General features: G+C 71.8%; 53 protein-coding genes, 1 tRNA gene and 1 riboswitch (1 of these 55 cut by a window edge). Of the genes, 38 read left to right on the plus strand and 16 right to left on the minus strand.

Translation table 11 applies throughout. The features are described 5' to 3' along the window. Positions 1-1,092, minus strand: a 1,092-nt coding sequence (locus ACF06X_RS31930; RefSeq protein WP_392290803.1) for an Hsp70 family protein, incomplete at its 3' end; no start/stop codon positions are given. 214 nt (positions 1,093-1,306) lie between these two features. Here ACF06X_RS31930 and ACF06X_RS31935 point away from each other — a divergent pair. The 3 genes from ACF06X_RS31935 (at position 1,307) to ACF06X_RS31945 (ending at position 5,223) form a co-directional block, all read left to right on the plus strand. Beyond that, the gene (locus tag ACF06X_RS31935) at positions 1,307-1,813 is read left to right on the plus strand and encodes a sugar transferase (protein ID WP_392290804.1); all 507 of its coding nucleotides are present in this window, start codon (positions 1,307-1,309) and stop codon (positions 1,811-1,813) included. Between the two features lie 143 nt (positions 1,814-1,956). Further along, positions 1,957-4,215: a (Fe-S)-binding protein gene (locus ACF06X_RS31940; RefSeq protein ID WP_392290805.1), complete on the plus strand. Its 2,259-nt coding sequence runs from the start codon at positions 1,957-1,959 to the stop codon at positions 4,213-4,215. 147 nt (positions 4,216-4,362) lie between these two features. Beyond that, on the plus strand, positions 4,363-5,223 hold the full coding sequence (locus ACF06X_RS31945) for a Yip1 family protein (RefSeq protein ID WP_392290806.1): 861 nt from the start codon (positions 4,363-4,365) through the stop codon (positions 5,221-5,223). Between the two features lie 78 nt (positions 5,224-5,301). Here ACF06X_RS31945 and ACF06X_RS31950 read toward each other — a convergent pair whose 3' ends face one another. The 3 genes from ACF06X_RS31950 to ACF06X_RS31960 form a co-directional block, all read right to left on the minus strand. Next, entirely contained in the window at positions 5,302-5,799 is a 498-nt protein-coding gene (locus tag ACF06X_RS31950; RefSeq protein ID WP_158988401.1) for a phosphoribosyltransferase, read from the minus strand. Positions 5,800-5,812: 13 nt separating this feature from the next. Next, positions 5,813-6,388: a dCTP deaminase gene (gene dcd, locus ACF06X_RS31955; protein WP_073811299.1), complete on the minus strand. Its 576-nt coding sequence runs from the start codon at positions 6,386-6,388 to the stop codon at positions 5,813-5,815. 66 nt (positions 6,389-6,454) lie between these two features. Further along, a complete protein-coding gene (locus ACF06X_RS31960) occupies positions 6,455-6,640 on the minus strand; it encodes a hypothetical protein (RefSeq protein ID WP_392290807.1) in 186 nt (61 codons plus the stop codon). Positions 6,641-6,793: 153 nt separating this feature from the next. Between ACF06X_RS31960 and ACF06X_RS31965 the strand changes: the two genes are divergently transcribed. The 7 genes from ACF06X_RS31965 (at position 6,794) to ACF06X_RS31995 (ending at position 15,219) form a co-directional block, all read left to right on the plus strand. Beyond that, positions 6,794-6,864, plus strand: a tRNA-Gly gene (locus tag ACF06X_RS31965). Positions 6,865-7,089: 225 nt separating this feature from the next. Beyond that, positions 7,090-7,929 carry a helix-turn-helix transcriptional regulator gene (locus ACF06X_RS31970; RefSeq protein ID WP_392290808.1) on the plus strand — a complete coding sequence of 280 codons (840 nt, stop codon included), beginning with the start codon at positions 7,090-7,092 and terminating at the stop codon, positions 7,927-7,929. Positions 7,930-8,178: 249 nt separating this feature from the next. Continuing rightward, entirely contained in the window at positions 8,179-9,081 is a 903-nt protein-coding gene (locus ACF06X_RS31975; RefSeq protein WP_392290937.1) for a 3-hydroxybutyryl-CoA dehydrogenase, read from the plus strand. A 48-nt stretch (positions 9,082-9,129) separates the two neighbouring features. Beyond that, a complete protein-coding gene (locus ACF06X_RS31980; RefSeq protein WP_392290809.1) occupies positions 9,130-10,341 on the plus strand; it encodes an aminotransferase class I/II-fold pyridoxal phosphate-dependent enzyme in 1,212 nt (403 codons plus the stop codon). Continuing rightward, entirely contained in the window at positions 10,334-11,599 is a 1,266-nt protein-coding gene (locus ACF06X_RS31985; protein WP_392290810.1) for an MFS transporter, read from the plus strand. Before ACF06X_RS31980 ends, ACF06X_RS31985 begins: the two co-directional genes overlap by 8 nt. 10 nt (positions 11,600-11,609) lie before the next feature. After that, positions 11,610-13,214 carry a carboxyl transferase domain-containing protein gene (locus tag ACF06X_RS31990; RefSeq protein ID WP_392290811.1) on the plus strand — a complete coding sequence of 535 codons (1,605 nt, stop codon included), beginning with the start codon at positions 11,610-11,612 and terminating at the stop codon, positions 13,212-13,214. 7 nt (positions 13,215-13,221) lie between these two features. Then, positions 13,222-15,219: an acetyl/propionyl/methylcrotonyl-CoA carboxylase subunit alpha gene (locus ACF06X_RS31995; protein ID WP_392290812.1), complete on the plus strand. Its 1,998-nt coding sequence runs from the start codon at positions 13,222-13,224 to the stop codon at positions 15,217-15,219. Positions 15,220-15,352: 133 nt separating this feature from the next. Here ACF06X_RS31995 and ACF06X_RS32000 read toward each other — a convergent pair whose 3' ends face one another. After that, positions 15,353-15,568: a DUF6243 family protein gene (locus ACF06X_RS32000; RefSeq protein ID WP_392290813.1), complete on the minus strand. Its 216-nt coding sequence runs from the start codon at positions 15,566-15,568 to the stop codon at positions 15,353-15,355. A 215-nt stretch (positions 15,569-15,783) separates the two neighbouring features. Between ACF06X_RS32000 and ACF06X_RS32005 the strand changes: the two genes are divergently transcribed. The 10 genes from ACF06X_RS32005 to ACF06X_RS32050 all read left to right on the plus strand — a co-directional run bounded on the left by ACF06X_RS32005 (position 15,784) and on the right by ACF06X_RS32050 (position 24,125). Beyond that, positions 15,784-16,026 (plus strand): hypothetical protein, encoded by a 243-nt coding sequence (locus tag ACF06X_RS32005; protein ID WP_392290814.1) that lies wholly within the window; start codon positions 15,784-15,786, stop codon positions 16,024-16,026. 537 nt (positions 16,027-16,563) lie between these two features. Further along, entirely contained in the window at positions 16,564-16,674 is a 111-nt protein-coding gene (locus ACF06X_RS32010) for a keywimysin-related RiPP (RefSeq protein WP_107050258.1), read from the plus strand. A 26-nt stretch (positions 16,675-16,700) separates the two neighbouring features. Next, the gene (locus ACF06X_RS32015) at positions 16,701-18,539 is read left to right on the plus strand and encodes a lasso peptide isopeptide bond-forming cyclase (RefSeq protein ID WP_392290815.1); all 1,839 of its coding nucleotides are present in this window, start codon (positions 16,701-16,703) and stop codon (positions 18,537-18,539) included. Positions 18,540-18,580: 41 nt separating this feature from the next. After that, entirely contained in the window at positions 18,581-18,835 is a 255-nt protein-coding gene (locus ACF06X_RS32020) for a lasso peptide biosynthesis PqqD family chaperone (RefSeq protein WP_392290816.1), read from the plus strand. Continuing rightward, positions 18,832-19,275 carry a lasso peptide biosynthesis B2 protein gene (locus ACF06X_RS32025; RefSeq protein ID WP_392290817.1) on the plus strand — a complete coding sequence of 148 codons (444 nt, stop codon included), beginning with the start codon at positions 18,832-18,834 and terminating at the stop codon, positions 19,273-19,275. Before ACF06X_RS32020 ends, ACF06X_RS32025 begins: the two co-directional genes overlap by 4 nt. Before the next feature lie 134 nt (positions 19,276-19,409). After that, complete coding sequence (locus ACF06X_RS32030) at positions 19,410-21,224, plus strand: ABC transporter ATP-binding protein (RefSeq protein WP_392290938.1); 1,815 nt, start codon at positions 19,410-19,412, stop codon at positions 21,222-21,224. Between the two features lie 79 nt (positions 21,225-21,303). Then, entirely contained in the window at positions 21,304-21,570 is a 267-nt protein-coding gene (locus ACF06X_RS32035) for a hypothetical protein (RefSeq protein ID WP_392290818.1), read from the plus strand. 454 nt (positions 21,571-22,024) lie between these two features. Continuing rightward, the gene (locus ACF06X_RS32040) at positions 22,025-23,665 is read left to right on the plus strand and encodes a flavin monoamine oxidase family protein (RefSeq protein ID WP_392290819.1); all 1,641 of its coding nucleotides are present in this window, start codon (positions 22,025-22,027) and stop codon (positions 23,663-23,665) included. Positions 23,666-23,739: 74 nt separating this feature from the next. After that, positions 23,740-23,952 carry a hypothetical protein gene (locus ACF06X_RS32045; RefSeq protein WP_392290820.1) on the plus strand — a complete coding sequence of 71 codons (213 nt, stop codon included), beginning with the start codon at positions 23,740-23,742 and terminating at the stop codon, positions 23,950-23,952. Continuing rightward, entirely contained in the window at positions 23,949-24,125 is a 177-nt protein-coding gene (locus ACF06X_RS32050; protein ID WP_392290821.1) for a hypothetical protein, read from the plus strand. Before ACF06X_RS32045 ends, ACF06X_RS32050 begins: the two co-directional genes overlap by 4 nt. A 46-nt stretch (positions 24,126-24,171) precedes the next feature. Here the strand turns inward: ACF06X_RS32050 and ACF06X_RS32055 are convergent, their stop codons facing one another. Then, positions 24,172-24,471: a hypothetical protein gene (locus ACF06X_RS32055; RefSeq protein WP_392290822.1), complete on the minus strand. Its 300-nt coding sequence runs from the start codon at positions 24,469-24,471 to the stop codon at positions 24,172-24,174. 195 nt (positions 24,472-24,666) lie between these two features. Between ACF06X_RS32055 and ACF06X_RS32060 the strand changes: the two genes are divergently transcribed. From ACF06X_RS32060 to abc-f, 3 genes are all read left to right on the plus strand, one after another. Further along, positions 24,667-25,416 (plus strand): PP2C family protein-serine/threonine phosphatase, encoded by a 750-nt coding sequence (locus tag ACF06X_RS32060; RefSeq protein WP_392290939.1) that lies wholly within the window; start codon positions 24,667-24,669, stop codon positions 25,414-25,416. Positions 25,417-25,500: 84 nt separating this feature from the next. Next, complete coding sequence (locus ACF06X_RS32065; protein WP_392290823.1) at positions 25,501-26,466, plus strand: nucleoside hydrolase; 966 nt, start codon at positions 25,501-25,503, stop codon at positions 26,464-26,466. A gap of 111 nt (positions 26,467-26,577) precedes the next feature. Beyond that, positions 26,578-28,167, plus strand: a complete 1,590-nt coding sequence (abc-f, locus tag ACF06X_RS32070; RefSeq protein ID WP_392290824.1) for a ribosomal protection-like ABC-F family protein — start codon at positions 26,578-26,580, stop codon at positions 28,165-28,167. On the opposite strand, the gene cobN is transcribed toward abc-f, so the two are convergent. Beyond that, on the minus strand, positions 28,164-31,766 hold the full coding sequence (cobN, locus tag ACF06X_RS32075) for a cobaltochelatase subunit CobN (RefSeq protein WP_392290825.1): 3,603 nt from the start codon (positions 31,764-31,766) through the stop codon (positions 28,164-28,166). The two genes, abc-f and cobN, sit on opposite strands and share 4 nt — an antisense overlap. Positions 31,767-31,804: 38 nt before the next feature. Next, positions 31,805-31,939: riboswitch (cobalamin riboswitch) on the minus strand. Positions 31,940-31,985: 46 nt separating this feature from the next. On the opposite strand from cobN, the gene ACF06X_RS32080 reads away from it, so the two are divergent. Genes ACF06X_RS32080 through ACF06X_RS32090 form a run of 3 tightly spaced genes read left to right on the plus strand, consistent with a single transcriptional unit; the run spans position 31,986 to position 35,442 of the window. Then, positions 31,986-33,296: a cobalamin biosynthesis protein CobG gene (locus ACF06X_RS32080; RefSeq protein WP_392290940.1), complete on the plus strand. Its 1,311-nt coding sequence runs from the start codon at positions 31,986-31,988 to the stop codon at positions 33,294-33,296. Between the two features lie 14 nt (positions 33,297-33,310). Next, the gene (locus tag ACF06X_RS32085) at positions 33,311-33,952 is read left to right on the plus strand and encodes a precorrin-8X methylmutase (RefSeq protein ID WP_392290941.1); all 642 of its coding nucleotides are present in this window, start codon (positions 33,311-33,313) and stop codon (positions 33,950-33,952) included. Beyond that, positions 33,949-35,442, plus strand: coding sequence for a precorrin-2 C(20)-methyltransferase (locus ACF06X_RS32090; protein WP_392290826.1), 1,494 nt, complete (start codon positions 33,949-33,951; stop codon positions 35,440-35,442). Before ACF06X_RS32085 ends, ACF06X_RS32090 begins: the two co-directional genes overlap by 4 nt. On the opposite strand, the gene ACF06X_RS32095 is transcribed toward ACF06X_RS32090, so the two are convergent. Continuing rightward, positions 35,414-36,979, minus strand: a complete 1,566-nt coding sequence (locus ACF06X_RS32095; protein ID WP_392290827.1) for a serine hydrolase — start codon at positions 36,977-36,979, stop codon at positions 35,414-35,416. The two genes, ACF06X_RS32090 and ACF06X_RS32095, sit on opposite strands and share 29 nt — an antisense overlap. 170 nt (positions 36,980-37,149) lie before the next feature. Here ACF06X_RS32095 and ACF06X_RS32100 point away from each other — a divergent pair, with 170 nt between their 5' ends. After that, positions 37,150-38,835, plus strand: coding sequence for a fibronectin type III domain-containing protein (locus ACF06X_RS32100; protein ID WP_392290828.1), 1,686 nt, complete (start codon positions 37,150-37,152; stop codon positions 38,833-38,835). A 3-nt stretch (positions 38,836-38,838) separates the two neighbouring features. Here ACF06X_RS32100 and ACF06X_RS32105 read toward each other — a convergent pair whose 3' ends face one another. Further along, positions 38,839-39,573 (minus strand): cobalt-precorrin-6A reductase, encoded by a 735-nt coding sequence (locus ACF06X_RS32105; protein WP_392290829.1) that lies wholly within the window; start codon positions 39,571-39,573, stop codon positions 38,839-38,841. A 12-nt stretch (positions 39,574-39,585) separates the two neighbouring features. Here ACF06X_RS32105 and ACF06X_RS32110 point away from each other — a divergent pair, with 12 nt between their 5' ends. Next, positions 39,586-40,704 carry a cobalt-precorrin-5B (C(1))-methyltransferase gene (locus ACF06X_RS32110; RefSeq protein WP_392290830.1) on the plus strand — a complete coding sequence of 373 codons (1,119 nt, stop codon included), beginning with the start codon at positions 39,586-39,588 and terminating at the stop codon, positions 40,702-40,704. 66 nt (positions 40,705-40,770) lie between these two features. Here the strand turns inward: ACF06X_RS32110 and ACF06X_RS32115 are convergent, their stop codons facing one another. Beyond that, entirely contained in the window at positions 40,771-41,451 is a 681-nt protein-coding gene (locus tag ACF06X_RS32115; RefSeq protein ID WP_392290831.1) for a hypothetical protein, read from the minus strand. A 106-nt stretch (positions 41,452-41,557) separates the two neighbouring features. On the opposite strand from ACF06X_RS32115, the gene ACF06X_RS32120 reads away from it, so the two are divergent. Continuing rightward, positions 41,558-41,632: a 50S ribosomal protein bL37 gene (locus ACF06X_RS32120; RefSeq protein WP_373297613.1), complete on the plus strand. Its 75-nt coding sequence runs from the start codon at positions 41,558-41,560 to the stop codon at positions 41,630-41,632. A gap of 85 nt (positions 41,633-41,717) precedes the next feature. Here the strand turns inward: ACF06X_RS32120 and cobM are convergent, their stop codons facing one another. Together cobM and cbiE are read right to left on the minus strand one after the other, a co-directional pair. Beyond that, positions 41,718-42,467, minus strand: a complete 750-nt coding sequence (gene cobM / locus ACF06X_RS32125) for a precorrin-4 C(11)-methyltransferase (protein WP_392290832.1) — start codon at positions 42,465-42,467, stop codon at positions 41,718-41,720. After that, entirely contained in the window at positions 42,464-43,708 is a 1,245-nt protein-coding gene (gene cbiE, locus ACF06X_RS32130; RefSeq protein ID WP_392290833.1) for a precorrin-6y C5,15-methyltransferase (decarboxylating) subunit CbiE, read from the minus strand. Before cbiE ends, cobM begins: the two co-directional genes overlap by 4 nt. 141 nt (positions 43,709-43,849) lie before the next feature. Here cbiE and ACF06X_RS32135 point away from each other — a divergent pair, with 141 nt between their 5' ends. Both ACF06X_RS32135 and ACF06X_RS32140 read left to right on the plus strand, forming a co-directional pair. Continuing rightward, positions 43,850-45,028, plus strand: coding sequence for an LLM class flavin-dependent oxidoreductase (locus tag ACF06X_RS32135; RefSeq protein WP_392290834.1), 1,179 nt, complete (start codon positions 43,850-43,852; stop codon positions 45,026-45,028). A gap of 3 nt (positions 45,029-45,031) precedes the next feature. Further along, on the plus strand, positions 45,032-45,676 hold the full coding sequence (locus tag ACF06X_RS32140; protein ID WP_392290835.1) for an FMN reductase: 645 nt from the start codon (positions 45,032-45,034) through the stop codon (positions 45,674-45,676). A 67-nt stretch (positions 45,677-45,743) separates the two neighbouring features. Here the strand turns inward: ACF06X_RS32140 and ACF06X_RS32145 are convergent, their stop codons facing one another. Both ACF06X_RS32145 and ACF06X_RS32150 read right to left on the minus strand, forming a co-directional pair. Further along, positions 45,744-46,610 carry an ABC transporter permease gene (locus tag ACF06X_RS32145; RefSeq protein WP_392290836.1) on the minus strand — a complete coding sequence of 289 codons (867 nt, stop codon included), beginning with the start codon at positions 46,608-46,610 and terminating at the stop codon, positions 45,744-45,746. Then, positions 46,607-47,575 (minus strand): ATP-binding cassette domain-containing protein, encoded by a 969-nt coding sequence (locus ACF06X_RS32150; protein WP_392290837.1) that lies wholly within the window; start codon positions 47,573-47,575, stop codon positions 46,607-46,609. Before ACF06X_RS32150 ends, ACF06X_RS32145 begins: the two co-directional genes overlap by 4 nt. 223 nt (positions 47,576-47,798) lie before the next feature. Between ACF06X_RS32150 and ACF06X_RS32155 the strand changes: the two genes are divergently transcribed. Then, positions 47,799-48,386 (plus strand): hypothetical protein, encoded by a 588-nt coding sequence (locus ACF06X_RS32155; RefSeq protein WP_392290838.1) that lies wholly within the window; start codon positions 47,799-47,801, stop codon positions 48,384-48,386. Here ACF06X_RS32155 and ACF06X_RS32160 read toward each other — a convergent pair. Both ACF06X_RS32160 and ACF06X_RS32165 read right to left on the minus strand, forming a co-directional pair. Then, the gene (locus ACF06X_RS32160) at positions 48,338-48,778 is read right to left on the minus strand and encodes a hypothetical protein (RefSeq protein ID WP_392290839.1); all 441 of its coding nucleotides are present in this window, start codon (positions 48,776-48,778) and stop codon (positions 48,338-48,340) included. The two genes, ACF06X_RS32155 and ACF06X_RS32160, sit on opposite strands and share 49 nt — an antisense overlap. Positions 48,779-48,917: 139 nt before the next feature. Then, a complete protein-coding gene (locus ACF06X_RS32165) occupies positions 48,918-50,321 on the minus strand; it encodes a PLP-dependent aminotransferase family protein (RefSeq protein ID WP_392290840.1) in 1,404 nt (467 codons plus the stop codon). 90 nt (positions 50,322-50,411) lie between these two features. On the opposite strand from ACF06X_RS32165, the gene ACF06X_RS32170 reads away from it, so the two are divergent. The 6 genes from ACF06X_RS32170 to ACF06X_RS32195 form a co-directional block, all read left to right on the plus strand. Continuing rightward, positions 50,412-51,224 (plus strand): alpha/beta fold hydrolase, encoded by an 813-nt coding sequence (locus ACF06X_RS32170; protein ID WP_392290841.1) that lies wholly within the window; start codon positions 50,412-50,414, stop codon positions 51,222-51,224. A 37-nt stretch (positions 51,225-51,261) separates the two neighbouring features. Further along, complete coding sequence (locus tag ACF06X_RS32175; protein ID WP_392290842.1) at positions 51,262-51,711, plus strand: hypothetical protein; 450 nt, start codon at positions 51,262-51,264, stop codon at positions 51,709-51,711. Next, complete coding sequence (locus ACF06X_RS32180; protein ID WP_392290843.1) at positions 51,708-52,136, plus strand: hypothetical protein; 429 nt, start codon at positions 51,708-51,710, stop codon at positions 52,134-52,136. The genes ACF06X_RS32175 and ACF06X_RS32180 overlap by 4 nt, the downstream gene beginning before the upstream one ends. 61 nt (positions 52,137-52,197) lie before the next feature. Continuing rightward, the gene (locus ACF06X_RS32185) at positions 52,198-52,446 is read left to right on the plus strand and encodes a DUF2630 family protein (RefSeq protein WP_392290844.1); all 249 of its coding nucleotides are present in this window, start codon (positions 52,198-52,200) and stop codon (positions 52,444-52,446) included. 369 nt (positions 52,447-52,815) lie between these two features. Further along, complete coding sequence (locus ACF06X_RS32190; RefSeq protein WP_392290845.1) at positions 52,816-54,777, plus strand: FUSC family protein; 1,962 nt, start codon at positions 52,816-52,818, stop codon at positions 54,775-54,777. A 210-nt stretch (positions 54,778-54,987) separates the two neighbouring features. Then, positions 54,988-56,335: the 5' portion of an APC family permease gene (locus tag ACF06X_RS32195; protein ID WP_392290942.1), read on the plus strand. Its footprint extends 125 nt past the window's final position; the window shows 1,348 of its 1,473 coding nt (coding positions 1-1,348); its start codon is at positions 54,988-54,990; its stop codon lies beyond the right edge, outside the window.

A 56,335-nucleotide genomic window follows, 5' to 3' on the forward strand; every position in this document is an offset into this window, starting at 1 on the left:
GTCGAGGAGCAGGACGTCCTTGACCTCACCCTTGAGGACACCGGCCTGCAGGGCGGCGCCGATGGCGACGACCTCGTCCGGGTTCACACCCTTGTTGGCCTCCTGGCCACCGGTCAGCTCCTTGACGAGCTCGGCGACGGCCGGCATACGGGTGGAGCCACCGACGAGAACGACGTGGTCGATCTCGGAGAGCTGGATGCCCGCGTCCTTGATGACGTTGTGGAACGGGGTCTTGCAGCGCTCGAGCAGGTCGGCGGTGAGCTGCTGGAACTGAGCCCGGGTGAGCTTCTCCTCCAGGTGCAGCGGACCCTCGGCGGAGGCCGTGATGTACGGCAGGTTGATCGAGGTCTCCGTGGAGGACGACAGCTCGATCTTCGCCTTCTCCGCCGCCTCGCGCAGGCGCTGGAGGGCCATCTTGTCCTTGGCCAGGTCGACGCCGTGGCCGTTGGCGAACTGCTTCACCAGGTAGTCGACGACGCGCTGGTCCCAGTCGTCACCACCGAGGTGGTTGTCACCGTTGGTCGCCTTCACCTCGACGACGCCGTCACCGATCTCCAGGAGCGACACGTCGAAGGTGCCGCCACCGAGGTCGAAGACGAGGATCGTCTGGTCGTCCTTGTCCAGGCCGTACGCCAGGGCGGCGGCGGTCGGCTCGTTGACGATGCGCAGGACGTTGAGGCCCGCGATCTCACCGGCCTCCTTCGTCGCCTGACGCTCGGAGTCGTTGAAGTACGCCGGCACGGTGATGACCGCGTCGACGACCTTCTCGCCCAGGTACGCCTCGGCGTCGCGCTTCAGCTTCTGCAGGATGAAGGCGCTCATCTGCTGCGGGTTGAAGCTCTTGCCGTCGATGTCGATCTTCCAGTCGGTGCCCATGTGGCGCTTGACCGACCGGATGGTCCTGTCGACGTTGGTGACCGCCTGACGCTTGGCGACCTCGCCGACGAGCACCTCGCCGTTCTTCGCGAAAGCGACGACGGACGGCGTGGTCCTGGCGCCCTCGGCGTTGGTGATGACGGTGGGCTCGCCGCCTTCCAGAACGCTGACGACGGAGTTAGTCGTGCCCAGGTCGATGCCGACCGCACGTGCCATTTCGATTCCTCCAGCTGACCGACTTGAGTGGAACTCACTCAAGGATGCATGACGGCCCGGCCCGAGTCAACGGACCTGAGTGGAGGCGACTCAACTCTTCGTCCTGGCGCTCACTCAAAGGAAGGCCTGGGGCGCGTCGCTCCCGGGCCCGGCGACCCCCTCCGTGAGAGAGTCCGATACCTCCCAAATATCCCACGAAAGGGTGTGGGGCAGCATGACGGCCAAGCGCGCACTCGACCTCATCGGCGGACTGATCCTGCTGCTCGCCCTGTCCCCGCTCTTCCCGGCCGTCGCCCTTCTGATCACGCTGCGCCCGGAGGGCCTCGACGGCGTCCTGCGCCGCCGCGTCATGGCCGGCCGCGAGGGGCGCCCCTTCCCGATACTGACCTTCCGCACACCCGGTCCGCTCGCCGCGCTGCCGCTGCTGCTCCATGTCGTACGCGGGCAGATGTCGCTGGTGGGCCCGTGCCCCCTCGTACCGGACCACCGGGAGTGCCTGGGCGAGGCCCGCCGACGGCTGTCGGTACGTCCCGGCCTCACCGGCCTCTGGCAGATCAGCGGGCGCTCCGAGCTGCCGTGGGAGGAGCGGGAGCTGCTCGATCTCCACTATGTGGACCATCATTGGCTGGGGATGGATCTGGCCATCCTGGCGCGTACGCTTCCAGCAGTTCACAGGCGTCGCACGGCGGCGGGGAAGACCCGGCCGGCAAGGCTTGCCTGAGCGACACAGATCACCGCGGGCGCCGCTACAGCGCGGAGCCGTGAAGCGGTAATCTCAGCACGGACTGAATAAGTTACCGCTTAGTAGTGCCACACTCGGCAGTGTCGGTACTCCGCCTCGCAGGCCCGCCCGAGGAGCCCCTCATGCAACTCGCCGCGATCATCGTGTCGATCGTCATCACGGTGGTGGCCGTCGCGCTGTTCGGCCGCGCCATCGCGCAGATCTACCGCTTCGTGCGACTCGGTCAGCCCGTGCCCGCGGGCACGCGCACCGGCGACCCCACGCAGCGCACCCTCACGCTGGTCAAGGAGTTCCTCGGCCACACCCGGATGAACCGCTGGGGCATCGTCGGCGTGGCGCACTGGTTCGTGGCGGTGGGCTTCTTCTCGCTGCTGCTCACGATCGTGAACGCCTTCGGCCAGCTCTTCCAGGCCGACTGGCTGATCCCGATCATCGGTGACTGGCTGCCGTACGAGATCTTCACCGAGTTCCTCGGACTGATGACCGTCCTCGGCATCCTGACCCTCATCGTGATCCGGCAGCTGAACCGGCCGGGCAAGGCGGACCGCAAGTCCCGCTTCGCCGGCTCCAAGACCGGCCAGGCGTACTTCGTCGAGGCCGTCATCCTGATCGTCGGCGTCTGCATCATGACGCTGCGCGCCCTGGAAGGCGTCCAGCACCACGTCACCAGCTGGGAGCCGGGCTTCTTCGCCTCGTACCCGCTGATCGCGCTGCTCGACGGGCTGGACCTGAGCACGATCCAGCACCTCACCTACTTCTTCGCGGCGCTCAAGATCGTCACGTCCTTCACCTGGATGATCACGGTCTCGCTCAACACCAACATGGGCGTCGCCTGGCACCGCTTCCTCGGCTTCCCGAACATCTGGTTCAAGCGGAACGCCGACGGCTCCACCGCGCTGGGCGCGCTCCAGCCGATGACGACCGGCGGCAAGGAGATCGACTGGGAGGACCCGGCCGAGGACGCCGTCTTCGGTGTCTCCCAGGTCGAGCAGTTCTCCTGGAAGGGCATCCTCGACTTCTCCACGTGCACCGAGTGCGGCCGCTGCCAGTCGCAGTGCCCCGCCTGGAACACCGGCAAGCCCCTCTCCCCGAAGCTCCTGATCATGTCGCTGCGCGACCACGCGCACGCCAAGGCCCCGTACCTGCTGGCCGGCGGCGGCAAGACGATGGAGGGCGAGGAGAAGGCGTCGGCGGAGGCCCTCGCCTCGGTGCCCGCCGCCGCTCTGGCCGAGGCCGAGCGCCCGCTGATCGGCACGCTGGAGGAGAACGGCGTCATCGACCCGGACGTCCTGTGGTCCTGCACCACCTGCGGCGCCTGTGTCGAGCAGTGCCCGGTCGACATCGAGCACATCGACCACATCGTCGACATGCGCCGCTACCAGGTGATGATCGAGTCCGCCTTCCCGTCGGAGGCCGGCACGATGCTCAAGAACCTGGAGAAGAAGGGCAACCCCTGGGGTCTGGCCAAGAAGCAGCGCGTCGAGTGGACCAAGGAGGTCGACTTCGAGGTCCCGATCGTCGGCAAGGACGTCGAGGACCTCACCGAGGTCGACTACCTCTACTGGGTCGGCTGCGCCGGCGCCCTGGAGGACCGGGCCAAGAAGACCACCAAGGCCTTCGCCGAGCTGCTGCACATGGCGGGCGTCAAGTTCGCCATCATGGGCGGCGAGGAGAAGTGCACCGGTGACTCGCCCCGCCGCCTGGGCAACGAGCCGCTCTTCCAGCAGCTCGGCGCCGAGAACGTGGCGATGCTGAACATGGCGTTCGGCGAGGACGACGAGGACGAGTCGACCAAGAAGCCGAAGTCGGCGAAGAAGATCGTCGCGACCTGCCCGCACTGCTTCAACACGATCGCGAACGAGTACCCGCAGCTGGGCGGCGAGTTCGAGGTCATCCACCACACGCAGCTGCTCCAGCACCTCATCGACGAGGGCAAGCTGATCCCGGTGACGCCGGTCGACGGTCTGATCACCTACCACGACCCCTGCTACCTGGGCCGCCACAACAAGGTCTACACGCCCCCGCGCGAGATCATGTCGGCCGTCCCGGGCCTGCGTCAGCAGGAGATGCACCGCCACAAGGAGCGCGGCTTCTGCTGCGGCGCCGGCGGCGCGCGGATGTGGATGGAGGAGCGGATCGGCAAGCGCATCAACAACGAGCGCGTCGACGAGGCCCTGTCCCTGAACCCGGACATCGTCTCCACCGCCTGCCCGTTCTGCCTCGTCATGCTGACCGACTCGGTCAACGGCAAGAAGAACGAGGGCAAGGCCAAGGAGTCCGTCCAGGTCGTGGACGTGGCGCAGCTGCTGCTCGACTCGGTGAAGAAGCCGGTGGAGGAGCTGCCCGCGGAGCCGGTGGAGGAGCCGGAGCCCGCGCAGTAACACCCGTACGAAGAGGAGGGGCCGCCCCGCGCGACATGCGCGGGGCGGCCTTTTCCGTGCTCCGACATCCCCTAGGGATGTCACAGCTCAGTGGCAAGCTCGGTGGTGATTGAGCCGCTCACGGCGGGACCGGGTACGTTCGATGACGTGGCTGGATTCAGGAACGGACGCGGCCGGGACAACCGCCCCCCGCAACATCGACCGCAGCAGGCGCCGTACGGGTACAACGCGGCCCCGCCGCCCCACCCGCAGCAGCAGTGGCCCCCACAGGCCGCGCAGGCCCCGCAGGGCGGCGGCGGGTACGGGGAGCCGGAGTACTTCGGGGACCCGCACGGGGCGCAGCAGCAGCAACAGCAGCACTACGCGGCGAACACCGCGGGGCACACGCAGATGTTCAGCGTGAACGACGACCCCTACGGCGACTCGGCGACCTACCACGCCGGCGCCGCCCCCGTCGTCCCCACGGGCCCCCGGCTGCCCTGGAAGGCCCTCCTGAGCGGCATCGTGCTGCGCCCGGCGCCGACCTTCCTGCAGATGCGGGACCACGCCGTCTGGGGCCCCGCGCTGGTCGTCACCTTCCTCTACGGATTGCTCGCGATCTTCGGCTTCGACCGGGCGCGCGAAGAGGCGATCAACGCGACCCTGTCGACGGCGATCCCGTACGTCCTGATGACGGGCGCCGGCTTCGTCTTCGGCGGACTGATCCTGGGCGCGGTGACGCACACCCTGGCGCGCCAGCTGGGCGGCGACGGCTCCTGGCAGCCGACCGTGGGCCTGTCGATGCTGATCATGTCGATCACGGACGCGCCCCGTCTGATCTTCGCCGTCTTCCTGGGCGGCGAGAACGGCCTGGTGCAGGTCCTCGGCTGGGTCACCTGGCTGGCGGCGGGCGCGCTGTTCACGCTCATGGTGAGCCGCTCGCACGACCTGCCGTGGCCGAAGGCGCTGGGTGCCTCGGCGATCCAGCTGATCGCGCTGCTGTCGATCATCAAGCTGGGCACGCTGTAACGACGTACGTACGGGGACGCACGTGAAGAGGCCCCCGCTGTTCCGACAGCGGGGGCCTCACACGCGTATCCGTACCGATCAAGCGTCGAGGATCTGCCCCTCGCGCTTCACGACGGGCGGCTCGACGGACCAGGGGAAGTTGATCCACTCGTCGGTCTTCTTCCACACGTACTCGCACTTCACGAGGGAGTGCGACTTCTCGTAGACGACGGCGGAGCGGACCTCGGCGACGTGGTCGACGCAGAAGTCGTGGACGAGCTTGAGCGTCTTGCCGGTGTCGGCGACGTCGTCGGCGATCAGGACCTTCTTGTCGGAGAAGTCGATCGCGTTGGGGACGGGCGCGAGCATGACCGGCATCTCCAGCGTCGTACCGACGCCGGTGTAGAACTCCACGTTCACGAGGTGGATGTTCTTGCAGTCGAGGGCGTAGGCCAGACCGCCGGCGACGAAGACGCCGCCACGGGCGATGGAGAGCACGATGTCGGGCTCGTAGCCGTCGTCGGCGATGGTCTGCGCGAGTTCGCGGATCGCGCGCCCGAAGCCCTCGTACGTCAGGTTCTCGCGTACTTCACTCATGACGACCGCCGCCTCACACCTGGGTCCGATGGAAGTTCAGGAACGAGCGGGAGGCCGTCGGCCCCCGCTGCCCCTGGTAGCGCGAGCCGTACCGCTCGCTGCCGTACGGGAACTCGGCGGGCGAGCTCAGCCGGAACATGCACAGCTGCCCGATCTTCATGCCCGGCCACAGCTTGATCGGCAGCGTGGCGAGATTCGACAGCTCCAGGGTCACGTGCCCGGAGAACCCGGGGTCGATGAACCCGGCGGTCGAGTGCGTGACGAGCCCGAGCCGCCCGAGGGAGCTCTTTCCTTCGAGCCGCGACGCGATGTCGTCGGGCAGCGTGATGACCTCGTACGTCGAGGCGAGCACGAACTCGCCCGGGTGGAGGATGAAGGCCTCGTCGCCCTCCGGCTCGACCTCACGGGTCAGGTCGAGCTGTTCGACGGCGGGGTCGATGTGGGGGTAGCGGTGGTTCTCGAACACCCGGAAGAAGCGGTCAAGCCTCACGTCGATGCTCGAGGGCTGCACCATGGATTCGTCGTACGGGTCGATGCGCACCCGTCCGGCATCGATCTCGGCCCGGATGTCCTTGTCTGAGAGAAGCACGCCCCCACGATACGCAGAGGGCGCGGACCTCCCCCAATCGGGAAGACTCCGCGCCCCGGTACACCCTCAGCGCCGCTGCTGCCCAAGCCCCCCGCTCACGGGCACCGCCTGCCGCAGCCGCGCACACCGCGGACACCGAACAAGCCGCCCGGGCCCGATCCGCCCGGCCCCGAGCTGCTGCAGCGGGAACGAAGCGGTACTGAACACGTGCCCTTCGGCACAGCGGACGACGGTGTGCTCCATCGAACCCATCAAGTCCCTTCCCCAACGAGCGTGACGAGACAGCCACATTAGGGGATCAACAGGACACCACTCCAGGCGGCACTCCGTCACAGCGAGGTACGCTGCGACTCCACCATGCGGTACAGTGTCCGAGTCTGCGGTACGAATCACTCGACCGCTTACGCGGATGTAGTTTAATGGTAGAACATGAGCTTCCCAAGCTCAGAGCGCGGGTTCGATTCCCGTCATCCGCTCGTGAACGAAGGCCCTGGTCAGCGACCAGGGCCTTCGCCGTTGTCCGGACCTGTCGGGGGCTGCCGTGCCCGGGAGCGCTCGCCGGCGTCGGCGGCCAGCGCACCCTGAGGCCCTCGACGAGGCGCTCAAGGGCGCGCGGTTCACCCGGCAGGTCGGCCGATTCTGACGAGCCATACCCTCCAGTAACATCACTGCTTCGAGCGACTGCACGGGGGAAGTGTCGAATGACTGGACAGGAACGCGGTACCGAACTCACTCCTGGCCAGGGCCCCGGTGGGCCTGCCCCGGCGGATGTAGCGGGACTCGCGGTCCTGCTGCGGAGCTGGCGCGTCCGCGCCGGGCAGCGGCGTGGCCTCGGCGGCCCCCTGCCGCAGATCGAGGTGGCCGCCGACATCGGCATGAGCGTGCGCTGGTACCGCGACCTGGAACGCGGCACGATCCCGCGCCTCGACCCCCGCGTGCTCTCCCGCCTGGCCGACATCCTCGGCCTCGACGTGGACGAACGCGCGGCGCTGCACTTCCACGCCTTCGGCGGTACCCCGTACGCGCCCCGGCCGCACGCCGACGACCCGGCCGGTCTGCCCGCCCTCCAGCAGCTGGTCGACCGGCAGTTGCCTCGCCCCGCCTACGTGACCGACACCCGTTGGGACATCGTCGCGTACAACAGCGCCATGGCCGAGTGGTTTCCCTGGGTCCTCGCCCAGGACGCCAACCTCATCCGATGGGGGCTGACCACCCAGGAGGCCCGTGAGCAGCTGGTGGACTGGCCTCGGCACGCGTACATCTACCTCGCCATGATTCGTTTCGCCATGGCCGAGCGTCCGGACGAGCCGGGACTCTCGGCGCTGCTGCGGGAGATCCTCCAGGACCCCACCTGCCGACGCCTGTGGGAAGAGCGGACGTGCATCGTCGGCAACCGGGACGGCCACCGCTTCCGGCTGCACCTTCCGCACGTCTCGTCCGACACCATCGACGTGGTGACGCAGGTCCTGCTGCCCGCTGGACACCCGGGGCTGCGATTCGTCGTTCTCGGGGACGCGCCGTCGTCCCCGGCCGACGACTGATTACACGCCACCAGAACCCTGCGGATCAATACCCGATGACCGGCAAAGATTTGCCGGTGCGTCGATTCCGTACCGGCAAATCTTTGCCGGTTTGGAGGCGTTGACACCCGGAACCACTTGCGGGTTTTCTCGATTCTCCGGGACGTGTTCAGGCCGTCCTGTCGAGAGAGAATCCGGAGATCGGCGTTGCGGGTGTTCACGAACAACGAGAAGTCATTCCTGGGAGATGGCGTCTGGGGCGCCTCCCGGATCGAGGACGCCGCCCGCGAGGCTGCCGTACGACCGGATCCCACTGCCCGCCCCATCCGGCGCGTCGGCGTGGTCGGCTCGGGCACGATGGGCGGAGGCATCGTCGAGCTGTGCGCCCTGCGCGGCCTGGACGTCCGGCTCGCGGTGTCCCGGGAGTCCTCGCTGGTCTCCGCACCCCGTCGCCTCGCGGCGTCCCTGGACCGAGGGGTGGCCAAGGGCCGGCTCTCCGAGGCGGAACGAGACGCGGCGCTGTCCAGGGTCTCCGTCACCGCCGACCTGGCGGACCTGAGCGACCGCCAGCTCGTGATCGAGGCCATCCCGGAGGACGAGGAGCTCAAGCTCGACCTGTTCACCACGCTCGACAAAGTCGTGGACACGGACGCGCTCCTGGCCTCGACGACCTCGGCGATCACCATCACCCGGCTGGCCCGTGCCACGGCACACCCGGGCCGGTTGATCGGGATCCATTTCTTCAACCCGGTCGTCTCGTTGCCTCTGGTGGAACTGGTCTCGACGCTGCTCACCGACCCGGGTGTCCTCCGGCGCGCGGAGACCTTCGTCGCCGAGACGCTCGGCAAGGACCCGATCCCCGCCGGGGACCGCAGCGGTTTCGTGGTCAACGCACTGCTCGTCCCCTACCTGCTGTCGGCCGTCCGCATGGTCGAGTCGGGCTTCGCGTCGGTCGAGCACGTCGACCGCGGAATGGAACGCGGCTGCGCCCATCCCATGGGCCCCCTGCGGCTGTGCGACTTCATCGGTCTCGATGTCGTCGCGGCGGCCGCCGATTCTCTGTACGAGGAATTCAAGGAGCCCCTCTACGCTCCGCCGTCACTGCTTTCGCGCATGGTGCAATCCGGCCTCCTCGGCAGAAAGACGGGCCGCGGATTCTATGCGTACGCGTAGCTCGCGGGAAAGCACTCAGGCCAGCTCACGGATTTCAGGAGCATACGCATGCACGCGTATATGAACATCAAGAAGTCGGCGCGGATCAGCCACGACTTCTGGGAGACCACCACCAAGGCCGGCATGTTCGACATCGTCGCGGCCGGTCTGGGCGAGGGGCGCCACCGGTCGCTCGCCGACGGGCACGAGTTCGTCAACATGTCCTCGTACTCGTACCTCGGCCTGGACACCCACCCGAAGATCGTCCAGGGCGCAGTCGATGCCGTGCTGGCGGAAGGCGCGCTCAACACCTCGACATCCCGCATGCGGATACGTTTCGCCGCGTTGAAGGACGCCGAGGACGCCCTGTCGGAACTGTTCGACGTGGAGGCCGTGACCGTGGCCTCCTGCGCCGCGGCGGCCTGGGCCAGCCTGCCCCTGCTCGCCTCGGGCCTCCTCACCGGCGGCGAGCCGCCGCTGATGGTCTTCGACAAGAACGCGCACTTCTGCCTCAACGCGATGAAGGCGAACGTAGCCGACGAGGCCCCCCTCACCACCATCCGGCACAACGACATCGAGGCCCTCGAGGACCTCTGCAAGAAGCACCCCCTGGTCGCGTACATCGCCGACGGCGTGTACAGCACCGGCGGGAAGGCGCCGATCGAGGAACTGCTGCGACTCCAGGAGAAGTACGGCCTGTTCCTGTTCTTCGACGAGGCCCACGGCATCTCCACCGTCGGCGAGCGCGGCCGGGGCGCGGTCCTGGAGGCCATGGGCCGGATCAATGACCGGACGCTGATCATCACGTCCCTCAACAAGGGCTTCGGCGCCTCAGGCGGCGCGATCTTCCTCGGCCGCAAGGGCTCGCGGGACCGGCGCGACATCGCCCTGCGCAACGGCGGCCCGCTGATGTGGTCGCAGCGGATCAACACCGCCGGCCTCGGCGCCGTGCTGGCCTCGGTCGAGCTGCACCGCTCGAACGAGCTCCCGGAGCTCCAGCGCCGACTCCAGGGGAACATCGACCTCTTCGACAGCCTGCTCCCGACCGGGCTGAGCGGCGACGGACTGCCGATCCGCTTCGTGGACATCGGCTCCGAGGACGCGACCGTCCACCTGGCTCAGGCGCTGTTGGAGCGCGGCTACTACGCCTCCCCGATCTTCTTCCCCGTCATCGCCCGCGGGAAGGCCGGCCTGCGGCTGATGCTCCGCGCGAACATGAGCACGGCCGAGATCGAGGACTTCTGCCGGCAGCTCAAGGAACTGCGGGACCAGCATGTCTGAGGACCGGTCCACGGGCGCGTCGCCGACGGCTGAGGCACCACCCGACGCGTCTGCTCCCGGGCCGGAGCGCCGCACGATGGCCGTCGGCTGTCTGCTGGTGTTCATGGCACAGATGGCCACCACCATCTATCTGCCGTCCCTCCCCGCGGTCCAGCACGATCTGGACATTTCCCGCAGCTTCGCCGCGCTGTCCGTGTCCCTCTTCGTCATCGGCGCCGCGGCGCCCGTGGTGCTGTGGGGGCGTGCGGCGGACCGATACGGGCGCCGTGCCTCGCTGCTCGCCGCCCTCGCGCTGTTCATCGCCTCCAGCGCCCTGCTGGCCGTGAACTCCTCCGCCGAGGCCCTGCTGGTCCTGCGCTCCGTGCAGGGCATCGGCGCGGGCGGCGCGGCCATCATCGCCCGTATCTTCGTGCGTGACCTCGGCGGCGGCGACGCGCTCGCCCGTCGGCTGTCGGTGCTGTCGATCGCCTTCGTCACCGCCCTCGGCGGTGGCCAGTTCCTCGGCGGCCTCATCGGCACATACGCCCACTGGCAGTCGGGTTTCGTCGTGCTGGCCGTGGTCGGGGCCGTCGGGGCGATCGGGGCGGCGACGCTGCCTCTGGACCCTGGTCAGGGGCGCGCCGAGCAGACGAACATGCTCCGGCTCTACCTGCGCATCCTGACCGTTCCGGCCTTTCTGCTGCCCACCGTCGCCGGTGGGCTCGGCTTCGCCACGATCGTCCTCCTCCAGGAAGTCGCGCCCTTCGTCTTCCAGGACCACTTCGACCTGGGCGTGGACGCGTACGGCAACATGGGGCTGCTGTTCGGGCTGGCGTACTTCGCGGGTGCGGTCATGGTGAACCGGCTCGTCGCCTCGGCCGGGTCGAGCCGGCTCATGCGGATCGGCGCCCTGATCATGACCGGCTCCGGCCTCCTGCTGGTCGTCTTGTGGCTGCTGCCGTCCGTGCCGCTGCCGGCCGCGCTCGTGGTGTTCACCGCCCTGTACTGCGCCATCACCTTCGGACAGGCGGCGCTGTTTCCCAGCAGCATGGCCGTCGCGGTGAGCGCCGTGAAGGACCACGGCGCCTACGCCGTCGCACTGTGCGGGTTCCTGGCCCAGTCGATCGCCGGTGTCGTGGCGACCTTCGCGGCTCTGCTGCACGCCAACCTCGTCTGGGCGAGCGTCGCCGCAGCGCTCAGCGCCCTGGCCTACGTCCTCGTACGCCGTGACGCCTCCGTGCGCCGCACGGCGGCCACCCCTGACCGAAGCGCGACCTGACCAGAGAACCATGACGATACTTCGCTCCCACATCGACACCTCGTCAGAGGTGTTCCACCGCAATGCCGAAGCCTTCGAACGCAAGCGGCAGATCATCGCCGAAGCACGGGCGGCCGCCGTCGCCGGCGGGGACGCCCGGGCCCACCGCCGCCATGCCGAACGCGGCAAACTCACCGCACGCCGACGTGTCTTCCAGCTGCTCGACCCCGGCACCCCGTTCATGGAGATCGGGCAGCTGGTCGGCCACGACGTCTACGACGAGCCGGTCCCCTCGGCCGCGCTGATCACCGGAATCGGTGTGGTCGGCGGCCGGCCGGTCATGATCTTCGCCAACGACGCGACCGTGAAGGGAGGCACGTACTTCCCGCTCACGGTGCAGAAACACCTGCGCGCCCAGAAGATCGCCCGCGAGAACGGCCTGCCCTGCGTCTACCTGGTGGACTCGGGCGGCATCTACCTCCCGCTGCAGGAAGACCTGTTCCCCGACGAGTACCACCTGGGGCGCATCTTCCGGAACATCGCCGAGCTCTCGGCGCTCGGACTGCCCCAGATCGCGGCCGTCATGGGCTCGTGCACCGCCGGAGGCGCGTACATCCCCGCGATGTGCGACGAGGCGGTCATCGTCCGGGGCAACGGCACCATCTTCCTCGGCGGTCCCCAGCTGGTTCGCGCGGCCACCGGTGAGGTGGTCGACGCGGAGACCCTCGGCGGCGCGGATCTGCACACCCGGGTCACCGGCGTCGCCGATCACCTGGCCGAGAACGACGAACACGCCCTGGAGCTGGTACGGGACATCGTGCGGCGCACCGGGCCCGGCACGGTGTCGCCGCCACCGCGGACCCCCAGACCGCCGCTGTACGACCCGGCCGAGCTGCCCGGCATCCTGAGCGCCGATCTGCGGGAGCACATTCCGGCCCGCGAGATCCTCGCGCGGCTCCTCGACGGCAGCGAGTTCGCCGAGTACCGCGCCCGGTACGGCCCCACCCTCGTCTGCGGCACCGGCCACATCGGCGGCTACCCGGTCGGGGTGGTGATCAACGACGGCGTGCTGTTCCCGGAGAGCGCGCAGAAGGGCGCGAACTTCATCGAACTGTGCGCCCAGCGCGACATCCCGCTGCTCTTCCTGCACAACATCAACGGCTTCATGGTCGGCGCCGAGTACGAGGCCGACGGCATCGCCAAGCACGGCGCGAAGCTCGTCAACGCCGTCTCGTGCGCCAAGGTGCCCAAGTTCAGCCTGGTGGTCGGCGGCAGCTTCGGGGCGGGCAACTTCGCGATGTGCGGGAGGTCCATGGGCCCCCGGCTGATGGCCATGTGGCCGAACGCCAAGTCCACCGCCGTCGGCGCGGAGCAGACCGCGACGGTGATGGCGCTGATCCGCGGTGATCAGCTCGCCAAGGAGGGCAAGACCCTCTCCGCCGAGGAGGAGGAGTCGATCAAGCGCCCCATCATCGAGACGTACGAACGGCAGTCCCATCCGCTCTACTACGCCGCCAGGTTGTGGGTGGACGCCGTGGTGGACCCGACCGACACCCGTGAATGGCTGACGCTCTGTCTGGCGACCGCTGCGGACGCCCCCCAGCAGGAGACACGTTTCGGCGTGTTCAGGATGTGACGAAGAAATGCTCAAACGCCTCTTGATCGCAAATCGCGGCGAGATCGCCCGCCGCATCGCCCGCACCTGCCGCCGCCTCGGCGTCGAGTACGTCACCGTGTACTCCGACGCCGACCGGTCGGCGCCCCACCTGGAGGGCGCCGTCGAGTCCGTGCGCATCGGCCCGGAGGCCGCCGCCGACAGCTATCTGCACATCGAGTCGATCGTCGGCGCGGCGCTCCGGACGGGCTGCGACGCCGTCCACCCGGGCTACGGCTTCCTTTCCGAGAATCACCGGTTCGCCTCGGCGGTCGCCGACGCCGGTCTGGTCTTCGTCGGCCCGGACGCCGCGATGATCGCGGCCATGGGCGACAAGGCGACCGCCAGGGCCCTCATGGCCGAGGCGGGCGTCCCCGTCCTCCCCGGCTCCGAGGACGCCACCGAATCGGTCGACCGACTGGTCGCCGACGCCCGCCGCATCGGCTACCCGGTGATCCTCAAGCCCGTGGCCGGCGGCGGTGGCAAAGGCATGCGGGTCGTCGAGGCCGAGGCCGACATGGCCGACGCCGTGGCCGAGGCCGTGCGCCTGGGCCGAGGCAACTTCGGCGACGGACGGCTCCTGGCCGAGCGCTATGTGACCCGCCCCCGGCACATCGAGGTCCAGGTGTTCGGCGACGCTCACGGCGCGCTGGTCCATCTCTTCGAACGCGAGTGCTCGCTCCAGCGCCGCCACCAGAAGATCATCGAGGAGGCCCCCGCCGTGGGCCTGAACCCCGAGGTCCGTGCGGCGCTGCTCGAAGCGGCTGTCCGGGGCGCCGAGGCCCTGGGATACGTCAACGCCGGAACCTTCGAGTTCATCCTCGACACCGACGACCGGTTCTACTTCCTCGAGGCCAACACGCGCCTCCAGGTCGAGCATCCGGTCACCGAGGAGATCACCGGTGTCGACCTCGTGGAATGGCAGCTGCGCGTGGCGGCCGGGGAGCGTCTCCCGCTCGCCCAGCACGAGATCACCGCCACCGGTCACGCCGTCGAATGCCGCGTCTACGCCGAGGACCCGGACGCCGGGTTCCAGCCGGCGCCCGGACGGGCGGATGTGGTCGAGTGGCCCGCCGACGTACCCGACGTACGCGTCGAGGCCGCCTTCGACACGTACGGAGACGTCCCGGCCTTCTACGACCCCATGATCGCCAAGCTGATCGCCCGGGGCCCGGACCGGACGTCCGCCCTGCGCCGTCTGGCCGACGCGGCGCGCACCACCGCGGTCGTCGGTCTGACCACCAACCTCGGCTTCGTCGCGGACCTGCTCCGTGACCCCCGGGTCGTCGCGGGACGCCTCGACACCCACCTCGTCGACGCCTTCGTCGCCGAGAATCCGTCCCGGCCGACACGCCGCACCCTGTCCGCTGCGGCCGCCGCATGCGCGGCGGCCATGGAGGTCCCGCCTCCCGGCGACCCGTCCGCCTCGCCCTGGACCGGCACCGTCGGGCCCCTCGACCGCCCGTCCCTGGACCCCGAGGCACCCCTCGGCCGCCTCGTCCTGCGCGACGGCGGCCAGGAACTGGAGGCCCGCCTGACGGGCACCCACGGCGGCGCGGTGGAGGTCCTGATCCACGACCGCACGTTCCGCGTCACCGTCTCCCACCGCGACGGACTGTTCCGGGGCAGGGTGGCCGACCGCGGCTGGGTCGGCCACCGCACCGCCGACGGCTTCGAACTGGTCCTCGACGGCCACCGGACGGCCCTGACCACCAGGACCCACACCGAAACCGATACCGACACGGCCGACAACATCGTGCGCTCACCCATGCCCGGCACGGTCGTAGCCCTCTCCTGCGCGGTGGGCGACCGGGTCGAGAAGGGAGCGGTGCTCATGGTCGTCGAGGCCATGAAGATGGAGAACCGCATCCTCGCCCCCCTCCCCGGAGTGATCGAGGACATCCGGTGCACCCTGCACGGCACGGTCTCGGCCGACCAGACCCTCGCCGTCCTGACCCCGGAGACGGACCCCGTCCCCGACTCCTGACGGCCCGGGCACCGTGCGCGGTTTGGGAGCGGTCGGCTCACTCGTGCTCCGACCGTGCCCTTCACAGCGGACAGCAGTGGTCGCGGGTCGCGGGTTCGATTCCCGCGCGACGTCGCCCTGTGGCGGCGGTGCGTCAGCTCTGTGCGGTGTCGTCGCTCGTCTGACCGGCGCCCTCAGCCGCGCCTGTCTTCTCGCGCATCTTGCGCACCAACTCCGCCTTCCGGTCGGCGGCATTCTGGCGGTCGAGGTTGCGGTGCGGGCCGTTGTTCTGGCGTTCGGCGCGGGACAGCTTCTTGCGCTGGCCGCCGCCCTGGCCCACGGGGTTGTTGATGTTCTTGCTGTCGGTCACGGGTTCTCCCGGTAAATAGAAGTGATCTACGGATTCACACGCTCACTCGCAGATCAGCGTCTGGAAGAACATGACAAAGACGTTACCCGGTTCCGTCGGCCCCGCACACCAGTGCTTTCGCCGTCCCGGCGCCGGCCCTCGTGCGGGCGACCGCTCAGCGAGTGAGTCCGCGGGAACCGGCGCATCCCGTGGCCGAGGGGCTCGTTGCTCCGGACATGAAGAAGATCATCATGCTCGCCGCCCTGCCCCTCGCGATCGTCTCCATGGCGGCCCCCGCGCACGCCGACACCGACAGCGACTTCGGCGGTGGCGTCAACGCCGCCAACAACTGGAACTTCACCTCGGCCGCCGTCTGTTCGCAGGAAGTCGCGGTCGTGCCCGTTCTCGGTGACTGGATCGGCGATCGCGCCGACAACTGCCGTAACGGAAACGTGCTCGGCCAGCTCCTGGGTGACTAGGAACCTTCGGCGGGCGGTGCGGCGTGATGCCGCACCGCCGGGCCGGGCCGGGCCGGGCCGGGCCGGGCCGGGCCGGGCCGGGCCGGGCCGGGCCGGGCCGGGCCGGGCCGGAGAGAATGTCTCGGCCATTCCGGCTGCGGGACGAAGCGTGAGAAGTGCGGGTGCGGGAGTCGAGTGCGCCGGGCGGCGCCGTTCGGTTGTCGGCGTCGCGCCTCCGACGGCTGGATCGACCGGCGGCCATCGGTGCGCAGGTCGAAACGATTCCTCCGTCCTGCGCGAACCCTGCTCTTCAGTTGTGCAATTTTTGACGACACTTACGAGTAATGAGGCGATCAGTCGCCTGTATCTGAACTTTGCATTTTGTCCTATTTGCTTTGGTGGTCTTGTCATGCCCGCCCGTCATGCACCTAGCTGGTTACTGCGCCCACTTCCCCGCCCCGGGTTCCCGATGAACCCTCGGCGGGCCGGCAGCGCACGGAGGACCCGTGCGCCGTCGGCCAGGGAAGCGGTCGTGTGATCCGCACCTGAGGAGAGGTCATGAAGAAGGCTTACGAAGCACCGACGCTCGTCCGTCTCGGGACGTTCCGCAAGAAGACGGGGCTCCTGCAGAGCTCCGGCAACGACCGGCTGATCCTGAGCAAGAACTGACGACCGACGGTTCCTGACCCGACGTCATGACTGAACTGCACGCGAGTGCGGGGACGGGCCCCGGCGACGCGCACTTCGCGGTCTTCACCGACCGTGAGGACGCGGCCGCCGTGGCCCGCTCCTTCGCCCACCCCGGTACGCGAATCCTCGACCACCCGTCGGGCCGGCCATGGCTGGTGGGGCAGTGGGACGACCAGGAGATCGTCACCGCACGCGCCGGCCGCACCGCCCTCGCGGTTGTCGGCTGCTGCCCGATCGACGCCTCCGAACTGGAGGCCCGGGCAGCACGGTTGCGTGATCCGGCGGAACTGGACGCGCTGGCCCGTTCCCTGCCCGGAAGCTTCCACCTCGTCGCCGCCCTGGACGGACAGCTCAGGACGCAGGGCACGGCGTCCGGGCTCCGGCTGGTCTTCCACGCGCTGATCGGCGGTGTGCGGGTGACCGCCACCCGGGCCGACCTCCTCGCCGCCGCGCTCGGCGCCGAGCCCGACGAGCGACAACTGGCCGTACGGCTGCTGTGGCCGGTCCCGTATCCGCTGTTCGAGACGTCCCTCTGGCGTGAGGTCACCGCCGTTCCCCCGCACGACGCCCTGATCGTCGCCGCGGACGGGCGGACCGTACGCCACTCGCGGTGGTGGACACCGCCGGAGCCGTCCCGGACGCTCGCCGACGGCGCCCCCCTGGTCCGCGACGCCCTCGCCCAGGCCGTCGACGCCCGCACCCGCCCGGGCGGCGTGGTGAGTTGTGACCTGTCCGGCGGCCTTGACTCCACCTCCATCTGCTTCCTGGCCGATCGGTCACCCGCCCGGGTGGTGGCCAGCACGTGGCCGGGGCGGGACCCGGCCGACACCGATCTGTACTGGGCCGAGCAGGCGGCGAAGCACCTGCCGGACGTCGAGCATGTGGTGTGGGACGCCGATGCCTCACCGCTGGTCTACGACGATCTGCTCTCCATCGACGACCTGCTGGACGAGCCGACCATCGGTGTCATGGACCGTTCGCGGGTCCTGCACCACCTGCCCGGCATGGCCGAGCGGGGCAGCCGGCTCCACCTGACGGGCATCGGCGGCGATCACGTGGCCTGGTGCTCCGAGGCCTACTACCACCGGCTCGCACGCACCCGCCCGCTGTTCGCCCTACGGCAGCTGCGCGGCTTCCGCGCCCTGTGGCAGTGGCCGCTCGGCGGCACCGTCCGCGCCCTGGCCGACTCACGGCCGTACGGAAAATGGCTCGCCGACGCCGCCGGCCGACTGCGCGACCCGGTACCCGCCACCGTCACCACCAGCCTCGGCTGGGGCATGCCCCCACGCCTCTTCGACTGGGTCACCCCCGAGGCCGAGGAGATGGCGCGACGGGCGCTGTACGAGGCCGCGTCGACGGCCACGCCGCTGCACCCGGACCGCGGCCTCCACGCCGACCTGGAGCAGATCCGCTCCTGCACCCGCATCATCCGCCAGTGGGACCGGATGGCCGCCCGGGCCGGCGTGCCGATGGCCTCGCCGTTCCTGGACGACCGCGTCATCGAGGCGTGCCTCGCCGTCCGGCCGAGCGAGCGCGTGTCGCCCTGGCGGTACAAGCCCCTCCTCACCGCGGCCATGAGCGGGATCGTGCCGGAGACGTGCCTGCGGCGCAGCACCAAGGCCGCCGCCTCCATGGACGCCGCCGACGGACTGCGCCGGCACCGCGCGGACCTGCTGGCGCTGTGGGAGGACTCGCGCCTTGAGCGGCTCGGCCTGGTCGACGGGGACGCGCTGCGCCGCCTCGCCCAGCGGCCCTCCGCCCCCGGTCTGCGCGACGCCATCCTCTACTCCACCATCGCCGCCGAAGTCTGGCTGCGCGGCCTGTCCCCCGCCCGTACCCCCTAGGCCCGCGCGCGCCCATCACCGGAGAAAGGCAGTCACCCACCATGGCATTGCGGTTCGGTTCCGATGTCTCCACCGCGGAGACCGACTACGGCACAGTCCTCCTGGACCAGCGCAGCGGAGACTACTGGGAGCTCAACCCCACCGGCACCCTGGTGGTGAAGACCCTCCTCGGCGGCGGCGACGAAGCCGCGGCCGTCGACGCGCTCGTCGCGGAGTTCGACATCGACCGGGCCCAGGCGGAGCAGGACGTCACGGCTCTGGTGCGGGAGTTGCGGACGTCCGGGCTGGCCTCATGACGACGCCGAGCGCCCTGGAGCGGCCCACCGGCGTGCCGTTCACCCGACGCCTGGCCGCCCGACTCGTGCTGCTTCCGGCCGTCGTGCTGTCGCTGCTGCCCCCGCGCCGGATCCGCGCCGTCCTCGGTTTCGTACGCCGGGGAGCGGCACCCGCCACCGCCGCACAGGCGAAGAACGCCCGGGACGCGATGTGCGCGGTCAGCCTGCTCTGCGCCGGGCCGAAAGGCTGTCTGCCCCGCTCGCTGGGCGCCGCCCTGCTGTGCCGGCTGACGGGCGGCTGGCCCACGTGGTGCACAGGGGCGAGCGTGGTGCCTCCCTTCAACGCGCACGCCTGGATCGAGGCGGACGGCCGGCCCGTCGGCGAAGGCGTGCCCGACGACTACTTCACCCGGCTGCTCGCGGTGGGGCCCGTGACCGCGGACCGGCCGCCCCGCCCATGACCGGCTCCCGGGCGGAGGCTGAAGCAATGGAGGTCGAAGCGACGGAGGTTGAAGCAACGGAGGGAGGGGGAACGGCGGAGTCAGGGGAAACGGCGGAGTCGGCGGACCGCTCGACACGGGCCGCGGTGGCCACCATGTACCGGCTCACCGCCGGGCACCGGACCTCGATCACCGTGGCCACCGCGCTGACCCTCGTGGGCTCCGCCCTCGGCCTCGCCCAGCCCCTCGTCGCCAAGAACATCGTGGACGCGAGCGGCCACGGGCGGAGCTTCTGGCCCCTGCTGCTCCTCCTGGCCGTTCTCTTCGTCACCGAAGCCGCGACCGGCGCCATCGGCCGCTTCGTCCTGGAGCGCATGGGTGAAGGAGTCGTACGGCAGCTCCGGCACGGCCTGGTGGGACGGCTGCTGCGACTGGAGATGAGGGAGTACGACCGCCACCGCACCGGCGACCTGATCTCCCGGGTGACCGCCGACACCACCCTCCTCAGGGAAGTGGTCTCCCAGGCCCTCGTCGACCTCGTCACCGGAGCCCTCGTCGCGGCGGGCGCGATCGCGCTGATGATGTGGATCGACCCGCTGCTGCTGCTCCTGGTGGCCCTGACCGTGGCGACCGCCGCCGCGGTCGTGGCCTCCCTGCTGAAGGGCATCCGGGCCGCGTCCGAACACATGCAGAACTCCGTCGGCGCGATCGCCGCCGACCTCGAGCGCGCACTCGGCGCCCTGCCCATGGTCCGCGTCCACCGCGCCGAGGACCGGGAGGCACGGCGGATCGGCGAACGCATCGAGTCCGCTCACGACGCGGGCGTACGGACCGCGAAGCTGGCGTCCGTGATGAGTCCGGCCGTCGAGCTGGCCGTCCAGGGCTCCTTCCTGCTCGTCCTCGTCATCGGCGGCCTACGCGTCACCGGCCACGCCAACTCTCTCGGCGACCTGGTCGCCTTCTTGCTGTACGCCTCCTATCTCGTCCTGCCCCTGTCCTCCGTCTTCCGCGCGGTCGGCCTGATCCAGCGCGGCATGGGCGCCTACCAGCGCATCGAGCAGGCCCTCGCCCTCCCCGCCGAGCCCACACCGGACACGCCACGGACTGAGACGCCCGCCGAGACACCCGCCGTACGGGCACCTGCCGTACGGACACCTGCCGCACGGGCGCGTGCGCGTGAGCGGGGCCGGCCGAGCGTCTCGTACGAGGAGCCCGCCCTCGCCGTGCGGGATCTCACCTTCGGCTACGACCCCGCCCAACCGGTCCTGCGAGGCGTCACCCTCACCGTCCCCCGCCGGCGCCAGACAGCCCTCGTCGGCCGTTCGGGAGCCGGAAAGAGCACGCTCTTCGCCCTGGTGGCCCGGTTCTACGAACCGGACTCCGGAACCCTCCTCTTCGACGGGCGGCCCGCCACCGAGCTGACCCGCGCCGCGTGCCGCGAGCGGATCGCCGTCGTCGACCAGGACACCCATGTCGTCCACGGCACCCTGCGCGACAACATCACCTACGCCGTGCCCGACGCCACCGACGCCGACGTACGGCGCGTGGTCGAACTCGCCCAGCTCGACGACGTCGTACGCCGACTGCGCGGCGGCCTGTCCGGCATGCTCGGCGACCGGGGCAACACCCTCTCCGGAGGCGAGCGCCAGCGCGTCGCCCTCGCCCGCGCCCTGCTCGCCCGTCCCGAGCTTCTCCTGCTTGACGAGCCCACGTCCCACCTCGACGCCATCAACGAGGCCGCGCTCACGACGGTGATGAAGGACATCGCCGGGGAGTGCGCCCTGCTGGTGATCGCGCACCGGCTCTCCACCGTCCAGCACGCCGACCAGATCGTCGTCCTGGACGACGGCCGCGCCACCGCGAGCGGACGGCACGAGGAGCTGCTGACCAGCAGCCCCACCTACCGTGAGCTGGCCGCCGGCCAGATGCTCCGCCCGGGCAGCACCCCGCCCCTCCCCGTGACGCCGTGACGCCGTGACGGGGCTGGTCAGATGCCGGCCAGACGTACAGTGGAGGTCATCGGAGCCTCACGAAAAGGACGGCCCAGCCTTGGACCCCCACGAGACAGAGGCCCTGCCGGCGGCCGGGCACGCCGAAGTCCGCATCGTCGCCGCCTCGCCGGAGGCCGCACGGGCGGTGGCCGAGGTCCTGCGTCACTGCTTCGCCGGGACCGAGCAGCGCAGCTACCCCACCCCGGGCGGCGGCACCCGCCTCCACCTCACCGTCGACACCGAGACCGCCGCCGGAACCGCCCGCACCTGGCTCGCCACCAGCAGACCGCCCACCGGCGCCGGCCCGCACGCCGAGGAACACTGACCACCCACCCGGCCGAAGTCCGGTCGGCCGAAGGCCGGCCGGAAACGCGTTCGTCAGCATCGGGGCGGCCGGACCATCCGTCCGGGTGGTAACTGACCGTATTCGCGCCTTTGGGCGCCCGGGAGCCGCGGACGGCGGCCAGGGTGTGGTTCGTGATCATCGAGCCATCGCGCACACCTCAGTCATCGGACGAACCCTCCCACCGGCCGTCCCGCCGCACCCTCATGGCCGGGGCGGCCGCGGCCGCCGGAGCGGGGGCGCTCGCGGGGGCCGGGGCCTCCCTCGGAGCGTCGGAGGCGGTCGCGGCGCCCGGCACCCGCGCCCCGACTGGGGGACCTGCCTCGCCGTCGCCCGGGCCATTCTCGTACGGGACGACGACGACCAGCCGCTGGCGCCCCGCTACGCGGACATCCTCCTGAGGACCGGACTGCCCCGGGGCCGCAACCGCCGCAAGGTGCTGATCGTCGGCGCCGGGCCCGCCGGCCTCACCGCCGCCCACCTGCTCCGCGAGGCCGGGCACCGGGTCACCGTCATCGAGGCCAACGGCAACCGCGTCGGCGGGCGGATCAAGACGTTCCGCACCGGTGGCCACGAAGGCTCGCCCGCCCCCTTCGCCGACCCCCTGCAGTATGCCGAGGCCGGCGCGATGCGCATTCCCGACAGCCACCCGCTCGTCACCGGACTGATCGACAGCCTCGGTCTCCAGCGCCGCCGCTTCCACCTCGTCGACGTCGACGAGGCCGGCCGGCCCGCGAACCGCTCCTGGATCCACGTCAACGGGATCCGGGTCCGCCGGGCCGACTACGCGCGCAGCCCGCAGGCCCTCAACCGCTCCTTCGGCGTTCCGGCGGCCTACGAGTCCATCCCCTCCAGCCAGATCGTCCGCGACGCCTTCGCCCCGGTGCGCAAGGAGATCGAGGGCAAGCAGGACGGGGAACTCGTCAAGGGCTGGGCCCGCATCGTCCAGCGCTACGGCCACATGTCGATGTACCGCTACCTCACCGACGAGGCGAAGCTCGACGAGCGGACCATCGACCTGATCGGAACCGTCGACAACCTCACCTCCCGTCTCCACCTCGCCTTCATCCACAGCTTCATCGGGGCTTCGCTGATCAGCCCGGACACGGCCTTCTTCGAGCTGCCCGGCGGCAGCGGCACCCTCGTCGACAGGCTCTACGCCCGGGTCGAGGACGTCGTCCGGCTCGACCGCCGCGCCACCCGGATCACGCACGGGGCGGGCCGGGTCACCGTCGACACCGTCTCCGAGGGCCGCGGCGGGCGCACCGTCGAGCGGGAGACGTTCACCGGGGACACGGCGATCATCACCGTCCCGTTCTCCGGGCTCCGCCACATCCCCGTCACGCCCGCCCTGTCGTACGGCAAGCGGCGCGCGGTCACCGAGCTCCACTACGACGCCGCGACGAAGGTGCTGCTGGAGTTCAGCCGCCGCTGGTGGGAGTTCGACGAGGCGGAGTGGAAGCGCGAACTGGAGGCCGTACGCCCCGGGCTCTACCGGCAGTACCAGCTCGGCCGGACACCGGACGACGGCAGGCTGCTCGGCGCCCACCCCTCCGTACCCAAGGGCCACATCTCCGCCGCCCAGCGGGCCCACTACGCCGCCTGCCGCCTCGTCGCGCGGGACCAGCCCGAGGCCGCGAACGTCATCGGCGGCGGCTCGGCCACCGACAACCCCAACCGCTTCATGTTCCCGCCCTCCTACCCCGTCGAGGGCAGCCGCGGCGGAGTGGTCCTCGCCGCCTACAGCTGGTCCGACGACGCCCTGAAGTGGGACTCCTTCGACGACGAGGAGCGCTATCCGCGCGCCCTCGCCGGCGTGCAGGAGGTGTTCGGGCAGCGGATCGAGGTCTTCTACACGGGCGTCGGACGCACCCAGTCCTGGATGCGCGACCCGTACGCCTACGGGGAGGCCTCCGTCCTGCTGCCCGGCCAGCACACCGAGCTCTTCCCCCACGTCCGTACGCCCGAGGGGAGCCTGCACTTCGCCGGGGACCACACGTCGATCAAGCCCGCGTGGATCGAGGGCGCGCTGGAGTCGGCGGTACGGGCCGCCCTGGAGGTCCACGTCGGGCGGTGACCAAGGTGCCCAAACGGTGATCGAACGGGAGGAAAAGGCGCATGCCCGAAGGCATTCCGGGCATGCGCTCTCACGTGGCAACACACGGTGAACACGGAGAGGCAGATCATCGCGGATCCGCCGAGCGCCGCCGCGCCGGTGAGCTCGCCGACTCGATCGACGAGGTCGCGAGCAGGATCCCGAGAGAGGTCGGTGAGGCGGCCCGGCATCTGCGGCGCGGTGCCGCGGCCTTCGAGCAGGGGCCGCCGCCGGACTCCGGACACAAGGAGCAGGAGATCTCCCCATGAACCAACCGGATCGCGGAAGCAGCAAGTCCGGACCCAGGCTCGACGACGAACGCAAGAAGGAGGTCCAGGGACAGGTCAAGGCGAATCGCCCGACCCGCGTGGAGGAGTGGCACGACCCGGAGCCGCCGGTGGACGAGCCCGAGTACACGCGGGACGAGGGCCGGAAAGAGTGAGCGGGGCAGGGGGCCGAGCGTCGCGGTCCTCAGGATCCGAAGGTCCTCAGGATTCGAAGGTGGTGAAGGCCACCTCGAAGTGGTCGACGGAGACCACCCGCTGGCCCTCGCGCTGCGCGGCCTGGTAGCGGATCTCCGCGGCGCGGTCCTCGCTCGCCCGCATCGCCGCCTCGTCCTCCCAGAGCGTCAGCGACCTGGCCTTCCCCGTCGCCCGGTCGACCAGGTAGTACGCGCCCTTGAAGCCCGGCAGGTCACGGACCAGCCGGACGATCTCCTCGGATTTCGCGGTGAGGTCGCCTCCCGGCGGGACGGGTGACCCCTGGTACGTGCTCAGCCTCGCGAACATCGCCGGAAGTCCTTTCCTGACCGGGTTGCCGGTCGGCGGACCGGCACCTCCAGGACCAGGGTGCTCCGGCGGAGCGCGCGCCGCATGCCGAGCCGGTCCCGTCGGCGGACGCGAGAATGGAGCAGACCCCCGTCGGTGCGCCTCATCGGTGCGCCCCATCCCTAGGCCATCCGTCGTGAGAGGCGGGACGTCGTGGTGTCGTACATCGCTGTGACCGCCTTGAGCCATGCGGGGCTGGTCCGTGAGCACAACGAGGACAGTCTGGTCGTCGGGCCGTGGACGCTGTGCGGGACGGTGACGGAGAGCCCCCAGACGCTGCTCTTCCCTCTCGGCAGACCGCTCGTCGTGGCGGTAGCCGACGGGCTCGGCGGCCAGCCGGCCGGCGAGGTGGCCAGTGCGCTCGTCGTACGCCGCCTCGCCGCGACAGGACCCGACCTGGACGGTACGGAGAGCCTCGGCGAGGCGGTCGAGGCCTGCAACCGCGCGGTGTACGCGGCCGCCGCCGGCCGCCCCGAGCTCACCACCATGGGCACCACGGTCGCGGGCGTCCTTCTCCTGGAGGACTCGGTGCTGTCCTTCAACGTCGGCGACAGCAAGGTGTTCCACACCGGTCAGGACGGGTTGCGCCAGATCAGCGTCGACGACAGCCCCCCGCCGCCGCCCGGGCACCGCACCACCTCCGCCGTCACCCAGACCCTCGGCGGCAACCGCCTCCCCACCACCGTCACCCCCCATGTGGCGGCCTTCCCGCTGCCCCCGGGCGAACGCTGCCTCGTGTGCAGCGACGGGCTGACCGATCCGCTGCCCGACGAGGAGATCGAGGATCTGCTGCGGGCCCACGACGACGACGGCCGAGCGGCGTACGAACTCTGGAAGGCCGCCATCGAGGCCGGCGGCCCGGACAACATCACGCTCGCCCTGGTCCGCGTCGGCCTGGCCGAGTGAGCGGGTTCGAGGACGGAGAGGTAAACGACGGGGAGGTGAACGGGGGCGAGTGACGGCGGGGCGGTGGTGTGGGACGGTGGGCGTATGCCGGTTCCCGTGATCCTGGACTGCGATCCCGGCCACGACGACGCCTTCAACATCCTGCTCGCCGCCGCCCATCCGGCCGTCGAGCTCCTCGCCGTCACCACCGTCGCCGGCAATCAGACGGTGGAGAGGACCACCCTCAACGCCCGCCGGGTCTGCTCCGTCGCCGGGATCCGCGGAGTGCCGATCGCGGCCGGCCGGGACCGGCCGCTGCACGGCGCGGCCCGGGTCGCCGCGAACATCCACGGCGGCTCCGGCCTCGACGGGCCGGGCTTCGGCGAGGGGGAGCCGGACGTCCCGCAGGACCCCCGCCACGCCCTCACCCTCATCCGGGACACCCTGCTCGCGCACCCCGCGCCCGTGACGCTGGTGCCGACCGGACCGCTGACCAACATCGCCGCGTTCCTCCTCGCGTATCCGGAGCTGATCCACCGGATCGACCGGATCGTGCTCATGGGCGGTTCCACGGGGCGGGGGAACACCACGCCGGCCGCGGAGTTCAACATCCTCTGCGACCCGGAGGCGGCGGACATCGTCTTCACCAGCGGGCTGCCGGTCACGATGTTCGGACTCAACGCCACCCACCAGGTGCGCGCGACGCCCGACGTCGTCTCCCGCATCGCGGCGCTCGGCACCCCGCTCGCCACGCTCTGCGTCGAACTGCTGACCTACTTCGCCGGGCGCTACCGCGAGGTCTACGGCTTCGACGCGCCGCCGTTGCACGACCCGCTGACGGTGGCGCATCTGATCGACCCGTCGCTGGTCAGCCTGGTACGGGCGCCGGTGACGGTCGAACTGACGGGGACGTACACGCGTGGCGCGACGGTCGTGGACCTGGCCGGTGTGACGGGGCGGCCGGCCGACGTGGAGGTGGGCATGGAGGTGGACGTCCCGGCGTTCTGGGACCTGATCGTGGAGGCGGTGCGGGTGCTGGGGACGGCGTCCGCCCGAACCGACGAGACGTAACGTCTTGCGCGAGCGGTGGTCATGGGGTTACCTTCGACTCACGCGATCGAGACGGCACGTCTCGTCTCGTGTCGTCTCGATGTTCTCGTTCCGACCGCAGTCCACCGAAGGATGTCGCCCTTGTTCCGTGTCCAACTCACCGACGTCACCAAGCACTACGACGACCGGCTCGTCCTCGACCGGGTCTCCCTCTCCGTCCGCCCCGGCGAGCGCGTCGGCGTCGTCGGTGACAACGGCTCCGGGAAATCCACCCTCCTGAAGCTCCTCGCCGGCCTGGAGACCCCCGACAACGGCACCGTCGCCGTCGCATCCCCCGGCGGCCTCGGCCACCTCGCCCAGACCCTGGACCTGCCGGGGACGGCGACCGTCGGCGACGCCGTCGACCTGGCACTCGCCGACGTACGGAAGCTGGAGCGGCGGATCCGGGCGGCGGAGGCGAGCCTCCAGGAGACCGGGGACCTCGACGGCTACGCCGCCCTCCTCGCCGCATACGAGGCGCGGGGCGGGCGGGACGCCGACCGCCGGGTCGAGACGACCTTGCGGCAGCTCGGCGAGCGGGCGCCGCTCGACCGCGACCGCACGCTCGGCACGCTCTCCGGCGGACAGCGCTCCCGGCTCGCGCTCGCCGCGACGCTCGCCACCGACCCCGAGCTGCTCCTCCTCGACGAGCCGACCAACGACCTCGACGACGAGGCCGTCGCCTGGCTCGAGGAGCGGCTGCGCGCCCACCGGGGGACGGTCGTCGCCGTCACCCACGACCGGGTCTTCCTCGACCGGGTCACGACCGCCGTCCTGGAGGTGAACGGCGAGCTGCGTACGGTCCGCAGGTACGGCAACGGCTACGCCGGCTATCTGGCGGGCCGGGCCGCCGAACGGGCCCGCTGGGAGCAGAGGTACGAGGAGTGGCGGGCCGAGACCGTCCGCGCCTCCGCCCTCGCCGACACGAACATCGACCGCTTCTCCGCGATCCCGCGCAAGGCCCCGGCGGCCTTCAGCGGGGCGGGCGCCTTCCGCGCCCGGTCACGGGCGCACGGCGCGATGAGCAGGATCCGGGCGGCGCGGGAAAGGCTCCAACGGCTGCGGGAGAACCCGGTGGCGCCGCCGCCGGACCCGCTGCGCTTCACCGCGCGGGTCGAGGGCGAGGGCGCGCCGGTCGCGCTCACCGACGTACACGTCGAGGGGCGGCTGCGGCTCGACTCCCTCCACCTGGCCCCCGGCGAACGCCTCCTGGTCACCGGCCCGAACGGCGCCGGCAAGAGCACCCTGCTCAAGGTCCTCGCAGGCGAAATCGCCCCGGACGGCGGGACGGTCACGGTCCCGCGCCGGGTCGGCCTGCTCCGCCAGGACCTCGGCCTGCCCGACGACGGCCGCACGGTCGCCGAGGCCTTCGGCGAGGGCCGCGAGGAGGAGCTCCTGGCCCTCGGCCTCTTCGCCCCGGCCGACCTGCCGACGCCCGTACGGGAGCTGTCGACGGGCCAGCGCCGGAGACTCGAACTGGCCCGACTGGTCACGCACCCGGCGGACCTGCTCCTCCTCGACGAACCGACCAACCACCTGTCCCCCGCCCTCGTCGAAGAACTGGAGGCCGCCCTCGCCCTCTACCCGGGCACCCTGGTGATCGTCACCCACGACCGCCGCATCCGTCACGGCTTCCGGGGGCGACGGCTGGACTTGGCCCCCGCCCCGGCGCACGCGCGTTAGTCGTCGCCCTCCAGGTCGCCCTCGGTCTCCAGGAAGACCTGGCGCAGCGCCGCCAGCGTCTGGGGGTCCGGCTTCTCCCACATGCCGCGGGACTCGGCCTCCAGGAGGCGTTCGGCGATGCCGTGCAGCGCCCAGGGGTTGGCCTCCTTCAAGAAGGCCTGGTTCTCCGGGTCCAGGACGTAGGTCTCCGTCAGCTTGTCGTACATCCAGTCGGCGACCACGCCGGTCGTCGCGTCGTAGCCGAAGAGGTAGTCGACCGTCGCCGCGAGCTCGAACGCGCCCTTGTAGCCGTGGCGGCGCATCGCCTCGATCCACTTCGGGTTCACCACCCGCGCGCGGAAGACCCTCGACGTCTCCTCGACCAGGGTGCGGGTGCGGACCGTCTCCGGGCGGGTGGAGTCGCCGATGTACGCCTCGGGCGCCGTGCCCGTCAGCGCGCGGACGGTCGCCACCATGCCGCCGTGGTACTGGAAGTAGTCGTCGGAGTCGGCGATGTCGTGCTCACGCGTGTCCGTGTTCTTCGCGGCGACGGCGATCCGCTTGTACGCCGTCTCCATCTCCGAACGCGCCGGGCGGCCTTCGAGCCCGCGGCCGTAGGCGTACCCGCCCCACACCGTGTAGACCTCGGCGAGGTCCGCGTCCGTGCGCCAGTCGCGCGAGTCGATCAGCTGCAGGATGCCCGCGCCGTACGTCCCCGGCCGCGAGCCGAAGATGCGGGTGGTCGCCCGCCGCTCGTCGCCGTGCTCGGCCAGGTCGGCCTGCGTGTGGGCGCGGACGAAATTCTCCGAGGCCGGCTCGTCGAGCGAGGCCGCCAGCCGTACGGCGTCGTCGAGCAGCCCGATGACGTGCGGGAAGGCGTCCCGGAAGAAGCCCGAGATGCGCAGCGTGACGTCGACGCGCGGGCGGCCCAGCTCCTCCAGCGGGATCGGCTCCAGGCCGTTCACCCGGCGCGAGGCGTCGTCCCACCGCGGGCGGACGCCCAGCAGCGCCAGCGCCTCGGCGACGTCGTCGCCCGCCGTGCGCATCGCGCTCGTCCCCCACAGGGAGAGGCCCACGGACGTCGGCCACTCGCCGTTGTCGTCGCGGTAGCGCTCCAGGAGCGAGTCGGCGAGCGCCTGGCCGGTCTCCCACGCGAGGCGCGAGGGGACGGCCTTGGGGTCGACGGAGTAGAAGTTCCGGCCGGTCGGCAGGACGTTGACGAGGCCACGCAGCGGGGAGCCGGACGGGCCGGCGGGCACGAATCCACCGTTCAACGCGTGGACGGCGTGGGCCAGTTCGTCGGTCGTGGCCGCCAGCCGCGGCACCACCTGCTCGCAGGCGAACCGCAGCACGGCGGCGACATCGGGACCGTGCGCGGCGGCGACCGCCGGGACCGCGTCCACGGACCAGCCCGCCGCCTCCATCGCCTCGACCAGCTCGCGCGCCGTCGCCTCCGCCTCGTCGGCGGTCGTGCGCGTCGCGGCCGACTCGTCCAGACCCAGGGCCTCACGCAGACCCGGCAGCGCCTGCGTACCGCCCCAGATCTGCCGGGCACGCAGGATCGAGAGGACCAGGTTGACCCGCGCCTCACCCTCCGGCGCGCCGCCCAGCACATGCAGACCGTCGCGGATCTGCGCGTCCTTGACCTCGCACAGCCAGCCGTCGACGTGCAGCAGGAAGTCGTCGAAACCGTCGTCCTCGGGCCGGTCCTCCAACCCCAGGTCGTGGTCGAGCTTCGCGGCCTGGATCAGCGTCCAGATCTGCGCGCGGATCGCCGGCAGCTTGGACGGGTCCATGGAGGAGATCTGCGCGTACTCGTCGAGCAGCTGCTCCAGGCGCGCGATGTCGCCGTAGGAGTCGGCCCGCGCCATCGGCGGCACCAGGTGGTCGACGAGGGTCGCGTGCACGCGCCGCTTGGCCTGCGTGCCCTCACCCGGGTCGTTGACCAGGAAGGGGTAGATCAGGGGGATGTCGCCGAGCGCCGCGTCCGGTCCGCACGCGGCGGACAGACCCGCGTTCTTGCCCGGCAGCCACTCCAGGTTGCCGTGCTTGCCGAGGTGGACCATGGCGTCCGCCCCGAAGCCGCCGTCCTCGGCGCGCGCCGCGATCCAGCGGTAGGCGGCCAGGTAGTGGTGGGACGGCGGGAGATCGGGGTCGTGGTAGATCGCGATCGGGTTCTCACCGAAACCGCGCGGAGGCTGGATCAGGATCAGCAGGTTCCCGCGCCGCAGGGCGGCGAGGACGATGTCGCCCTCGGGGTTACGGGACCGGTCCAGGAACATCTCGCCGGGCGCCGGGCCCCAGTGCTCCTCGACGTGCGTACGCAGTTCCTCGGGCAGGGTCGCGTACCAGCGCTTGTAGTCGGCGGCCGGGATACGGACGGGGTTCTTCGCCAGCTGCTCCTCGGTCAGCCAGTCCTGGTCGTGGCCACCGGCCTCGATCAGGGCGTAGATCAGCTCGTCGCCATCGCCGGAGACGAGGCCGGGGATCTCCTCGACCGGACCGAAGTCGTACCCCTCCTCGCGCAGGCGCCGCAGCAGGGCGACGGCGGAAGCGGGAGTGTCGAGGCCGACCGCGTTGCCGATCCGCGAGTGCTTCGTCGGGTACGCGGAGAGGACGAGCGCCAGGCGCTTCTCGGCGGTGGGGATGTGCCGCAGCCGGGCGTGGCGCACGGCGATCCCGGCGACCCGGGCGGCCCGCTCGGCGTCGGCGACGTAGGAGGGCAGGCCGTCCTCGTCGATCTCCTTGAAGGAGAAGGGGACGGTGATCAGCCGGCCGTCGAACTCGGGCACGGCGACCTGGCTGGCGGCGTCCAGCGGGGAGAGACCCTCGTCGTTCTCCTCCCACGCGGAGCGCGAGCCGGTGAGGCAGAGCGCCTGCAGGATCGGTACGTCGAGGGCGGCCAGCGCGCCCGCGTCCCAGGCCTCCTCGTCGCCGCCCGCCTGCGCCTGTGCGGGCTTGGTGCCACCGGCGGCGAGGACGGTGGTGACGATCGCGTCCGCGCCGCGCAGGGCGTCGAGAAGCTCGGGCTCGGGGGCGCGCAGCGAGGCGACGTAGAGCGGTAGGGCGCGGGCGCCGGCGTCCTCGATCGCGTCACAGAGGGAGCCGACGAAGGCCGTGTTCCCGCTCATGTGGTGGGCGCGGTAGTAGAGCACGGCGATCGTGGGGCCGCCGTCGTTCCTCGACTCCCGCTCCAGCGGACCCCAGGTGGGCGCGGCGGCCGGCGCCTCGAAGCCGTGGCCGGTGAGCAGCACGGTGTCGGAGAGGAACCGGGCCAGCTGCTCCAGGTTGGCGGGGCCGCCGTGCGCGAGATAGGCGTGGGCCTCGGTGGCCACGCCGACGGGGACCGTGGAGGCCTCCATGAGCTGCGCGTCGGGGGCCTGTTCGCCGGAGAGCACGACCAGCGGCTTGCCGGCGGCACGCAGCGCCTGAAGCCCCTCGTCCCAGGCCCGCAGACCGCCGAGAAGGCGTACGAGGACGAGGTCGGCGCCGTCGAGAAGGCCGGGCAGCTCGTCGATCCCGAGCCGGGAGGGATTGGCGAACCGGTACGCGACCGGCCCGCCGGCCGCGCGGGCACTGAGCAGGTCCGTGTCGGAGTGCGACAGCAACAGAATTCGCATGCGAGCGCAGGCCTTCCTCGGGGTTGTCCGCGCCCCGGGTGGTCGTGTGGACGGCGGGAGTTCCTGACTCACCCGCCCCGTGGTTCCGGGCCGGGCTCACAGTGGCGGGACCGCGCCGGATTCTCACCGGGCTTCCTCCCCGGGGTCGGGGACCCCATGCCGTCTGCATAGTAGATCCTGCGCCCGGCGGCCCGGAGGGTCACCCGGAACCACGTGGGTATGCTCGCCGCCATGCCGCCCACCCCACCCACCACGCCCAACCAGGGCGAACCTCGCATACGGGACCGCGGTGACGCCTGCCCCGGGGCGCTCCGGCTGCACGCCGCCGATGATGGCCGTCTGGCTCGACTCCGCTTGCCCGCAGGCTTGTTGACGGCTCATCAGGTGGAGGTTCTGGCCGCGGCGGCGGAGGGTATGGGAGACGGGCGGGTCAGCGTCACCTCGCGGGGGAACGTGGAGCTGCGGGGGCTCGGGGAGGGGTGCGGGGCGGAGCTCGGCGCTCTTCTGGCCGAGGCGGGGCTGCTGCCCTCCGCGACCCATGAACGCGTCCGGAACGTGGTGGCCTCGCCGACCGCCGGACTGGACGGACACGGCGGACTGGGCGCCGCCGACGTGCAGTTGTGGGCCCGAGAGCTGGACGCGCTGCTGTGCGGGCGGGAGTGGACGGCGGCCCTTTCCGGCCGTTTTCTCTTCGTCCTGGACGACGGGCGCGGGGACGTGGCCGGTCTCGGCGGAGATGTGACCTTGATCGCAGCGGGGGCCTCGGCGGCCGGCGAGGAGGGTGAGGAGGGCGACCACGACCCCGGCGCGTTCCTCCGTGTCGGCTCTCAGGTCTTCCGGGTCGCCGCCTCCGACGCGCCCCGGGCCGCGCTTGCCGCCGCCGAGGCGTTTCTGGTCGCCGCCCACGGCGCGGGGAACGGTGCCTGGCGGGTGCGGGAGCTGCCCGAGGGGCATGAGCCGGACCTGGCGGGGGCGCTCGCCCGGGCCGGGGTCGCGGCGGAGCCCGTACCCACGCCGGAACTCCCGCACGGTGAACCGCCCGCGCCCGGGGTGCTCGGCGAGAGCGCCGTCTCCGTCCTCGCGCCCCTCGGCCGACTGACCGCCGAACAGCTGCGCGCCCTGGCCGCCACCGGTGGCGAGGTCCGGCTCACCCCGTGGCGGGGAGCCGTCGTCACCGGCTTCCCCGACCGCGCCGCCGCCGAGGAGCGCCTCGCCGAACTGGCGGCCCTCGGCCTGATCACCGACCCCCGCTCCCCGTGGGTCGGCGTCGGCGCCTGCACCGGACGCCCCGGGTGCGGCAAGGCCCTCGCCGACGTCCGCGCCGACGCCGTGCCCGGTCGCGGCGGCCTCCCCGTCCACTTCTCCGGCTGCGAGCGGCGCTGCGGCCACCCGACCGGCCCGCACGGCACCTGGGTCGACGTCGTCGCCACCGCCGACGGCCGGTACCTGGTCGACGGCGCCCCCACCCCCCGTACCTCCCTGACCGAAGCGGTCGCAACGGCCCGTACCACCGCCCGTACAACGAGATGAGCGAGAACGACACGATGTTCGCCTACGAGAAGGACGGCGCGGAGATCTACCGCCAGTCCTTTGCCACGATCCGCGCCGAGGCGGACCTCGCGGGGCTGCCCGCCGACGTCGCCCAGGTCGCGGTGCGGATGATCCACGCCTGCGGCATGACCGACCTCGTACGCGACATCGCCTACTCCCCGCAGGTCGTCGCCCGCGCCCGGGAGGCCCTGCGCGCCGGCGCGCCGATCCTCTGCGACGCGCAGATGGTCGCGAGCGGAGTCACCCGCAAGCGGCTGCCCGCCGACAACGAGGTGATCTGCACCCTCTCCGACCCCTCCGTGCCCGCCCTCGCCGCCGAGCTCGGCACCACGCGCAGCGCCGCCGCCCTCGAACTCTGGCGCGACCGCCTCGAAGGCTCCGTCGTCGCCATCGGCAACGCCCCCACCGCGCTCTTCCACCTCCTGGAGATGATCGCCAAGGGCGCGCCCCGCCCCGCGGCCGTCCTCGGCATCCCGGTCGGCTTCATCGGCGCCGCCGAGTCCAAGGACGCCCTCGCCGACCGGGGGCGTGAGCTGGGTCTCGACCACCTCGTCGTACGGGGCCGGCGCGGCGGCAGCGCGATGACGGCCGCCGCCGTCAACGCCATAGCGACCGAAGCGGAGATCCAGGCATGACCGCGGTGAAGGGCAAGCTGTACGGGGTGGGTCTCGGCCCCGGCGACCCGAACCTGATGACCGTGGCGGCCGTGAAGGCCATCGCCTCGGCCGACGTGATCGCCTACCACTCGGCCCGCCACGGCCGCTCCATCGCCCGCTCGATCGCCGCCGAGCACATCCGCGAGGACCACGTCGAGGAGCGGCTGATGTACCCGCTCACCGTGGAGACCACCGACCACCCCGGCGGCTACCGCGGCGCGCTCGACGACTTCTACGAGGAGGCGTCGGAGCGGCTGGCCGCGCACCTGGACGCCGGCCGCACGGTCGCGGTCCTCGCCGAGGGCGACCCGCTCTTCTACGGCTCGTACCAGCACATGCACAAGCGGCTCGCCCACCGCTACGACACCGAGGTCATCCCCGGTGTCACCTCGGTCAGCGCGGCGGCCGCCCGGCTCGGCGAGCCGCTGTGCGAGGCCGAGGAGGTCCTGACGATCATCCCCGGCACGCTGCCGGAGGACGAGCTGACCGCCCGGCTCGCGGGCACGGACTCGGCCGTCGTGATGAAGCTGGGCCGGACGTTCCCGACGGTACGGCGCGCCCTGGAGCGGGCGGGCCGGCTGGAGGACGCGCGCTATGTGGAGCGGGCGTTCATGGCGGGCGAGCGGACGGAGCCCCTGTCCGAGGTCGATCCGGCGGGTGTCCCGTACTTCTCGGTGGCCGTGCTGCCCTCCCGTATCGACGCGCTTCCTCCCGTACGGGAGACCGGCGAGGTCGTCGTCGTCGGCACCGGCCCGGCGGGCGCGCCCTGGCTGACGCCCGAGTCGCGCGGCGCCCTCGTCAACGCCGACGACCTGGTCGGCTACACCACGTACCTCGACCGCGTCCCGGTGCTGCGCCCCGGCCAGCGCCGCCACGGATCCGACAACAAGGTCGAGTCGGAGCGCGCCGAGTTCGCCCTCGACCTGGCGCGGCGCGGCCGGCGGGTCGCGGTCGTCTCGGGCGGTGACCCGGGCGTCTTCGCGATGGCGACGGCGGTCCTGGAGGTCGCCTCGGAGCCTCGGTACGCGGACGTGCCCGTACGGGTCCTGCCGGGCGTGACGGCCGCGAACGCGGCTGCCGCGGCGGCGGGCGCGCCGCTGGGCCACGACTACGCGACGATCTCGCTGTCCGACCGCCTCAAGCCCTGGGAGGTCATCGCGGAGCGGCTGCGCGCGGCGGCCGGCGCGGACCTGGTCCTCGCGCTCTACAACCCGGGCTCGAAGTCCCGTACGCACCAGGTGGCCGCCGCCCGCGACCTGCTGCTCGAACTGCGCTCGCCCGAGACCCCGGTGGTCGTGGCGCGGGACGTGGGCGGCCCTGAGCAGTCGGTGCGGGTGGTGACCCTGAAGACGCTGGAGCCGAGCGAGGTCGACATGCGCACGCTGCTGCTGATCGGCTCGTCCCAGACCCGCGCGGTCGAACGCCCCGACGGCCGCACGATCACCTGGACGCCGCGCCGCTACGGGTGAAGGTGCCGAGTCCCTCCGTGTCGAGGTACTCGACGCGGAGGGACTTCCCGTCCGGGGAGAAGGTGACTCCGGTGAGTCCGACGGCGTTCTCGCCGGCGGTCCGGAAGCTGAACGTGTCGCCGTCGTAGTGCGTGAGCCGGTACGTCTGGGGCTTCGGCCCCAGACGGAGCGTCAGGACGCCGTCCTGGCCGGCGGTCACGGACGCCTTCCCGTAGTACGCGTTGTCGTACGTGCCGGTGTAGGTGTCGGCGGCCTTCGCGGGGGCGGCGTCGGACGGCGGGCGGGCGTAGTCGGTCGTGGACCGGCCCGCGTCCTCCCCCTGCTGGTAGAGCGCGTCCACCAGCGGGATCCAGTCGCGGCTCGGTTCGCCGTCCTGCGCGATGTCGAAGAAGTCGAGGGCGACGGCGTCGGCCACCCCGGCCGGGGACCCGTTGGTGAGGACGACGATGCCGAGCTGTTCGCCGGGGAGCATCGTGACGTTGGTGTGCGCGCCGAGCGCGAAGGCGCCGGTGTGCGAGAGGCGGAGCCGGCCCTCGTCGTCGTACCTCACGTTCCAGCCGTAGCCGTAGAAGCCGGCCTGGCCCGCCGGGGCGGGCGGCGGACTCGCGACGGAATGCGGCCAGTGCGTGCGCTCCAGGCTCTCGGCGTCGATGATCTGCCGGCCGTCGAGCTTGCCGTTCGCGAGCTGGAGGCGCAGCCAGGTGCTCATGTCGCGGGCGCTGGAGCTGACGCCGCCGGCCGGTGACTGGGCGTCGGGGTCGCGGACGAACTCCGGCTTCCAGGTGCCGTCGGCGGTCTTGACGTGGCCGTGGGCGCGGTCGGCGGTCTTGGCGAAGTCCTCGAAGCGGGAGCTGGTGGAGTTCATCCCGGCCGGCTTGTAGAGGGTGTCCTCGGCGAGTTTCTCCCACGCCACGCCCTTCTCGTCGGCGACGGCCTGGGCGGCGGCGGTGAGCCCGAAGTTGGTGTACGCGTAACTCGCGCGGAACGGCGTGAGGGGCTCGTACCGCAGGTGGGACAGGATGTACTCGCGGTCGTAGCCGAGGTCTTCGAGGAGGTCGCCGGCGTGGTCGGGGAGGCCGCTGCGGTGCGAGAAGAGGTCGGCGACCGTGACGTGGGAGCTGACCCAGGGGTCCTTCAGGCGGAAGTCCGGCACGTTCGGGGCTACGGGCTTGTCCCAGCCCTCGATCCCGGCCGCCTGGGCGACGACGGTGGAGGCGATCGGCTTCGAGACGGACGCCAACTGGAAGACGGTGTCCGCGTCGACCCGCGCCGGCTTGCCCACCTCCCGTACGCCGTACCCCTTGAGCTGGACGACCTTGTCCCGGTACACGACGGCGACGGAGACACCCGGGACGCCGGTGCGTTTCATGGCCGCCTCGACGACCCCGTCCAGTCGCTGGACGGCCCGGTCGACATCCGCCTGATCGAGCGTCGGAGGCGGCTGGGGAGGGGGCGGTGAAGGGCTGGGGGCCGCCGGCCCGGGGGAAGCGCCCACGAGGGCCACGAGCCCCGCCGTGACCAGCCATCGCATGGTCATCACCCCTCCATTGAACGCCCGCCGGACGTGCCTGTCGCGCCGACCGCGACGGCCGGTAAAGTCCCCCTCCGGCGGAACACCGGCCCCACCCGCACCACCGCCTTTCCCCCACACCTCATTCCTCGTGCAGGTCCGGAAAGGGCCCCTCTCTCTGTGATGACTTCTCTGTGATGACTCGTAACCGGCTGAGCGCGCTGGCCACCACGGCCGCCCTCGCCGCCGCCGACGGTCTCCTCACCGCCACCCCGGCCTCCGCGGCCGTCACCTGCGCCTCCCCCGTGTGGAAGGCGGAGTACTTCGCCAATGCCGGTTTCAGCGGCACGCCCAAGCTGACCACCTGCGACAGCGCCATCGCCGAGAACTACGGTTACGGCGACCCGGCGGGCGTCACGCTGCCGAACGACAACTTCTCCGTCCGCTGGTCCGTCACCCGGGACTTCGGCTCCGGCGGTCCCTTCAGCCTCGTCGCCGAGGCCCAGGACGGCATACGCGTCAACGTCGACGGCGTGCGCAAGATCGACCTCTGGAAGAACGTCTCCACCACCCAGAAGAAGACGGTCAACCTGACGATCCCGTCCGGACGGCACACCATCACCGTGTACTACGCGGCCTGGACGGGCGCCGCGAACGTCAAGTTCGGCTACGCGCCCCTCACGTCGGCCACCGCCGACAAGGTCCGTCCGCTCGCGCCGACCGGTGCCACCGTCGCCTACGACCGGGCTCTCAACAAGGCCACCCTGAAGTGGGCGGCCAACAGGGAGATGGACCTCGCCGGCTACCGCGTCTACCGGCGGCTGCCCACCACCGCGTGGGCCAAGGTCAGCAGCGCCACCACCCTGGTCACCGGCACCTCCGCCGTCAACTACCCCCCGCCCACCGGTGAGACGTACCTCTACGAACTCCGCGCCGTCGACAAGGCCGGCAACGAGTCGTGGGGCAGCGCCGACCTGACGGTCGCGAGCGTGGACCGTACGGCTCCGTCCGCGCCGGCCGGTCTGACGGCGACGGACGGGCAGGCCGGGGTGGCGCTGGCCTGGCAGCCGGTCGCCGGAGCGGCGACGTACACGGTCCACCGGCGCCTCACCGCCGACACGACCGGCCCCGTGACCCAGGTCGCGACCGGAGTCACGGCCACGGCCTTGACGGACGCCACCGTCGCCGAGAACACCGGCTACAGCTACTGGGTCTCGGCCGCGGACGCCGCCGGGAACGTGTCGGCACGCACCGCCACCGTCGCCACCCACGGCGACTTCGCCCCGGGCGCGCCGACCGGCCTGACGGCCCTTGACGACGCCCGGAAGGGCATCGTCCTGAACTGGACCGCGCCCGCCGCCGCGGACGTGGTCTCGTACCGCGTCTACCGGGACGGCGCGCTCTGGACCACGGTCACCGAGCCGACGTACACCAACCACTCGGTCAGGTACGGGACCACCTACCGGTACACGGTCACGGCCGTGGACGGGGCGGGCAACGAGTCCGCCGCGTCCGCCGCTGTCGAGATCACCACCGAGGGCGACCTCGTCGCCCCCGCCGCCGTCACCGGTCTGAAGGGCACCGCCCGCGCGGACGGCGTGCTCCTGGAGTGGGACGCGAACACGGAGCCCGACCTCGAACGGTACGACCTGTTCAAGGGCGAGTTCTGGCCTGACGAGGAGGAGCCGGGCGGCGGCGTGTGGGTCTTCCACCACGTCGACTACATCGCCGGGGACGCCACCTCGTACCTCTTCGGGTCCACCCAGGACGGGGACCGGTACCGCTTCGCCGTCGTCGCCGTCGACAAGTGGGGCAACACCCTCGCCACGGACATCAACGACGTGTCCTGGGTCGAGGTCGAGGAACTCCCCGCCGCGGGCTGAGTCTCACCGCTCCCGCACCCAGGCGGCGGCCTCCTCCGGGGTCGCCGCCACCGGGACGCCCTCCGGCGCCGGAGGGCGGCGGACGACCACGACCGGGACGCCCGCCTCGCGGGCCGCGGTCAGTTTCGGGGCCGTGGCCGCGCCGCCGCTGTCCTTGGTGATGAGGACGTCGATCCGGTGCCGGCGCAGCAGCTCCCGCTCTCCGTCGAGGGTGAAGGGGCCCCGGTCCAAGAGGACTTCGGTGCGGGGCGGCATCGGGGTGTCCGGGGCGTCCACGGAGCGGACGAGGAACCACTGGGGGCAGTCGGCGAAGGCGGCCAGGCCCATCCGGCCCGTCGTCAGGAACACCCGCTGCCCCAGGCCGTCGAGGGCCCGCGCCGCCTCCTCCAGGGAGCCCACGTCGTGCCAGTCGTCCCCGTCGACCGGGACCCACCCCGGCCGGCGCAGGGCGAGCAGGGGAACATGGGCGGTGGCGGCCGCCCGGGCCGCGTTGAAGCTGATCCGCTCGGCGAAGGGATGGGTGGCGTCGATGACCGCGTCCACACGGTGTGCGCGCAGCCAGTCCGCGAGCCCCTCGGCCCCGCCGAACCCGCCGATCCGCACCTCGCCCACCGGCAGCCGGGGCTGGGCCACCCGCCCCGCGAGCGAGCTGGTCACGCGGAGCTCGCTCCCGTGTGCCTCGAGCAGTCCGGCGAGGGCGCGGGCCTCCGTCGTCCCGCCCAGAATGAGTACGTGCACAGGAGTCCCTTCGTGAATCCGGCCGGTGGGCGCGAGGCCCAACTCAAGCACACGGGTCTGCGCCCCGGGTGGACGACCGGTGCCTGTGCGACGGCGGCGACGACGGCCGCGTACACGGCGCTGCTGACCGGGGATTTCCCCGACCCGGTGACGATCACGCTGCCGAAGGGCGGGCGTCCGGCGTTCGCGCTCGCGGCGGAGGAGCTCTCCGCCGGCGCCGCCATGGCGGGGGTCGTGAAGGACGCCGGTGACGACCCGGATGTCACCCACGGCGCACTGGTCCGCTCGACGGTACGGATCCTCCCGGCCGGCTCCGGTGTCGTCTTCCGGGCCGGGCCCGGCGTCGGCACGGTCACCCTGCCCGGCCTGCCCCTGGAGGTCGGCGAACCGGCGATCAACCCGGTCCCGCGCCGGATGATGCGCGAGCACGTCGCGGAGGTCGCCGCCGCGCACGGCGGCTCCGGCGACGTCGAGATCACGGTCTCCATCGACCACGGCGAGGAGATCGCCCGCTCCACCTGGAACCCCAGGATCGGCATCCTCGGCGGCCTGTCGGTACTCGGCACGACCGGCATCGTCGTCCCGTACTCCTGCTCGGCGTGGATCGACTCGATCCGCCGGGGCGTGGACGTGGCCCGCGCGGCGGGCCTGACGCATGTGGCGGGCTGCACCGGCTCCACCTCGGAGAAGACGGTGACGACGCTCTACGACCTGCCCGAGATCGCCCTGCTCGACATGGGGGACTTCGCGGGCGCCGTCCTCAAGTACGTACGGCAGCACCCGGTCGACCGGCTCACGATCTGCGGCGGCTTCGCCAAGCTCTCCAAGCTGGCGGCCGGCCATCTGGACCTCCACTCGGCCCGCTCCCAGGTCGACAAGCCGTTCCTGGCGGACCTGGCCCGGTCCGGCGGCGCGTCCGAGGCCCTCGCCGAGGAGATCGCCACCGCCAACACGGGCCTGGCGGCCCTCCGCCTCTGCGAGGCGGCCGGCGTCCCCCTCGGCGACCTGGTCGCCACCCGCGCCCGCGACGAGGCCCTCAGCGTCCTCCGCGGCGCACCGGTCGCGGTCGACGTCGTCTGCATCGACCGCGCGGGCACGGTGGTGGGCCGGTCGGCAGTGGCGGGACCGTAAGGGGCGCGGGCCCTCAGAGGTCGTCGGGCAGCAAGCGGAACGCCTTGTGACCGGTGAGGGGTCCGCTCATGCGGTCGGGTATCCGATCTCCGCGATGTCGTCGGCCCGTGCGGCCAGGTCGGTGTCCGGGTTCAGGGCGGTGACGAGGGAGTCGGTCAGCGGGCGCAGGGCGAGCACATGGCGGACGGCGGCGAGGTCGACCGTCGTCTCGTAGTAGTCCTCGGCCCACTCCTGGTACGCCTCTGCCGAGCGGTCGACGAGGAGCTCGAAGAGATAGCCGGCGCCGTCCGCGTCCTCCGGGTCGTCGCCCTCCTCGGGGAAGTCGATCGCCCCCGTCCGCCAGGCCGTGTCGGCCGGCTCCCGCCACAGGCAGGCGGTCACGACCGGTACGCCGCCCTCGTCGGTGAACGCCGGCTCCTCGACGTACGCCCGGAAGGCCTCCGGCACCGAGTCGAGCACCCCCGGCCACGGCGAGCCGTCGGCCAGGGGGCCGTACGGGCTCATGAGCGACTCGTGGGAGAAGCCGCGTATGTACACGCCCGCGGCGGAGAAGACGAGGGAGTACTCGTCGCCCTGTCCGTTCCGCATCGAGGCCATCTCCTCGCCCTCGGACCAGCGCGAGTCGAACGAGTAGTACCGCCCGTCCCAATCGGGGCTGAGCACCGCGTCCAGCATCGCCAGCCCACGGCAGTGGTCACGCAGGAGATCGGTCTCGGGAAGCTTCCGGGCCACGTCGTATACGGTCACGCGCCCATCCAAGCGCACGCCACCGACAGCGGGTCCGCGGATGCGGCCCCACCCCCGCGCCCCTAGGCTTGCCAGGGCAACCGTCCCGATCGAAGGGTGTGTGCCCATGTCGAAGCGAGGCAACAAGCGACGCGCCAGGAAGAAGAAGGGCGCGAATCACGGCAAGCGGCCCAACGCCTGAGCCGTTTGACTTTCTGACGTTCTCGAGGCCCGCGGGGCCGGTGCGTGAAGCGACGTACCGGGTCCGCAGGCCTTCGTGATGCGGGTCAGCAGACGTGGCGGTCGCGCGCCGGGTCGTAGAGGTGGCTGTCGCGGAACTGCGTGGCCGCCAGTGTGCGGCCGACCAGGATGACGGCCGTCTTCGTGATCCCGGCCGTCTTCATCTGGGACGCGATGTCGTCGAGGGTGCCCCGCAGGACCACCTCGTCCGGGCGGCTGGCCATCGCCACCACGGCCGCCGGGCAGTCGGCGCCGTAGTGGGGCAGCAGCTCGGAGACGACCCGGTCGACGTAGCGGGCGGCCAGGTGGAGGACGAGGAGCGCGCCGCTGCGGCCCAGGGTCGCGAGGTCCTCGCCCTCGGGCATCGGGGTCGCCTGCTGGGCGACGCGGGTGAGGATCACCGTCTGGCCAACGGTGGGGACCGTCAGTTCGCGCTTCAGGGCGGCGGCCGCCGCCGCGAACGCCGGGACGCCCGGCACCACCTCGTACGGAATGCCCTCCGCGTCCAGGCGCCGCATCTGCTCCGCGACCGCGCTGAAGACGGACGGGTCGCCCGAGTGGAGCCGGGCCACGTCGTGCCCCTCCGCGTGGGCGCGGACGATCTCGGCGACGATCCGGTCGAGGTCCAGGTCGGCCGTGTCGACCAGGCGCGCGTCCGGCGGGCACTCGGCGAGCAGCTCGCGGGGGACGAGGGACCCGGCGTACAGGCAGACCCCGCACCGCGCGAGGGTCCGCGCGCCGCGCACCGTGATCAGGTCGGCGGCCCCGGGGCCCGCGCCGATGAAGTAGACGGTCATGCTCCAACTCCTGATTTCGTTACGGACCACTGGGTGACCGGCATCGCCTGGCGCCAGCCGGTGAAGCCGCCCACCGGGACGGCCTGGGCGACGGCGAGCCGGATCAGCTCTCCGCCGTGGCGGCGGTACCGGTCCGCGAGCAGCGCCTCGGACTCCAGCGTCACCGTGTTCGCGACCAGCCGGCCGCCCGCCGGCAGCGCCTCCCAGCAGGCATCGAGGAGGCCGGGCGCGGTCAGGCCGCCGCCGATGAACACGGCGTCGGGGGCCGGCAGGCCGGCCAGCGCCCCGGGCGCGGCGCCGGTGACGACCCGCAGGCCGGGTACGCCGAGGGCCGCCGCGTTGCGTTCGATACGCGCCGCTCGCTCGGGGGACTTCTCCACGGCGATCGCGCGGCACGAGCGGTCCGTCCGCATCCACTCGACGCCGATCGAGCCGGAGCCGCCGCCGACGTCCCACAGCAGCTCGCCGGGTGCGGGCGCCAGGGCCGCGAGGGTCGCCGCGCGGACGTACCGCTTGGTGAGCTGGCCGTCGTTCTCGTACGCCTCGTCGGGCAGACCGGGCACGGCGCCGAGGCGCGGCGCGCCGGGGGAGCGTACGCAGTCGAGCGCGACGATGTTGAGGGGGTCGATGTCGAGGGGGTCGCCGGCCTGCTCGGGCGGCCAAGCGTCGGCCGTGGCCTCCACGATCCGTTCCCGCTCCGAGCCGAGCTGTTCCAGGACCCGCATCCGGGTCCCTCCGAAGCCCTTCTCCCGCAGCAGCCCGGCGACCTCAGCCGGCGTGCGGCCGTCCGCGCTGAGGACGAGCAGCCGCCGGCCGTCGTGGAGGGAGGCGGTGAGCGAGGCGAGCGGCCTGCCGACCAGCGAGACCGTCTCCACGGCCTCCAGGGGCCAGCCGAGGCGCGCGCAGGCGTACGAGACGGAGGAGGGGTGCGGGAGGACGTGGAGGCGGTCGGCGCCGACCGTCTCGCCGAGGGTGCGGCCGATCCCGTAGAACATCGGGTCCCCGCTCGCGAGTACGGCGATCTTCCGGCCGTCGTGGGCGGCGAGCAGGCCGGGGACGGCGGGGCGCAGGGGCGAGGGCCAGGCGATCCGCTCGCCGGGGCACGCGTCGGGGGGCAGCAGCTCCAGCTGGCGGCGGCCGCCGATGAGGACCTCGGCGGCCCGCAGGGCCCGGCGGGAGTTCTCGGGGAGCCCGTCCCATCCGTCCGCGCCGATTCCGACGACCGATATCACACCGTTCACGTCGGCGAACTCTACGTGAGCCCGCGCGGGCCCCTTCCTGGCGCCCGCGGAATAGGACGCGCCAGGTGCGCCGTTGAGCACAGTGATTTAAAGTTCAACCAATACCGGTCGCAGAGGCCGGTCCCGCGAGAGGTGAGCACCATGCAGTTCGGGATCTTCACCGTCGGCGACGTCACGGCCGACCCCACGACCGGCCGCACCCCGTCCGAGCACGAGCGGATCAAGAACACGGTCGCCATCGCGCTCAAGGCGGAGGAGGTCGGGCTCGACGTCTTCGCCACCGGCGAGCACCACAACCCGCCGTTCGTCCCGTCCTCGCCCACCACCCTCCTCGGGCACATCGCGGCCCGGACCGAGCGGCTCATCCTCTCCACGTCCACGACACTGATCACCACCAACGACCCGGTGAAGATCGCCGAGGACTACGCGACCCTGCAGCACCTCGCCGACGGGCGCGTCGACCTGATGATGGGACGCGGCAACACCGGCCCGGTCTACCCGTGGTTCGGGCAGGACATCCGCCAGGGCATCCCGCTCGCCGTCGAGAATTACGCACTCCTCCACAGGCTGTGGCGGGAGGACGTCGTCGACTGGGAGGGCACGTTCCGCAGCGCCCTGCAGGGCTTCACCGCCACTCCCCGCCCGCTGGACGGCGTACCGCCGTTCGTCTGGCACGGCTCGATCCGCTCCCCCGAGATCGCCGAGCAGGCCGCGTACTACGGCGACGGATTCTTCGCCAACCACATCTTCTGGCCCAAGCAGCACACCGAGAAGATGGTCGGCCTCTACCGCCGGCGGTACGCGCACTACGGCCACGGCAACCCCGAGCAGGCCATCGTCGGCCTCGGCGGCCAGGTCTTCATGCGCAAGAACTCCCAGGACGCGGTACGGGAGTTCCGGCCGTACTTCGACAACGCGCCGGTCTACGGACACGGCCCGTCGCTCGAGGAGTTCAGCAAGGAGACGCCGCTCACCGTCGGCTCCCCGCAGGAGGTCATCGAACGGACCCTGTCCTTCCGGGAATACGTCGGCGACTACCAGCGTCAGCTCTTCCTGGTGGACCACGCGGGTCTGCCGCTGAAGACGGTTCTGGAACAGCTCGACATGCTCGGCGAGGAGGTCGTCCCGGTGCTGCGCAAGGAGTTCGCCTCCATGCGGCCGGCCGGAGTCCCGGAGACCGCCCCGCTCCACCCCGCCGTGGAACGCGCAGCCGTGGAACGCGCAGCCGTGGAACGCGCAGCCGTGGAACGCACAGCCGCCGGAAACACGGCCGCAGAACCCACGAGCACGCGCACACGCACGCTCACGCAGGAGGCGTAAGTCATGCAGACCCTGAAGCTCGTCGCCGTGTCCGCCGGACTCTCCGCGCCCTCCTCGACCCGGCTGCTCGCCGACCGGCTCGCCAAGGCCGCCGAGTCGCGCCTCGTCGAGCAGGAGTACGCGGTCGAGGTCCAGGTCGTCGAGTTGCGCGAGCTCGCCGTGGACATCGCGAAGAACTTCGTCACCGGCTTCCCCTCGGGCGAGCTGGAGGCCGCGATCGACGCGGTGACCGGCGCGGACGGGGTCATCGCGGTGACCCCCGTCTTCACCGCCTCGTACAGCGGTCTGTTCAAGTCCTTCTTCGACCTGATCGCCCCGGACGCGCTGACCGGCAAGCCGGTGCTGGTCGCGGCCACCGGCGGCACCGCCCGCCACTCGCTCGTCCTCGACCACGCGCTGCGGCCGCTCTTCGCCTACCTCCGGGCGCTCGTGGTGCCGACGGCGGTGTACGCGGCTTCGGAGGACTGGGGCTCGGGCGGCGACGAGGCGCTTCCCACGGGCTTCGGGGGCGACGGCCTGCCGTCCCGGATCCAGCGCGCCGGGCGGGAGCTGGCGGAGTTCGTCGCGGCCCGGCCGGCGGCCCGGGAGGCGGACGAAGACGAGGTCGTCCCCTTCGAACAGCAGCTCGCGGACCTGCGCCTGGACTGACCTCGGTGATCTTCTCCTTGCGGGTGATCTTCTCCTTGCGGGTGATCTTCTCCTTGCGGGTGATCTTCTACTTGCGGTTGTAGAGCCGCATCGTGACCGCCCCGAAGACGACCACGAACACCGCCGACCACCCCAGGGACCAGGCGATGTCCGCCGCCGGCCAGTTCCCCGCCATCAACTCCCGTACCGCCGTCGCCAGATGCGTCACCGGGCTGTTGTTGACGAAGGCCTGGAGCCACCCCGGCATCGTCCTCGGGTCGACGAAGACGTTGGACAGGAACGTCAGCGGGAAGATCACCATCATCGAGACGCCCATGACGGACTTCTCGCTGCGCAGCATCAGCCCGAACATGGTCCAGATCCACGAGAAGGCGAACGAGAACACCATCAGCAGCGCGACCCCGAGCAGGATGCCCGTCACCCCGCCGGCCGGCCGGTAGCCGATGATCACGCCGACGGTGAGCATGACGGCGGAGGCGATCAGATAGCGGACGACGTCGCCGAGGAGATAGCCGACCATCGGGGCCGGCCGCCAGATCGGGAGCGTACGGAAGCGGTCGAAGACGCCCTTCTCGATGTCGGTGTTGACCGAGACACCCGTATACATCGTGATCATCACGACGCTCATCACGAGGATGCCCGGCAGCAGGAACTGGATGTACGCCGAGACCGAGCCGGCCAGCGCGCCCCCGAAGAGGTACGTGTACATCAGCACCATCATGATCGGGAACGCGGTCACGTCGAAGAGCTGCTCCGGCACATGCTTGATCTTGAGCATGGCGCGCCAGCCGAAGGTGAACGAGGCGGAGAGCGCGCTGGGCCGGGGCGGCCGCTCCTGGCCGACGAGAAGCGCGGCCAGTTCCTCGGCGCGCGGGGCCTCGAAGGCGAGGGCGTCGGTCTGCCGGCTGTCCTTGCCGGTGGCGACGGTACTCATGCCGTCGTTCCCTTCCGGTCGGTGAGGGCGAGGAAGACCTCGTCGAGGCTGGGCTGGCCGAGCGAGAAGGTGTCGACGGTGATCCCGGCTCCGGCGAGTTCGGCCAGGGCCCGGGCGGCCTGTTCGGCGGCGCCCAGGTCCGTGCCGTGGCCGTCGACGGTGGCGGTGAGCGCCACCGGGTCGGGGTCGAGCTGGACGGTGGCCTTCAGCGCGGTCGCGAGGACCCGCTCGGCGGCCGGGCGCTGCTCGGGGTGGCGCAGCCGTACCTGCACCGATCCGGAACCCACCGAGGACTTCAGCTCGCCCTTCGTCCCCTCCGCGATGACCTTGCCGTGGTCGATCACGGCGATACGGGAGGCCAGCTGGTCCGCCTCGTCCAGATACTGCGTGGTCAGCAGCACCGTCGTGCCCTGGGCGACCACGGCCCGGACGATGTCCCAGACCTGGTTGCGGCTGCGCGGGTCGAGGCCGGTCGTCGGCTCGTCGAGGAAGAGCAGGTCGGGGGTGTTGAGGATGGAAGCGGCGATGTCGATTCGGCGCCGCATACCGCCCGAGTAGTTCTTGACCTGCTTGTCGGCGGCCTCGGAGAGGCCGAACGCGGCGAGGAGCTGCGCGGAGCGCTCCCGGGCGCCGGGCCGGGAGTGGCCGAGGAGCCGGCCGAGCAGCACCAGGTTCTCGGTGCCGGTCAGGTCCTCGTCGACGGAGGCGTACTGGCCGGTGAGGCTGACCCGGCCCCGCACGGCGTCGGCGTCCTTGACCACGTCCTTGCCGAAGACGGTGGCCCGGCCGCCGTCCGGCCGCAGGAGGGTGGCGAGCATCTTCACGGCGGTGGTCTTGCCCGCGCCGTTCGGGCCGAGGACGCCGTAGACGGTACCGGCCGGGACGCGCAGATCGATGCCGTCGACGGCCCGGTTCGTGCCGAAGACCTTGACCAGGCCCTCGGTCTCGATGGCGAGGTCGGCCATGCGCTGCCCTCCCGGCTGCCGGGTTCGGTTCCGCTTCGGTTCCGCTTCGGTTCGGCTTCAACCACTCACTGCCAACCACACCAGTCTCCGACGGAGGCGGCCGGTATGCCAGGGGAGGGCGGCCGGTATGCCGGCGGTAGGACGGCGCCTCCCTCGCGCGGGGGAGGGACCCCGGCCCCCGCGACGACGCGGCGGACACCACCCCGACGGCACGCTGAGCCTCATGCCGAACCTACGGAAGACGAAGATGAACGCCCTGCCCGGTACACCCCGCTGGGCCGCCCTCGCCGCGCACGCCGTGCCGCTGATCGTCCTTCCCTCGGGGATCTGGCGGATCGCCCTCACGCTGGGGCTCCCCGTCGCCGAGGTCGACGATCCGGGCCTCGGCCAGGCCACGTACCAGATCGTCCTCACCGTCGTGGCCGAGCTGCTCGCCTTTCTGACCCTCGGCCTCGTCCGGCCCTGGGGCGAAGTCTTCCCCCGCCGGCTGCCGTTCGTCGGCGGGCGCCCCGTCTCCACGCGCGGGGCGACCACCGCCGCGCTCTGCGGGGCGTTCGGACTCCTCGCCCTGGTGGGCTGGTTCACGTACGCGGCGTACGCGGGGCTCGGCGGGAACTCCGTCGGCACGCACACCGACGGCCCGGTCCAGCAGGTCCTGCTGTACGTGTGCTACCTGCCGCTCCTGGCGTGGGGCCCGCTGCTCGCCGCCGTGGCGGTCGCGTACCACCGCCGCCGTACCGGCCGTTACGACGGCAGTGGCCGTTACGTCGAGGGGTGCACCGGCCGGCCGGCCGCGTCCTCGTGCGTGTAGAAGACGTAGAACGTGGCGACGTACATGCCCGCGGCCACCACCAGGCCGAGGACCACCGCGGACAGCACGCTGGCCCTGGAGAGGCTGAAGAGGAAGCCGACCGCGCAACCGGCGAGCGCCGCCCAGGCCGCCGCGCGCAGCTCGCGCGGCAGGACGCGGCCGCGCCGCCGCAGCACGTACACCGCTCCGGCGAGCACGGCGCCGGCGGCCAGTCCGAGCAGGACCTGGCCCCAGGTGATGAGGCCGCCGGAGCGCACGATGGCGGCCGCGTAGAAGCCGTAGAGGAATCCCAGCGTGAGGGGCAGGCCCCAGCCGCGTGTCCTCAGCCGGCGGTCGTGCCGGTCGTGTGCCTTCGGACGCCGACGGGAAGGCAGTGCGGCGTGTGCGGCCATGGCGGAGCTCCTTCACTCTCGGCCCCCTCCACCCTCATCCCTCCAGAGCACACCTGGGCCCTCGCCCCCGCAACCGGACGGTCGGGTCGTCAGCCGGCCGGTCGCACCGCGACGGCGACGATCAAACATCCAGGACCGATCAAACATCCAGGGTCTCCGAGGCAAGGGCGGCCAGCCGCCCCAACGCGCCGTCCAGGACCGCCAGGGCGGGCGAGGCGAGCCCCACCCGCACCGCGTCCACGGCCGCCGCCCCCGGGGCCGCCGCCGAGCCCCGGCCCGCCGCCGTCCCCGGGGCCGCCGCCGAGCCCGGGACCGTGCCTCCCGTGACGGCGAATTCGGTGCCCGGCGTCAGTGCGATGCCCCGCCGGGCCGCCGCGGCCACGAACGTCTCCGCCCGCCACGGTGCCGGAAGCTCCCACCAGCAGTAGTACGCGTGCGGCGCCGTGCGGATCCGGTACGCCCCCAGATGGCGCCGCACCAGCGCGTGCCGGGCCGCCGCGTCCGCCCGCTTCGCCGCCACCACCTCCGCCACCGTCCCGTCCTGCGCCCACCGGGTCGCCGCCGCGAGCGCCAGGCCGCCCGCCGTCCAGGCCCCGGAGCGCAGGGCGCGCCCCAGGTCCTCCACCAGCCCCTCGGGCGCCACGAGATGGCCGACGGTGAGGCCGGGCGCCAGCCGCTTGGAGAGGCTGTCCACCAGGACCACCCGCTCCGGAGCGTGGGCGGCGAGCGGCGCCGGGGCGTCCGGTTCGAGGAACGCCCAGGTGGTGTCCTCGACGGCCGTCAGACCCGACTCCCGCAGCACGACCGCCAGTTCGGCCCTGCGCCCCGAACCGGATGTGATCGACAGCGGGTTGTGGAGCGTCGGCTGGACGTACACGGCGGAGAGCGGGGCCGCGCGATGGGCCGCGGCGAGTGCGTCCGGGCGCATCCCGTCCTCGTCGAGCGCGATCGGGACCAGCCGTACGCCCAGCCGCGCCGCCACCGCCTTGACCAGCGGATACGTCAGGGCCTCGACGCCCAGTCGGCCTCCTGGACCGACCAGCGCGGAGACGGCCGCCGCGATGGCCTGCCGGCCGTTGCCTGCGAACAGCACCCGCTCCGGCTCCGGCGCCCAGCCGGCCCGCGCCAGCGTCCGTACCGCCGCCGCCCTGGCCTCCGCCGTGCCCACCGCCGCCGCGGGCCGTCCCGTCGCCTCCCCCAGCACATCGGCCCGGGCGAGCGAGGCGAGCGCCCGCGCCATGAGCTCCGACTGCCCTTCCGCCACGGGGTAGTTGAGCTGGAGGTCGACCGGTGTGTCGCCGGTCGCCTCGGCGAGCGCGGGCCCGGGCAGCGGCGGCGCGGCCCGTACGAAGGTGCCTCGGCCGACCTCGCCGACGACGAGGCCCCGGCGGGCCAGCTCTCCGTACACCCGGATCGCCGTCGAGTCGGCGATCCGGTGACGGCGGGCGAAGGCCCGCTGGGTGGGCAGCCGGTCGCCGGGCCGCAGCCCCCCGTCCGCGATCCGCTCCGCCACCCGATCGGCGATCCTGCGGTACTCCTCCACCGGACCGACCCCCTCTCCACACACCGGAACATTGCACCGAGAGCAAAGATTTTATTGCACCGAGCAAGGCGGCCTGCCTAGCCTCGGACCATGCCTTCCGCAGAGATCAACGGACTGACCGTCGGCTACGAGGACAGGGGCGCGGACACGGGCACGGAGCCCGCGCTCGTCCTGATCCACGGCCACCCCTTCGACCGCACCATGTGGCAGCCCCAGATCGACCGCTTCTCCGCCACGCGCCGGGTCGTCGCCCCCGATCTGCGGGGCTACGGAGCGACCACCGTCGTCCCCGGCGTCACCCCGCTCTCCGCCTTCGCCGAGGATCTCGCGGCCCTCCTCGACCATCTCGGCGTCCGCGAGTTCGTCCTCGCCGGGCTCTCCATGGGCGGCCAGATCGCCATGGAGTGCTACCGCCTCTTCCCCGAGCGGATCCTCGGCCTCGTCCTCGCCGACACCTTCCCCGCCGCCGAGACCGAGGAGGGCAGGGCCGCCCGGAACGCGATGGCCGACCGGCTGCTCGCCGAGGGAGCGGCCGGGATGCGGGCGTACGCCGACGAGGTACTGGACCGGATGGTCGCCCCGTACAACACCCATGCCGCGCCCCACGTCCACCGGATGATGTGCGCCACCGACCCGGCCGGCGCGGCGGCGGCCCTGCGCGGGCGGGCGGAGCGCCCCGACTACCGCGAACTGCTCACCACCGTCCGCGTACCCGCCCTGGTGGTCGTCGGCCGGGACGACACCTTCACCCCGGTGGCGGACGCGGAGGCGATGCACGCGGCCCTGCCCGACTCCACCCTCGTGGTCGTCGAGTCCGCGGCGCACCTGCCGAACCTGGAGCGGCCCGAGGAGTTCGACGCGGCCCTGGCGACGTTCCTCGGCTCACTCGTCCGGACCAGCTGAAGGTTCGGTCCCGGGCCGGCGGCCGGACGATGGCCCCATGAGCCAGAACACGGCGCCGAGCGCGCCCACCCCGCCCCGCACGTCGAGTGCCGCCGGTGACTGGGCCGCCGGCGGCACCCTCTTCGCCGGTGTCCTGATGCTGGTCACCGGCATCATGGACATCCTCCAGGGCATCGTGGGGATCGCCGAGAACGACGTCTACGCCCGGGTCGGCGACTACGTCTACAAGTTCAACCTGACCGCCTGGGGCTGGATCCATCTGATCCTCGGCATCGTGGTGGTCATCGCGGGCTACGGGATCCTCAAGGCCACGGAGTGGGGCCGGCTGGCCGGCATCACGCTCGCCGCGCTGAACGTGATCGCCCACTTCCTCTTCCTGCCGTACAACCCGTGGTGGGCGCTCTTCTCCATGGCCGTCTCGGTCTTCGTGATCTGGGCGCTGGCCACGGACCGCACGGACCGCACGGACCTCACCGGTCGACCGTGAACCGCACGCGGGCCGGGGCGCTCGCCGCCGTCTGCTCCCTCCTGCTCGCGCTCACCACCGCCGCCTGCACCGAGGAGGACCGGGCGAAGGTGGGCGACATCGTCTCGTCCGCCACCGCGGCGGCGGCGTCGAAGATGGGCGAGGTCAAGGACGGGGTGAACGCCACCGGCGACGTGAAGGCCGGCCCCACGAGGACGGACGGCGACCGGACCGTCGCCGAGATCACCGCGACCAACGGCGGGGACGGGAGGGCCGACTACACGATCATGGTCAACTTCCGTGACGGTGAGGGCAATCTGCTCGACTCGGTCGTCCTCGCCATCGACGGCGTCGAGCCGGGGAAGTCCGGGACGGGAACCGCCCGCAGCAACCGCACGCTGCCGGGGGAGACGACGGCGGACATCGCCCAGGCGCTGCGCCACTGAGGGCGCGGCGGGAGCCGGCGCTCGACCTGCACGCCGGCCGCTGATCGGCCACGCTGAATACATGGACCACATGCACGACGACGAGCAGATCCTGGAGAACATCGGCGCACTCGTCGAGGAGGAACGGGCCCTGCGGCAGCGGACCGGTGGCCTGCTGCCGGAGGAGCGGTCCCGCCTCGCGGAACTGGAGGTTCAGCTGGACCAGTGCTGGGACCTGTTGCGCCAGCGCCGCGCGAAGGCGGAATTCGGCGAGGACCCGAACACGGCGACGGTCCGCCCGGCGGCGGAGGTCGAGAACTACCGCAGCTGACCTACCCTGTCGTGCGCCCCCCCTTCCGCTGGCGCGGCGCCCCAACCTCCGCGGGTTGTGGGCAACTGTTCCGCAGGGCGATGGGGGTCCCCCCGGACGGAGTCTGGGGGAGGGTGGGCACAACCCACGACGGCGCCGCACCGGTGATGACCGTACGGACTGGGAGCCTGGGCCCGGCAAGGGCGCCGTCCCGTGTGCCCACCCGTTCCGCCCCAGCGGAACAGATGCCCACAACGGGGTGGGGTGGCGGACGTGAGGGTGGGGCCCGCCCCGGCGGGACGGGGACCGGCCACGGGGCGGGGGCGAAGTAGGGGGGCGTCGGCGCCGTGCCAGCGGGCCCCCGTGGTGGCGGGACGTAAGTTGGGGCGCATGGCGCGACGTACACGGCTCTCACCGCCCCCCTGGCTCACCGCCGGGCTCCGCCCGCAAGCCGCACCCGTTCCCTGGGCCGCCGTCGCCCGTGCCTCGATCGCGCTCGCCGCGCCGCTCGCCGTCGGGTTCGCCGTCGACCAGCCCATGTACGGCGCCCTCGTCTCCATGGGCGCCCTCTCCGGGGTGATCGGCGACACCGCCGACGCGTACCGGATGCGCTTCTACAACATCGCCGTCCCGCAGCTCTTCGGCGCCCTCGGCGTCACTCTCGGCACCCTCGTCTTCGACCGGGGATGGCTCGCCGTCGCCGTCCTGACGCTGGTCGCGCTCGTCTCCGGGATGATCTCCTCCATCGGCGCCGTGGCCTCCGTCTCCGGCCTCCTCCTGCTCCTCAACGCCGTCGTCGGCGCCGACCTCCCCATGCCCGAGCCGTGGTGGAAACCGCCCCTCCTCCTCACCCTCGGCGGCGTCGTCGTCCTCGTCCTGACGCTCCTCGGCTGGCCGCTGCGCGGCGGCGTCCCCGAGCGGACGGCCGTGGCCGGCACCTACCGGGCCGTCGCCGACCTCCTCGAAGCCGCCGGATCCGAGGACACGTACGACGAGAAGCGCCGGGCCGTCACCACCTCCCTCAACCATGCCTACGACCTCGTCCTCGCCCGCCGCGCCCGCCACCACGGCCGTACCCCCACCCTCGTCCGGCTGCTCGCCCAGCTGAACGTCGTGATCCCGCTCGTGGAGGCGGCGCCCGCCGCGCATCTCGCCGCGCGCCGGTTCCACCGGCCGCTGCCGCCCGAGATCCCGGCCGCCGTGCGCGAGCTCGCCGACGCCGTCGAGGAGGGCCGCACCGGCACACCCGTCCTGGAGCTGCCCGAGGCCACCCGTCCCTCCGAGAAGGCCGTCGACCAGGCCCTGCGCCACGCGGCGACCGTGGTCCACAAGGCGGAGCCGAAACCCTTCAACGTCGACGACCGGCTCGGCCGGCCCGCCGCCCTCGGGGTGCGGACCCGCCGGGCGGCCCGCGCCGTGCTGTTCTCCGAGGCGTCCTGGCGGTACGGGCTGCGGCTCGCCCTCTGCATCGGCCTCGCCCAGGCGCTCGTCTCGCTGATCTCCGTACCCCGTTCGTACTGGGTGGCCCTCACCGTCACGTTCGTCATGAAGCCCGACTTCGGCTCGGTCTTCTCCCGCGCCGTGCTGCGCGCGTTCGGCACCGCGGCGGGGCTCGTCGTCGCCGCCCTCGTCCTGGCCGAGGTCCCCCGGGGGTGGTGGGACGTCCCGGTGATGCTGGTGCTCGCCGCGCTGATCCCCGCCTTCTCCGCGAAGGGGTACGCCTTCCAGACGGCGGCGATCACGCCGGTCATCCTGCTGCTCTCCGACCTCCTCAACCGGCAGGGCTTCGACCTGGTCCTGCCCCGGCTCTACGACTCCCTCCTCGGCTGCGCCATCGCCCTGGTCGCCGGTTATCTGCTGTGGCCGGAGTCCTGGCACACCCGCATCGGCGACCGGCTCGCGGACGCGGTCGCCGACACGGCCACCTATGTGCGGCGGGCGTTCTGCCCTCCCGAGGAGGCGGAGCCGGCCGCCCGGGTCCGGGCCCGGCGCGCGCTCTACCGCGACCTGTCGGCCGTACGGTCCGAGTTCCAGCGGGCCCTGACCGAGCCGCCGCCCACCGGCACGGTGGCCGCCGCCTGGTGGCCGCTGGTCGTCGCCGTGGAGCGGATCGTGGACGCCACGACCGCCGCCCGGGTCCGCGTGGACCACGGCGCCCCCGCCCCACAAGCGGAGGAAGTCGCCGCCGTCGAAAGGCAGTTGCGGGAACTCGCGGACGGACTGCGCGGCAGTGACGTCCTGGTGGGGGTCCGGGCGGAGCTGACCGGCGACGAGGAGGGGGTCCTCGCACCCCTCCGACAGGAGGTCAGCGCGGCGCGGGCCATCGCGACTCCCCGGCGGGAGTCGGACTGAGCCCCCGCCGAACCCCCGCCATGGGGCGCACGGATGCCCTTACCGGCGGTCACCCGGGAGAAGCCGCCCTACCGCCGTTACCGGAATCCACCGGGGCGACTACGATGCGCTCGATTCACCTTGACCCGTGCTTCCACCGGGAACAACCGACCCGCGGGCACGGTCACTTCGTCCTGCACCATCTTCCCCGTGCCACCCAAGGACATCGCCATGCGCACCACCACCGGCAGAGGGCTCCAGCCCAATGTCCTCGGGACCTTCGACACCGTCGTCATGGCCGTCGCGGGCAGCGCACCCGCTTACTCCCTGGCCGCCACCACCGCCGTCCTCTTCGGCGCGGTCGGCCTCGCGGGACCGGCGGCCCTGCTCTACTGCGCGATACCGATGCTCGGCATCGTCCTCGCCTACGCCCGCCTCGGCCGGATCGACGTCAACGCGGGCGCCGGATACTCCTGGGTGGGCCGCACCCTCCACCCCTTCCTCGGCTTCCTCTCCGGCTGGGCCCTCGTCGTCTCCGCGACGATCTTCATGGTCGCCGGATCGGTGCCCGCCGGATCGATGACGCTCTCCCTCATCGACCCCGGTCTCGCGGACGACACCCCGCTCGCCGCCGCCGTCGGCGCCGGCTGGTTCCTGATGATGCTGCTCGTCGTCCTCGGCGGCGCCCGGCTCACCGTACGGGCCCAACTCCTCATGTCCGGCGTGGAGATCGTCATCCTCCTCGTCTTCGTCCTCGCCGCCCTCGCCCACCGCGGCCACGCCACCGCCTTCGACTGGTCCTGGTTCGGCTTCGGCCACTTCGACGGCCCGGCCGGCTTCGCCTCGGGCGCCCTGATCGCCGCCTTCTACTACTGGGGCTGGGACGTCACCAGCAACCTCAGCGAGGAGACCCGCGACAGCCGCCGTACGGCCGGGTTCGCCGCGCTCGTCGGCGTCGGCGTCGTCTTCCTCCTCTTCGAGGCGTTCACGATCTCCGTCAACGTGCTGCTGACCTCCGGGCAGATCGAGACGGCCGGCGCGAACGTCCTGGCCGTCCTCGGCCAGGAGATCTGGCCCGGTGTCGGCGGCAAGCTGCTGATCGTGGCGGTGCTGCTCTCCACCGTCGCCACCCTGGAGACCACCCTCATCCAGGTGACGCGCTCGCTCTTCGCGATGGGCCGGGACCGCACGATGCCCGCCGCGCTCGGCATCGTGCACCGCCGCTGGAACACCCCGTGGGTGGCGATCGCCGCCGTCGGCGGCGCCGCGCTGCTGATGTTCGGCGCCGCGGCCGCCGCCGGTTCGGTGGAGCGGATCCTCAGCGACGCCGTCTCCGCGATCGGCCTGCAGATCGCCTTCTACTACGGCCTGGCCGGCATCGCCGCCGTCGTCGCTTACAAATCGATCCTGCTGACGTCCGTACGGAACTTCCTCCTCGGCGGGGTCTGGCCGCTGCTCGGCTCCGCGTTCATGCTGTGGGCGTTCGTCGAGTCGCTCGGCGAACTGACCACGACGGCCCTGGTCATCGGCCTCGGCGGACTCCTCGTCGGCGTCGTGCCCCTCGTCGTCTACTGGCGGA

The organism is Streptomyces sp. NPDC015346 (genome assembly GCF_043078785.1).
GTDB lineage: Bacteria > Actinomycetota > Actinomycetes > Streptomycetales > Streptomycetaceae > Streptomyces.

Excerpts from the sequence above, each read along its gene's own strand:
- ACF06X_RS31935 (WP_392290804.1), top strand. The coding sequence starts at position 1,307 with ATGACGGCCAAGCGCGCACTCGACCTCATCGGCGGACTGATCCTGCTG.
- ACF06X_RS31940 (WP_392290805.1), top strand. The coding sequence starts at position 1,957 with ATGCAACTCGCCGCGATCATCGTGTCGATCGTCATCACGGTGGTGGCC.
- ACF06X_RS31950 (WP_158988401.1), bottom strand. The coding sequence starts at position 5,799 with ATGAGTGAAGTACGCGAGAACCTGACGTACGAGGGCTTCGGGCGCGCG.
- ACF06X_RS31960 (WP_392290807.1), bottom strand. The coding sequence starts at position 6,640 with ATGGGTTCGATGGAGCACACCGTCGTCCGCTGTGCCGAAGGGCACGTG.
- ACF06X_RS31970 (WP_392290808.1), top strand. The coding sequence starts at position 7,090 with ATGACTGGACAGGAACGCGGTACCGAACTCACTCCTGGCCAGGGCCCC.
- ACF06X_RS31980 (WP_392290809.1), top strand. The coding sequence starts at position 9,130 with ATGCACGCGTATATGAACATCAAGAAGTCGGCGCGGATCAGCCACGAC.
- ACF06X_RS31985 (WP_392290810.1), top strand. The coding sequence starts at position 10,334 with ATGTCTGAGGACCGGTCCACGGGCGCGTCGCCGACGGCTGAGGCACCA.
- ACF06X_RS31990 (WP_392290811.1), top strand. The coding sequence starts at position 11,610 with ATGACGATACTTCGCTCCCACATCGACACCTCGTCAGAGGTGTTCCAC.
- ACF06X_RS31995 (WP_392290812.1), top strand. The coding sequence starts at position 13,222 with ATGCTCAAACGCCTCTTGATCGCAAATCGCGGCGAGATCGCCCGCCGC.
- ACF06X_RS32005 (WP_392290814.1), top strand. The coding sequence starts at position 15,784 with ATGAAGAAGATCATCATGCTCGCCGCCCTGCCCCTCGCGATCGTCTCC.
- ACF06X_RS32010 (WP_107050258.1), top strand. The coding sequence starts at position 16,564 with ATGAAGAAGGCTTACGAAGCACCGACGCTCGTCCGTCTCGGGACGTTC.
- ACF06X_RS32015 (WP_392290815.1), top strand. The coding sequence starts at position 16,701 with ATGACTGAACTGCACGCGAGTGCGGGGACGGGCCCCGGCGACGCGCAC.
- ACF06X_RS32020 (WP_392290816.1), top strand. The coding sequence starts at position 18,581 with ATGGCATTGCGGTTCGGTTCCGATGTCTCCACCGCGGAGACCGACTAC.
- ACF06X_RS32025 (WP_392290817.1), top strand. The coding sequence starts at position 18,832 with ATGACGACGCCGAGCGCCCTGGAGCGGCCCACCGGCGTGCCGTTCACC.
- ACF06X_RS32030 (WP_392290938.1), top strand. The coding sequence starts at position 19,410 with ATGTACCGGCTCACCGCCGGGCACCGGACCTCGATCACCGTGGCCACC.
- ACF06X_RS32050 (WP_392290821.1), top strand. The coding sequence starts at position 23,949 with ATGAACCAACCGGATCGCGGAAGCAGCAAGTCCGGACCCAGGCTCGAC.
- ACF06X_RS32055 (WP_392290822.1), bottom strand. The coding sequence starts at position 24,471 with ATGTTCGCGAGGCTGAGCACGTACCAGGGGTCACCCGTCCCGCCGGGA.
- ACF06X_RS32065 (WP_392290823.1), top strand. The coding sequence starts at position 25,501 with ATGCCGGTTCCCGTGATCCTGGACTGCGATCCCGGCCACGACGACGCC.
- abc-f (WP_392290824.1), top strand. The coding sequence starts at position 26,578 with ATGTCGCCCTTGTTCCGTGTCCAACTCACCGACGTCACCAAGCACTAC.
- cobN (WP_392290825.1), bottom strand. The coding sequence starts at position 31,766 with ATGCGAATTCTGTTGCTGTCGCACTCCGACACGGACCTGCTCAGTGCC.
- ACF06X_RS32080 (WP_392290940.1), top strand. The coding sequence starts at position 31,986 with ATGCTCGCCGCCATGCCGCCCACCCCACCCACCACGCCCAACCAGGGC.
- ACF06X_RS32085 (WP_392290941.1), top strand. The coding sequence starts at position 33,311 with ATGTTCGCCTACGAGAAGGACGGCGCGGAGATCTACCGCCAGTCCTTT.
- ACF06X_RS32090 (WP_392290826.1), top strand. The coding sequence starts at position 33,949 with ATGACCGCGGTGAAGGGCAAGCTGTACGGGGTGGGTCTCGGCCCCGGC.
- ACF06X_RS32095 (WP_392290827.1), bottom strand. The coding sequence starts at position 36,979 with ATGACCATGCGATGGCTGGTCACGGCGGGGCTCGTGGCCCTCGTGGGC.
- ACF06X_RS32100 (WP_392290828.1), top strand. The coding sequence starts at position 37,150 with ATGACTCGTAACCGGCTGAGCGCGCTGGCCACCACGGCCGCCCTCGCC.
- cobM (WP_392290832.1), bottom strand. The coding sequence starts at position 42,467 with ATGACCGTCTACTTCATCGGCGCGGGCCCCGGGGCCGCCGACCTGATC.
- ACF06X_RS32135 (WP_392290834.1), top strand. The coding sequence starts at position 43,850 with ATGCAGTTCGGGATCTTCACCGTCGGCGACGTCACGGCCGACCCCACG.
- ACF06X_RS32140 (WP_392290835.1), top strand. The coding sequence starts at position 45,032 with ATGCAGACCCTGAAGCTCGTCGCCGTGTCCGCCGGACTCTCCGCGCCC.
- ACF06X_RS32145 (WP_392290836.1), bottom strand. The coding sequence starts at position 46,610 with ATGAGTACCGTCGCCACCGGCAAGGACAGCCGGCAGACCGACGCCCTC.
- ACF06X_RS32150 (WP_392290837.1), bottom strand. The coding sequence starts at position 47,575 with ATGGCCGACCTCGCCATCGAGACCGAGGGCCTGGTCAAGGTCTTCGGC.
- ACF06X_RS32155 (WP_392290838.1), top strand. The coding sequence starts at position 47,799 with ATGCCGAACCTACGGAAGACGAAGATGAACGCCCTGCCCGGTACACCC.
- ACF06X_RS32160 (WP_392290839.1), bottom strand. The coding sequence starts at position 48,778 with ATGGCCGCACACGCCGCACTGCCTTCCCGTCGGCGTCCGAAGGCACAC.
- ACF06X_RS32170 (WP_392290841.1), top strand. The coding sequence starts at position 50,412 with ATGCCTTCCGCAGAGATCAACGGACTGACCGTCGGCTACGAGGACAGG.
- ACF06X_RS32175 (WP_392290842.1), top strand. The coding sequence starts at position 51,262 with ATGAGCCAGAACACGGCGCCGAGCGCGCCCACCCCGCCCCGCACGTCG.
- ACF06X_RS32185 (WP_392290844.1), top strand. The coding sequence starts at position 52,198 with ATGGACCACATGCACGACGACGAGCAGATCCTGGAGAACATCGGCGCA.
- ACF06X_RS32190 (WP_392290845.1), top strand. The coding sequence starts at position 52,816 with ATGGCGCGACGTACACGGCTCTCACCGCCCCCCTGGCTCACCGCCGGG.